General features: G+C 39.5%; 54 protein-coding genes and 2 tRNA genes. 29 read left to right on the forward strand and 27 right to left on the reverse strand.

Features of this window, described 5'->3' with window-relative positions; all coding sequences use genetic code 11:
- Positions 1-412, reverse strand: a 412-nt coding sequence (locus F3D68_RS07865) for a transposase (protein WP_151193897.1), incomplete at its 3' end; no start/stop codon positions are given.
- Positions 413-499: 87 nt separating this feature from the next.
- Here F3D68_RS07865 and F3D68_RS07870 point away from each other — a divergent pair.
- Complete coding sequence (locus F3D68_RS07870; RefSeq protein WP_151193898.1) at positions 500-1,153, forward strand: AbgT family transporter; 654 nt, start codon at positions 500-502, stop codon at positions 1,151-1,153.
- A 283-nt stretch (positions 1,154-1,436) separates the two neighbouring features.
- On the opposite strand, the gene F3D68_RS07875 is transcribed toward F3D68_RS07870, so the two are convergent.
- Complete coding sequence (locus tag F3D68_RS07875) at positions 1,437-2,099, reverse strand: hypothetical protein (RefSeq protein ID WP_151193899.1); 663 nt, start codon at positions 2,097-2,099, stop codon at positions 1,437-1,439.
- Positions 2,100-2,262: 163 nt separating this feature from the next.
- Entirely contained in the window at positions 2,263-3,015 is a 753-nt protein-coding gene (locus tag F3D68_RS07880; protein WP_191092756.1) for a YiiX/YebB-like N1pC/P60 family cysteine hydrolase, read from the reverse strand.
- Positions 3,016-3,058: 43 nt separating this feature from the next.
- Between F3D68_RS07880 and yaaA the strand changes: the two genes are divergently transcribed.
- On the forward strand, positions 3,059-3,832 hold the full coding sequence (gene yaaA, locus F3D68_RS07885) for a peroxide stress protein YaaA (RefSeq protein WP_151193901.1): 774 nt from the start codon (positions 3,059-3,061) through the stop codon (positions 3,830-3,832).
- Positions 3,829-4,299 (forward strand): 23S rRNA (pseudouridine(1915)-N(3))-methyltransferase RlmH, encoded by a 471-nt coding sequence (gene rlmH / locus F3D68_RS07890; protein ID WP_151193902.1) that lies wholly within the window; start codon positions 3,829-3,831, stop codon positions 4,297-4,299. Before yaaA ends, rlmH begins: the two co-directional genes overlap by 4 nt.
- Here the strand turns inward: rlmH and F3D68_RS07895 are convergent.
- The 3 genes from F3D68_RS07895 to F3D68_RS07905 all read right to left on the reverse strand — a co-directional run bounded on the left by F3D68_RS07895 (position 4,290) and on the right by F3D68_RS07905 (position 4,869).
- Positions 4,290-4,589: a hypothetical protein gene (locus F3D68_RS07895; RefSeq protein WP_151193903.1), complete on the reverse strand. Its 300-nt coding sequence runs from the start codon at positions 4,587-4,589 to the stop codon at positions 4,290-4,292. The two genes, rlmH and F3D68_RS07895, sit on opposite strands and share 10 nt — an antisense overlap.
- Before the next feature lie 119 nt (positions 4,590-4,708).
- Positions 4,709-4,785 (reverse strand) — tRNA-Asp (locus F3D68_RS07900).
- A gap of 8 nt (positions 4,786-4,793) precedes the next feature.
- Positions 4,794-4,869 (reverse strand) — tRNA-Thr (locus F3D68_RS07905).
- 218 nt (positions 4,870-5,087) lie between these two features.
- On the opposite strand from F3D68_RS07905, the gene F3D68_RS11515 reads away from it, so the two are divergent.
- The 8 genes from F3D68_RS11515 to F3D68_RS07940 all read left to right on the forward strand — a co-directional run bounded on the left by F3D68_RS11515 (position 5,088) and on the right by F3D68_RS07940 (position 15,159).
- A complete protein-coding gene (locus F3D68_RS11515; RefSeq protein WP_117003258.1) occupies positions 5,088-5,168 on the forward strand; it encodes a potassium-transporting ATPase subunit F in 81 nt (26 codons plus the stop codon).
- Between the two features lie 8 nt (positions 5,169-5,176).
- A complete protein-coding gene (kdpA, locus tag F3D68_RS07915; RefSeq protein WP_151193904.1) occupies positions 5,177-6,889 on the forward strand; it encodes a potassium-transporting ATPase subunit KdpA in 1,713 nt (570 codons plus the stop codon).
- Between the two features lie 54 nt (positions 6,890-6,943).
- The gene (kdpB, locus tag F3D68_RS07920; protein WP_151193905.1) at positions 6,944-8,980 is read left to right on the forward strand and encodes a potassium-transporting ATPase subunit KdpB; all 2,037 of its coding nucleotides are present in this window, start codon (positions 6,944-6,946) and stop codon (positions 8,978-8,980) included.
- A 7-nt stretch (positions 8,981-8,987) separates the two neighbouring features.
- Complete coding sequence (kdpC, locus tag F3D68_RS07925) at positions 8,988-9,548, forward strand: potassium-transporting ATPase subunit KdpC (RefSeq protein WP_224728268.1); 561 nt, start codon at positions 8,988-8,990, stop codon at positions 9,546-9,548.
- Positions 9,549-9,697: 149 nt separating this feature from the next.
- The gene (locus tag F3D68_RS07930) at positions 9,698-11,509 is read left to right on the forward strand and encodes an FAD-dependent oxidoreductase (RefSeq protein ID WP_191092757.1); all 1,812 of its coding nucleotides are present in this window, start codon (positions 9,698-9,700) and stop codon (positions 11,507-11,509) included.
- A 22-nt stretch (positions 11,510-11,531) separates the two neighbouring features.
- Positions 11,532-11,669, forward strand: a complete 138-nt coding sequence (locus F3D68_RS11270; RefSeq protein ID WP_191092758.1) for a hypothetical protein — start codon at positions 11,532-11,534, stop codon at positions 11,667-11,669.
- Between the two features lie 99 nt (positions 11,670-11,768).
- Positions 11,769-14,477 carry an ATP-binding protein gene (locus tag F3D68_RS07935; RefSeq protein ID WP_151193907.1) on the forward strand — a complete coding sequence of 903 codons (2,709 nt, stop codon included), beginning with the start codon at positions 11,769-11,771 and terminating at the stop codon, positions 14,475-14,477.
- Positions 14,452-15,159, forward strand: coding sequence for a response regulator transcription factor (locus tag F3D68_RS07940; protein ID WP_151193908.1), 708 nt, complete (start codon positions 14,452-14,454; stop codon positions 15,157-15,159). The genes F3D68_RS07935 and F3D68_RS07940 overlap by 26 nt, the downstream gene beginning before the upstream one ends.
- 121 nt (positions 15,160-15,280) lie before the next feature.
- On the opposite strand, the gene F3D68_RS07945 is transcribed toward F3D68_RS07940, so the two are convergent.
- On the reverse strand, positions 15,281-15,796 hold the full coding sequence (locus F3D68_RS07945) for a cytochrome b (protein ID WP_151193909.1): 516 nt from the start codon (positions 15,794-15,796) through the stop codon (positions 15,281-15,283).
- A gap of 202 nt (positions 15,797-15,998) precedes the next feature.
- Here F3D68_RS07945 and F3D68_RS07950 point away from each other — a divergent pair, with 202 nt between their 5' ends.
- The 5 genes from F3D68_RS07950 to F3D68_RS07970 all read left to right on the forward strand — a co-directional run bounded on the left by F3D68_RS07950 (position 15,999) and on the right by F3D68_RS07970 (position 19,960).
- Positions 15,999-16,799 (forward strand): hypothetical protein, encoded by an 801-nt coding sequence (locus tag F3D68_RS07950; protein WP_151193910.1) that lies wholly within the window; start codon positions 15,999-16,001, stop codon positions 16,797-16,799.
- A gap of 59 nt (positions 16,800-16,858) precedes the next feature.
- Positions 16,859-17,692 (forward strand): sulfite exporter TauE/SafE family protein, encoded by an 834-nt coding sequence (locus tag F3D68_RS07955; RefSeq protein ID WP_151193911.1) that lies wholly within the window; start codon positions 16,859-16,861, stop codon positions 17,690-17,692.
- Complete coding sequence (locus tag F3D68_RS07960) at positions 17,689-18,114, forward strand: DUF1634 domain-containing protein (protein WP_151193912.1); 426 nt, start codon at positions 17,689-17,691, stop codon at positions 18,112-18,114. The genes F3D68_RS07955 and F3D68_RS07960 overlap by 4 nt, the downstream gene beginning before the upstream one ends.
- 32 nt (positions 18,115-18,146) lie before the next feature.
- On the forward strand, positions 18,147-19,004 hold the full coding sequence (gene lpxC / locus F3D68_RS07965; RefSeq protein WP_224728269.1) for a UDP-3-O-acyl-N-acetylglucosamine deacetylase: 858 nt from the start codon (positions 18,147-18,149) through the stop codon (positions 19,002-19,004).
- An 86-nt stretch (positions 19,005-19,090) separates the two neighbouring features.
- Positions 19,091-19,960: a LysR family transcriptional regulator gene (locus F3D68_RS07970; protein WP_191092759.1), complete on the forward strand. Its 870-nt coding sequence runs from the start codon at positions 19,091-19,093 to the stop codon at positions 19,958-19,960.
- Between the two features lie 54 nt (positions 19,961-20,014).
- On the opposite strand, the gene F3D68_RS07975 is transcribed toward F3D68_RS07970, so the two are convergent.
- From F3D68_RS07975 to F3D68_RS08025, 11 genes are all read right to left on the reverse strand, one after another.
- A complete protein-coding gene (locus tag F3D68_RS07975; protein WP_151193915.1) occupies positions 20,015-21,037 on the reverse strand; it encodes an L-rhamnose/proton symporter RhaT in 1,023 nt (340 codons plus the stop codon).
- Positions 21,038-21,934: an ROK family protein gene (locus tag F3D68_RS07980; RefSeq protein WP_151193916.1), complete on the reverse strand. Its 897-nt coding sequence runs from the start codon at positions 21,932-21,934 to the stop codon at positions 21,038-21,040.
- 113 nt (positions 21,935-22,047) lie between these two features.
- The gene (locus F3D68_RS07985) at positions 22,048-23,064 is read right to left on the reverse strand and encodes a bifunctional UDP-4-keto-pentose/UDP-xylose synthase (protein ID WP_151193917.1); all 1,017 of its coding nucleotides are present in this window, start codon (positions 23,062-23,064) and stop codon (positions 22,048-22,050) included.
- A 13-nt stretch (positions 23,065-23,077) separates the two neighbouring features.
- Entirely contained in the window at positions 23,078-24,058 is a 981-nt protein-coding gene (locus F3D68_RS07990) for a glycosyltransferase (RefSeq protein WP_151193918.1), read from the reverse strand.
- 9 nt (positions 24,059-24,067) lie between these two features.
- Positions 24,068-25,222 (reverse strand): DegT/DnrJ/EryC1/StrS family aminotransferase, encoded by a 1,155-nt coding sequence (locus F3D68_RS07995; protein WP_151193919.1) that lies wholly within the window; start codon positions 25,220-25,222, stop codon positions 24,068-24,070.
- A 31-nt stretch (positions 25,223-25,253) separates the two neighbouring features.
- Complete coding sequence (locus F3D68_RS08000; RefSeq protein WP_151193920.1) at positions 25,254-25,625, reverse strand: EamA family transporter; 372 nt, start codon at positions 25,623-25,625, stop codon at positions 25,254-25,256.
- A gap of 178 nt (positions 25,626-25,803) precedes the next feature.
- A complete protein-coding gene (locus F3D68_RS08005; protein WP_151193921.1) occupies positions 25,804-27,000 on the reverse strand; it encodes a Wadjet anti-phage system protein JetD domain-containing protein in 1,197 nt (398 codons plus the stop codon).
- Entirely contained in the window at positions 27,001-30,405 is a 3,405-nt protein-coding gene (locus F3D68_RS08010) for an ATP-binding protein (RefSeq protein WP_151193922.1), read from the reverse strand.
- Positions 30,405-31,076, reverse strand: a complete 672-nt coding sequence (locus F3D68_RS08015) for a DUF4194 domain-containing protein (protein WP_151193923.1) — start codon at positions 31,074-31,076, stop codon at positions 30,405-30,407. The genes F3D68_RS08010 and F3D68_RS08015 overlap by 1 nt, the downstream gene beginning before the upstream one ends.
- Before the next feature lie 19 nt (positions 31,077-31,095).
- Positions 31,096-32,574 (reverse strand): DUF3375 domain-containing protein, encoded by a 1,479-nt coding sequence (locus F3D68_RS08020; protein WP_151193924.1) that lies wholly within the window; start codon positions 32,572-32,574, stop codon positions 31,096-31,098.
- Positions 32,575-32,672: 98 nt separating this feature from the next.
- A complete protein-coding gene (locus tag F3D68_RS08025; RefSeq protein WP_151193925.1) occupies positions 32,673-33,113 on the reverse strand; it encodes a CBS domain-containing protein in 441 nt (146 codons plus the stop codon).
- Positions 33,114-33,478: 365 nt separating this feature from the next.
- Between F3D68_RS08025 and F3D68_RS08030 the strand changes: the two genes are divergently transcribed.
- The 9 genes from F3D68_RS08030 (at position 33,479) to cdd (ending at position 40,730) form a co-directional block, all read left to right on the forward strand.
- Positions 33,479-34,381: a branched-chain amino acid transaminase gene (locus tag F3D68_RS08030; RefSeq protein ID WP_151193926.1), complete on the forward strand. Its 903-nt coding sequence runs from the start codon at positions 33,479-33,481 to the stop codon at positions 34,379-34,381.
- A 66-nt stretch (positions 34,382-34,447) separates the two neighbouring features.
- Positions 34,448-36,079: a LeuA family protein gene (locus F3D68_RS08035; protein WP_151193948.1), complete on the forward strand. Its 1,632-nt coding sequence runs from the start codon at positions 34,448-34,450 to the stop codon at positions 36,077-36,079.
- Positions 36,072-37,490 carry a 3-isopropylmalate dehydratase large subunit gene (gene leuC, locus F3D68_RS08040; RefSeq protein WP_151193927.1) on the forward strand — a complete coding sequence of 473 codons (1,419 nt, stop codon included), beginning with the start codon at positions 36,072-36,074 and terminating at the stop codon, positions 37,488-37,490. Before F3D68_RS08035 ends, leuC begins: the two co-directional genes overlap by 8 nt.
- Positions 37,487-38,053, forward strand: coding sequence for a 3-isopropylmalate dehydratase small subunit (gene leuD / locus F3D68_RS08045; RefSeq protein ID WP_151193928.1), 567 nt, complete (start codon positions 37,487-37,489; stop codon positions 38,051-38,053). Before leuC ends, leuD begins: the two co-directional genes overlap by 4 nt.
- A gap of 72 nt (positions 38,054-38,125) precedes the next feature.
- Positions 38,126-38,407 (forward strand): type II toxin-antitoxin system RelE family toxin, encoded by a 282-nt coding sequence (locus tag F3D68_RS08050; protein WP_151193929.1) that lies wholly within the window; start codon positions 38,126-38,128, stop codon positions 38,405-38,407.
- A 12-nt stretch (positions 38,408-38,419) separates the two neighbouring features.
- Entirely contained in the window at positions 38,420-38,752 is a 333-nt protein-coding gene (locus F3D68_RS08055; RefSeq protein WP_151193930.1) for a helix-turn-helix domain-containing protein, read from the forward strand.
- 6 nt (positions 38,753-38,758) lie between these two features.
- Positions 38,759-39,136, forward strand: coding sequence for a DUF4440 domain-containing protein (locus F3D68_RS08060; protein ID WP_151193931.1), 378 nt, complete (start codon positions 38,759-38,761; stop codon positions 39,134-39,136).
- Between the two features lie 89 nt (positions 39,137-39,225).
- A complete protein-coding gene (leuB, locus tag F3D68_RS08065; RefSeq protein WP_151193932.1) occupies positions 39,226-40,323 on the forward strand; it encodes a 3-isopropylmalate dehydrogenase in 1,098 nt (365 codons plus the stop codon).
- An 11-nt stretch (positions 40,324-40,334) separates the two neighbouring features.
- Positions 40,335-40,730 carry a cytidine deaminase gene (gene cdd, locus F3D68_RS08070; protein ID WP_151193933.1) on the forward strand — a complete coding sequence of 132 codons (396 nt, stop codon included), beginning with the start codon at positions 40,335-40,337 and terminating at the stop codon, positions 40,728-40,730.
- Positions 40,731-40,746: 16 nt separating this feature from the next.
- Here cdd and F3D68_RS08075 read toward each other — a convergent pair whose 3' ends face one another.
- The 5 genes from F3D68_RS08075 to F3D68_RS08095 all read right to left on the reverse strand — a co-directional run bounded on the left by F3D68_RS08075 (position 40,747) and on the right by F3D68_RS08095 (position 47,958).
- Positions 40,747-41,049 carry a helix-turn-helix domain-containing protein gene (locus F3D68_RS08075; RefSeq protein ID WP_151193934.1) on the reverse strand — a complete coding sequence of 101 codons (303 nt, stop codon included), beginning with the start codon at positions 41,047-41,049 and terminating at the stop codon, positions 40,747-40,749.
- 3 nt (positions 41,050-41,052) lie between these two features.
- The gene (locus tag F3D68_RS08080) at positions 41,053-41,406 is read right to left on the reverse strand and encodes a type II toxin-antitoxin system RelE/ParE family toxin (RefSeq protein WP_151193935.1); all 354 of its coding nucleotides are present in this window, start codon (positions 41,404-41,406) and stop codon (positions 41,053-41,055) included.
- Between the two features lie 115 nt (positions 41,407-41,521).
- On the reverse strand, positions 41,522-42,805 hold the full coding sequence (locus F3D68_RS08085) for a DEAD/DEAH box helicase (protein ID WP_151193936.1): 1,284 nt from the start codon (positions 42,803-42,805) through the stop codon (positions 41,522-41,524).
- Positions 42,806-42,874: 69 nt separating this feature from the next.
- Complete coding sequence (locus tag F3D68_RS08090; protein WP_151193937.1) at positions 42,875-46,165, reverse strand: translocation/assembly module TamB domain-containing protein; 3,291 nt, start codon at positions 46,163-46,165, stop codon at positions 42,875-42,877.
- Positions 46,162-47,958, reverse strand: a complete 1,797-nt coding sequence (locus tag F3D68_RS08095) for an autotransporter assembly complex protein TamA (protein WP_151193938.1) — start codon at positions 47,956-47,958, stop codon at positions 46,162-46,164. Before F3D68_RS08095 ends, F3D68_RS08090 begins: the two co-directional genes overlap by 4 nt.
- Before the next feature lie 143 nt (positions 47,959-48,101).
- Here F3D68_RS08095 and tadA point away from each other — a divergent pair, with 143 nt between their 5' ends.
- The gene (tadA, locus tag F3D68_RS08100; RefSeq protein ID WP_151193939.1) at positions 48,102-48,578 is read left to right on the forward strand and encodes a tRNA adenosine(34) deaminase TadA; all 477 of its coding nucleotides are present in this window, start codon (positions 48,102-48,104) and stop codon (positions 48,576-48,578) included.
- 113 nt (positions 48,579-48,691) lie between these two features.
- Here the strand turns inward: tadA and F3D68_RS08105 are convergent, their stop codons facing one another.
- Complete coding sequence (locus tag F3D68_RS08105; RefSeq protein ID WP_151193940.1) at positions 48,692-49,642, reverse strand: hypothetical protein; 951 nt, start codon at positions 49,640-49,642, stop codon at positions 48,692-48,694.
- A gap of 318 nt (positions 49,643-49,960) precedes the next feature.
- Between F3D68_RS08105 and F3D68_RS08110 the strand changes: the two genes are divergently transcribed.
- Both F3D68_RS08110 and F3D68_RS08115 read left to right on the forward strand, forming a co-directional pair.
- Positions 49,961-51,280: a UDP-glucose dehydrogenase family protein gene (locus F3D68_RS08110; RefSeq protein WP_151193941.1), complete on the forward strand. Its 1,320-nt coding sequence runs from the start codon at positions 49,961-49,963 to the stop codon at positions 51,278-51,280.
- Between the two features lie 108 nt (positions 51,281-51,388).
- Positions 51,389-52,954 (forward strand): S8 family serine peptidase, encoded by a 1,566-nt coding sequence (locus F3D68_RS08115; RefSeq protein WP_151193942.1) that lies wholly within the window; start codon positions 51,389-51,391, stop codon positions 52,952-52,954.
- Positions 52,955-53,466: 512 nt separating this feature from the next.
- Here the strand turns inward: F3D68_RS08115 and F3D68_RS08120 are convergent.
- The 3 genes from F3D68_RS08120 to F3D68_RS08130 all read right to left on the reverse strand — a co-directional run bounded on the left by F3D68_RS08120 (position 53,467) and on the right by F3D68_RS08130 (position 55,491).
- The gene (locus F3D68_RS08120; RefSeq protein ID WP_151193943.1) at positions 53,467-54,468 is read right to left on the reverse strand and encodes a sensor histidine kinase; all 1,002 of its coding nucleotides are present in this window, start codon (positions 54,466-54,468) and stop codon (positions 53,467-53,469) included.
- 360 nt (positions 54,469-54,828) lie between these two features.
- The gene (locus tag F3D68_RS08125) at positions 54,829-55,011 is read right to left on the reverse strand and encodes a hypothetical protein (protein ID WP_151193944.1); all 183 of its coding nucleotides are present in this window, start codon (positions 55,009-55,011) and stop codon (positions 54,829-54,831) included.
- A 72-nt stretch (positions 55,012-55,083) separates the two neighbouring features.
- Positions 55,084-55,491: a winged helix-turn-helix domain-containing protein gene (locus F3D68_RS08130; RefSeq protein ID WP_151193945.1), complete on the reverse strand. Its 408-nt coding sequence runs from the start codon at positions 55,489-55,491 to the stop codon at positions 55,084-55,086.
- Positions 55,492-55,642: 151 nt separating this feature from the next.
- Between F3D68_RS08130 and F3D68_RS08135 the strand changes: the two genes are divergently transcribed.
- On the forward strand, positions 55,643-56,617 hold the full coding sequence (locus tag F3D68_RS08135; RefSeq protein ID WP_151193946.1) for an IS4 family transposase: 975 nt from the start codon (positions 55,643-55,645) through the stop codon (positions 56,615-56,617).
- Positions 56,618-56,710: the final 93 nt, after the last annotated feature.

Below are 56,710 nucleotides of genomic sequence, written 5' to 3' on the forward strand. Positions count from 1 at the left end.
TTTTAGGCGTGTAATAGCAGGTGCCTCGATTAATACCCAGTAATTGGCATTGCTTAACTATGGAAATATTTTCTAGCTTGGACTCCACCATAGATTTTTTAGTTGATAAGTCCAAGCTTTTTAGCTTTCCCTCAAGCCAATCCCTCTCAATAGTAAGCTGACCAACTTTCTTAGCATACTTGTCTACCTCATGTTGAAGCTTATCATTTTCAGATTTGTACTCTTTAACCGCCTTGGCTGGCTCCATAGCAATAACTGCATTATCCAAGAAGATTTTCTTCCAGTTTTGGATGTTTTTTGTGGTTATATTATGCTTGCTAGCAAGCTCTGCTAACGTAAGCTCATTTGCCAATAATTCCAATACAACTTTGACTTTAAACTCGGATGAGTAACTCGTCCTTTTTGTGCTCATAAATACGCCCTCTGTTCATTTCACTTTCAACAATATATCGGAAATTAATTTTAAAATATACTGTTTAAATTTATTGGGGTATTATAAATTGCCAATTCCCCCTTTTTAAACAGTATCGTGTTTTTGATATTATTGTTCTTCGCAGTGGCAGGTATTGTTTATGGTTATGTGACCAAAAGCTTCAAAAGCACTAAAGATATCGTCAATGCCATGGACAAGACATTTAATACCTTGGGTACTTATATTGTTTTGGTGTTCTTTGCAGCACAGTTTGTCGCATACTTCAAGGTGACAAATTTAGGCACGATCATCGCAGTTGCTGGTGCGACAGCGCTAGAGAGTATTAACTTCACAGGGGCGCCATTGATTATAAGCTTTGTGATTTTAGCGGCTTTTATCAATCTGTTTATGGGGAGTGCCTCAGCAAAATGGTCGATGTTAGCACCTGTATTTGTGCCGATGTTTATGCTATTAGGTTATTCACCTGAATTGGTGCAAGTGGCATATCGTGTTGGCGACTCGGCAACAAATATTATCTCACCATTGATGAGCTATTTTGCTTTGATCGTCGCATTTTTCCAAAAGTATGATAAAAATTCAGGCATTGGCACAATTGTCGCCACGATGTTGCCTTACTCGATTGTATTATTGATCACGTGGAGTATTTTCCTCTATCTTTGGGTGTTTTTATTTAATTTACCCGTTGGACCTGGTGTTGATTCGTTCTATCAAATAAAGTAGTCTGACTTGAGTAGACTCCCACTATAAGCCATTTTATAGAAGTTCCTGCTTTAATTGGCTTCGACTTACGCTCAGCCAACGACTATGTTTAGTAATGATATATAAATAAGCTGCATCAGCTAATACCTCTCCCCTTGTGGGAGAGGTCGTGCAGCTCATGCTGCACGGGTGAGGGGTAATAAAATGTGCTTTATGCTTTAGCCGTTCCCTGAGCGTAAGTCGAAGGGAAGGCGCAAAACAATAATTGACTTTGACTAATGCTCAGCCAACACTTATAGTGTTGCTATGCCAAATAACCCAGTGCACGTTTGATGATATACTTAGGCACATTTTGATATTCAGAAAAGTAAATTTGACTTACTTCAGTTGCGTTGTGCTGATACACATAAACGCTTGGTGAGTGAGTTACGCCTGCGGTTTTTGCTAAAGCATTATTATCTTTAATTTCTTGATCAACCATCTTTTTAAGATATGGTGTTTCATTAATGTTTAAATTGATCATTAAATCAGATAGGGCGTTTTGATCAACAACCTGACCTGATTTAATCAAACTATGGAGCTCGTGCAAAAATTCTTGCATGAGCTCCACCCCGCCCACAGTGTAAGTGAAAGCCAAATAATGTGACGCATCAGGGCTTTGTGTCGTGCTAATGGGGTAAATGTTTATTTTGATGTCTTTATCATTTGTAAGCGTTAATAGCGTATTTATATTCTCTAAACAGGCGAGCTTTGAGTAGTCACAGAATTGCGTGATGACTTTACTTGCCTGTGGATTGCCAAGGTTAATCTTAGGTGATTTGTCAAAGTTTAAATTTTTATGAATAAACACATTCGCTTGATAGCGTGAAAAAGCATGCATATCACAAGCTTCTTCGCCAGCTTTATGCCCAGCGTTGGTAAGGCTTGCGCATAAAATTGTACTTAAAAGTAGAGTGATCTTTTTCATGTGTTTACCCAGATTGTTTTGATATCTGGCAGTCTAATGAATAGTCTGAAGAAAGAGAAATTTAAAAACTTTATAGACGTATTAGGTTTTTTAAATATTGCATATGCTAATGCACAGATTCCGTTGGTGTACAATCCTCAAAATGCTAAATGACAGCACGGCTTTACGCGCTTATTTTAATCTTACGTAATTGCCCATAGTGATAAATGATTTCAAGATGCTTGGAACGTGACATCATCCCTGGGTTAGTGCCTTTATCACCCTCGGGTATTGGTTTGTTAATTTCTTTGAAATAGCTTTGCCATTCAGGCAATGTGTGCCCATTTTGTTTAAACGTCATGGTGTTTAGTGCAAAGATCGGCTTGTTATTATTGCTTAGCATAAACGCATCATAGACTAACTGTGAGCAGTAAAATGTCTTAAGATCGTTTTTATAGCTAAAGTCATCGTTATAAGGAAGTCCTTGCCATGATAACGCGTAGCTAATCGCTTTTTTAACGAGTGGTTGATATTGGATATTTAAGCGCCCGACCATCACGCGTGGCTTGTTATCGTTATCAACGCTGCGCATTAAGAAGTCGTGTAAAGGCGTTAAATGCACTGCCTTGCCAATGGCTTCGATAATTTCTGGTTTCCCTTTAACAAAAACAAGCATGCCCACGTGTGATACTTGGGTATTGCCATAGCCGTAGGTGATGTTGGTGATGGCATTGCATAGTTTGCCGCAATTTAAATCTTGAAAGAATAGGTCTCCCGCCTTGGGAGTATAGCTAAAAGCCAGTTGGCTTATGAGTAATAGAGTAAGCGTAAATTTAAAGTGGCAAAATATCTTCATGTTGGTAGTTGTTCTAAAAATCAAATGCTTGTTATACCAGAAAATTTCGGCAGTTGGGATTTTATATTTTATTGGTGGCAAGTTTTGTTACAATGTGAAAAATTTTTTAAAACGGAAAACGACAATGCTAAGTCTTATTTCACCGGCAAAAAGTCAAGATTTCAGTCAGAATGCGCCAACAGAGCTTACAAGTAATGTATTATTCGCTGGGCAAATAAAGCAGCTCGTGGCTAAGCTTAAACACTATACGCCAGATGGGTTTGAGCGGTTAATGAAAATATCACCAAAGCTTGCCGAAGGTGTGTTTGATATGTATATCAACTTTGATGGCAATCACTACGGCAAAGACAATGCCAAACAAGCGCTATTTGCTTTTACTGGTGATGTTTATCGAGGTTTGGATGCACTTACTTTGTCACCTGCACAAATTAATTATGCGCAAGAACATTTGCTAATGATTTCAGGCTTATATGGATTGATTCGACCCTTGGATTTAATTCAGGCATATCGTTTGGAAATGGGCACTAAATTTTATATCGATGATGTATTGCTATATGATTTTTGGCGAGAAAGGTTAACACAGAAGCTAAATGATATTATCAAGGAGAATAATCACCAAGCAATCGTTAATTTGGCATCCAATGAGTACAGCAAGGCGATTGATAAGAAAATGATTAAAGCGACATGGCTTGAAGTTGATTTTAAAGAATTCCATAAAGGTAAATATCAAACTATTGCACTTTTTGCTAAGCGTGCACGCGGGAGAATGGTGCGCTATATTATCGATCATAATATTAATGATATAGAAGCGCTTAAAGGCTTTGACTATGATGGTTACGTTTTTAATCCAGAATTTTCGCGTGATAAGTCATTCTGCTTTACTCGGGTCAAGCCATGAAAATTAAATTACTTGCCTTAGGTGAGAAAATGCCAGCATGGGTGCAAGAAGGTGTTAATGAATATCAAAAGCGATTAACAGGTTCTTCAATTCAGTTGCAGGTAGTTGAATTGCCTATTGCCAAGCGCACAAAAACGGGCTCAATTGATGGTTGGTTGGCGCAAGAAGCAAAAACAGTATTGTCCAAGCTGAATGAGCAAGATCATTTAGTTATTTTAGATGTTAAGTCCAAATTAATTAGCACTGAAGAGCTTGCGCAAAAAATGGAAAACTGGCAACAGAACACACCAAATGTTGCGATTTTGATCGGCGGGCCAGATGGGATTGATGATTCGATCAAAGGTTTGGCAAAGGAGAAAATATCTCTTTCAAAAATGACGTTCCCGCACCCGATTGTACGGATTATTTTTGCTGAGCAGATCTATCGTGCGTGGACGATTTTACAAGGTCACCCGTATCACAAATAGCGAATGGCTGAGAAATAATGATGGAATATATTTAAGGTATTTTCAGGGTTTTGCTCACATTCTTCATAAATGAAATCCATGTTTTTAGGAAAGTGCAGAATTTTTTTCTTGGTCACAGATTCAAGCCAGCCATGAATGTTAAGCTCTTCAGGGTAGGTTGCTGTCATTTCAAGATAGCTAAAAGTAATACCGTCATCTGAATAAGAAATATAGATAATCGTTAATTGTCCTTTGTGATCGCGGATCTTGATCGGCAGTTTGAGGGCATCATCTTCGTTTGCTAACTTCATATGTACTCTACTGAATTCCTAATGAACATAAGTCTAACAGGTATTTTAATACATGCAAATTAGGTCGTTATCTTGAATTTGTTTTAAGGAATTTGCTTTGAAAAAACCTCTAAATATCGTGGCGGAATGGACGGGACTCGAACCCGCGACCCCCTGCGTGACAGGCAGGTATTCTAACCAACTGAACTACCACTCCGCTTTTGATGGTGCCGACACCAGGACTTGAACCCGGAACCTGCCGATTACAAGTCGGCTGCTCTACCAGTTGAGCCATGTCGGCGACAGAAAGGCATTCTATAGATTTCCGATTAGATGTCAACGCCTAATTTTTAAAAATAATGAAATATTTGCTGTACCCATCACAAATTATGTTGCGGTGTTCGGTGTCATTTATATTTTTTTTATATTTCCGAATAAAACCCCTATCGAATTTTTATTCTCATCACTCGTACAATTTAGCCTGAGTGATTATTGTCAACATTAAGAGAGGTGTTTTAGATGACAATATTTTCAGGCGTGATAATGGCGGTATTAGCCATTTATATGATTATTGTTTTAATTTTCCCAGAGCGATTTTAGGTAAAAGTATGTATCACAATATTTGGTTATTCGTTATTTTTATTGGCGTTTTGTTAGCTATCACAAAGCCATTAGGAACATATATTTATAATGTTTATCATGGACGAAGAACGTTTTTAGATTGGTTTGCTTCACCACTTGAACGTGGTTATGGCAAGCTAATTGGTGCTAATCTGACTAAAGAACAAAGTGCTAAACAGTATTTATTAAGCCTTGTAGTGTTTTCAGTATTTGGTCTTTTGTTTGTATTTATCATGTTGATGCTGCAAGCTTTTTTGCCTTTAAATCCACAGCATATTGACAATATGACTTGGCACCAGGCATTTAATACTGCAGCAAGTTTTGTTTCTAATACCAATTGGCAAAGCTATTCCGGTGAAACTGGCGTGAGTTATTTATCACAGATGGCAGCATTGGCTGTGCAAAATTTTGTGTCAGCAGCGGTAGGTGTATCGGTGGCTATCGCTTTGTTTCGTGGCATTGCGAGAAACAATGAAACAACGATTGGCAATTTCTGGTCAGATTTAGGGAAGGCGATATTTTGGATCTTACTACCGCTTTGTATTGTCATTACAATTATTTATATATTGCAAGGAGTGCCGCAAAATTTTATGGACTATGTGCATGCGCATACCTTATCAGGTGCTGAGCAAATCATCCCACAAGGTCCCGTGGCGTCACAAGAAGCAATTAAATCACTAGGAACTAATGGCGGCGGGTTCTTTAATGCTAACTCTGCACACCCGTATGAAAACCCAACGGCATTAACCAATTTTATTCAAACATTGAGTATTTTTGCCATTGGTGCAGCATTAACTTACACCTTTGGTAAATGGGTAGGAAACACCAAGCAAGGTTGGTTCATTTTGGCAGTGATGGGGGTGTTGTTTATTTGCTCATTAACTGTGATGACCTACGCTGAATTAAAAGGCATGCCCAATCCTCAAAGTACGCATATTGCCGATATCTATGGGCAATCTGGACATTTAGCGAATCTGGAAGGCAAAGAGATGCGTTTTGGAATTTTCCAGTCCACGCTTTATAACACGGTGTCAACGGCAGCGTCCGATGGCGGTGTCAATAGTATGCTTGATAGCTATACCCCAATTGGTGGTGCTGCGGCATTGGTCAATATGTCGCTTGGTGAGATTATTATCGGCGGTGTTGGCACAGGGATGTATGGCTTTTTACTGTTTATGTTATTAAGCGTTTTTATCGCTTCACTGATGGTGGGCAGAATCCCAAGCATATTAGGCAAGCGCATCGAAGGCACGCAAATGAAATGGGTAATGCTTGGCGTGCTTATTTCTCCTTGTTGTGTGCTTATATTTACCGCGATTGCTGCCGTGTTACCAAGTACTTATGCAAGTCTTACCAATACGGGTGCGCACGGGTTTAGTGAGACCTTATATGCTTATACATCTGCAGCTAACAATAATGGCAGTGCGTTTACAGGCTTAAATGCTAATACATTGTTTTTTAATGTGACTCTTGGGGTAGCAATGTTATTAGGACGTTTCGTCACGATTGCTGCGGTGATTATGCTTGCAGGAAGTTTGGTTGCGACAAAGCGTGCCACAGATCAAGTTGGCTCGAGCTTACTATCAACAACGAGTATTTTATTTGGTGTATTGGTATTGTTTACGATTTTGATCGTTGGCGGCCTCACAATTTTCCCCGCATTATCACTAGGACCGATTCTTGACTACGTCACGTTTTAATCTTTTTTAATCTTTTAGATCATTAATATCTTTTATAGTTTGGAGTTTATGAAAATGGCACATCAAAATGGATCAATCTTTTCAAAAGCATTGATCATGCCGGCGATTAAAGCGGCATTTATAAAGTGTAATCCGAAAGAGATGTATCGCAATCCGGTCATGTTTTGTGTTTATGTCGTCACAATTTTATGCTCGCTCTATCTCATACAAGCATTCGTTAACGGCAAAGAGATTGGCTTTACATTACAAATCACTTTATGGTTATGGATAACCCTTTTATTTGCTAACTTTGCTGAGAGCATTGCCGAGGGCAAAGGCAAGGCGCAAGCCGATAGTTTACGCGCTACCAAATCACAATTAAGTGCCAAGCGTTATAATGAAAGTGGCGAGCTTGAAGTGCTTGCTGCTGAGTTATTACGCGCAGGGGATATCGTCTTAGTGCAAACCGGTGATTTCATGCCGGCAGATGGCGAGGTGATCGAGGGGATTGCCACGATTGATGAGTCCGCAATTACTGGGGAATCACAACCAGTGGTTAGAGAAGCAGGCTCTGATAGCTCAGCAGTCACGGCAGGCACCAAGGTTATCTCCGATGAGATCAAAGTGCGCGTTACCTCTAATCCTGGTGAAAGCTTCTTGGATAAGATGATTGCTTTGGTCGAGAATGCCAAACGCTTAAAAACGCCGAATGAAATTGCCTTAACGATTTTATTATCGGGGTTGACGCTGATTTTTATCGTGGCGGTTTGCGCGCTTTACGGTATGGCACAATTTAGTCATGTAACACTATCTGTTGTCGTATTGATCGCGTTATTTGTGACCTTGATTCCAACGACGATTGCAGGATTATTATCAGCCATTGGTATTTCGGGCATGGATCGCTTGATGAAAGCCAATGTTGTTGCACTTTCTGGTCGTGCTGTCGAAGCATCAGGCAATATCGATGTATTGCTGTTGGATAAAACTGGCACGATCACATTGGGTAATCGCTTTGCTACCGAGTTTTTGGTTATTAATGGTGTCAGTGAGCGCGATCTAGCCTATGCTGCATGGTTGTCCTCATTAGCAGATGAAACACCAGAGGGTAAGTCTATTGTCAAGCTTGTGGAAAAGCGCTTTGGCTTTAAGCGTGAAGCTGTCGATTTAACCGAAGCGCAGATGATCCCTTTTTCAGCCTATACACGCATGAGCGGGATTGACTATAACGCGCTTAATATCCGTAAAGGAGCAGTAAGTGCGATTACTAAGCATCTGGGTAATCACTCGCCAGATACGGTAAGTCACAGCTTTACTTTAATGGTTGAGCGTATTGCCGAAGAAGGAGGCACACCATTAGCAGTTTGTCAAAATAATGAATTATTGGGGGTGATTTATCTTAAAGATGTGATTAAACCCGCGATTAAAGAGAAGTTTGATGAGCTAAGAAAAATGGGGATTAAAACGGTGATGATCACGGGAGATAATCCTTTAACGGCAGCGGCAATTGCTGCTGAGGCGGGCGTTGATGATTTTATCGCGCAAGCCTCACCGCAAGACAAATTAGACTACATCAAAAAAGTGCAAAAAGAAGGCAAAACGGTAGCAATGTGCGGCGATGGTACTAATGATGCGCCAGCCTTAGCGCAAGCCGATGTTGGCGTTGCCATGGCAAGTGGTACAACGGCGGCACGTGAGGCGGGCAATATGGTCGACTTGGATTCAGATCCTAAAAAGCTGATTGAAATCGTGCGCATTGGTAAGCAGATCCTTGTCACACGTGGGGCATTAACAACCTTTAGTATCACCAATGACGTGGCAAAATATTTTGCGATTATTCCAGCATTATTTGTGGTCAGTTTCCCAAGCTTAAATGCGCTTAATATCATGCATTTACACTCACCGATGAGTGCGATCTTATCGGCAGTAATCTTCAATGCATTAATTATTGTGTTTTTAATTCCAATGGCATTGGTTGGTGTTAAAAATGTCAGTGTCAGTGCGCATAAACTTCTTCAGCGTAATCTGTTGCTGTACGGTTTAGGTGGTATCTTAGTACCATTTGTTGGCATTAAATTAATCGATATGATCATTACAGCCATAGGCTTAGTGTAGGAGAGAAATGATGTTTTATGAAATTCGTCGCGGGCTTATAGCAATGCTTTTTTTTACGATTATCTTAGGTGTTTTTTATCCCTTATTGATGACTGGTATTGGTCTGGTCGTTGCTAAAGATCAAGCACAAGGCTCGTTGGTTAAATATGAAGGGCAGGTTATTGGCTCAAGCCTGATTGGACAAAATTTTGCCGATAATTTATTTCAGTCACGACCATCTGCAAATAACTATGATGGGCTTGCCTCGGGTGGTATGAGTATGGCGCTTAATAACTCAAACTTGCTTAAGAATGTGCAGACGCGGATTGAGAATCTACAGCAAAAATATGGTCATAGCAAAATACCTGCTGATTTGGTGTTTTCCTCAGGCAGTGGTTTAGATCCGGATATCTCGCTGATGGCAGCTAAGTATCAAGCGCCATATATTGCCAAGGTCAATCATTTGTCAGTTGCTAAAGTCCTGCAATTGATTGATGACAATACAGCGCATCATCTCTTTAATCCAGCAACGGTTAATGTGCTTAAATTAAATATGGGCTTGATGAAGTTAGTTGGTTATTCAAGATAAAGAGATGGTTACATTTTTTAAAAGCATTTACAGACGCGTGTTTAGCAACGTAACTGGAAAAATTTTAATAACACGCACTGTCTATTGTTAAGAGAATCAGATACTATCGTTGCTTATCAATGATAGATGCCTATAACAATGGAGTATTAATGACGAAAGTGAATTTTTTGGGTTATATAACTTTATGGCTTGCAGCCACTTGTGCTATTGCAGGGACACAGAAGATAGCTAAAGAACCTTTAGTAAGATGCCTACCAAGTCAGCCGTGTTGGCCAAATCAAAAAGCATGGGATCAATTGCAAGGTGAGTTATCCAAACCCCTACTTCATCCTGAATCACCCTTAGCTGCATGCCAAAAGCACATGAAGAGTGAAGCATGTCGCAAAGCTTTAGATTTAGTGCATAATCCATTTTATTTACAAAGCTCTCCAGGCGGGTCAGAGAGTCAAGGATGGTGGAAAGCATGGACGTATCAAAATAGTATTTATGCTGTTGATGCCAGAAATGAGCAGGATATTGTTGCAGCTGTGGATTTTGCCAGAAAATATAATTTGAAACTGGTAATCAAGGGCTCTGGACATGATTACTTAGGGCGCTCTAATGCGCCTGATTCATTACTGATCTGGACTCACCATATGCAAACCCTTGAATATGATAAAAACTTTGTCCCTGAAGGTGCACCTCAAGGGACTTCTGGGGTTGCAGCAATGAGCGTAGGTGCAGGTGTTGGTTGGTTACAAGTTTATCAAAAAGCTGCACAATATGATCGATTTGTACAAGGCGGCGGCTGCACCTCGGTGGGCGCTGTCGGTGGATTTACCCTAGGCGGTGGCTATGGTTCTTATTCCAAACAATACGGCACGGGTGCTGCTAACCTTCTGCAAGCGACAGTTGTTACTGCTGATGGTAAATTGTTGACAGTGAATAAATACCAGCATCCGGATTTATTTTGGGCATTAAAGGGGGGAGGACCTGGGTTTGGTGTGGTAACTGAGATGACATACCGCACCTACCCATTGCCTCAATATTTTGGTTCAGTAAACGGTTATGTTCAGGCTAAAAATGACAAGGCATATAAGGCTTTAATAAAACAAGTGTTAATCTTCATAAGAGATAATTTAATGAATGAACATTGGGGAGAGCAAATAAGCTTCGGACCTGATAATAAAATAGGGATTCATTTGGATACGTCAGGTTTATCAAAAAAACAAGAAGAAGCGATTTTCCTCAATTCTAAATTAGCCAAATGGCTAGATGAACAAAACAGTGCAATTAAAGGACTATATCTTGCTGATATTGATGCGAGTGAAACGGATGCAAGAGTAAGATGGGATGCAAAACATCACGAGGGAGATATTGTTATCAATCATCAAGAAGGTCTAGCTAAAGGGTTATTCTGGTGGGCAGGGAATTCTAATGAAGCGTTTAATTATTGGTCAAGTTATAGGTCATGGTGGTTACCATTAATACTATTTGCTGAGAAAGATTTAGCTAAGCTGACGGATGTTTTTTATCAAGCATCACGTTTGCATGATTTTTCTTTGCATTTGAACAAAGGCTTAGCAGGATCATCGAAAACTGCTTTGGTATTGCAGGCTGATACTGCGGTTAACCCTGCAGTAGAGGAGGCTGCTGGGTTGATTGTCATTACAAGTGGTAATAATAGTCCTGCTTCCACTTTGTTTGGTCTTTCCGATAGTATGAAAAAAGACATGCAAGTTGAAAGTAAGCAAACCAAAGATGCCATTATGTTATTTAAAAAACTAGCGCCTAATGCGGGGACATATATTAATGAAACAGATTATTTTGAGCCAAAGTGGCAGAAAGCATTTTGGGGAGATAACTACCAAAAACTATTGAAAATTAAATTGCAATATGATCCTGATGGATTGTTTTATTGTCACCACTGTGTAGGCAGTGAGTATTGGGATAAAGCGGGAATGAAGTCAATTGCATCATAAGAATAAATTAAGTGAGGTTAAAGTGAGATATTTATGGATTGCTTTGTTAACATTATTAAATGTTGCCTATGCTAGTGATATTAACTCGATTGACTTTAAGGTTCAAAATGGCACGTTGAATGTGACGTGTGGTGATCATTATCAAGTCATCAAGAGTTAACTTTGGATTATATGAACACCCTATTTTTATTTTTCTTTTATCTCCAAGTCATGGCAAATTCGTTACAATAGCCTATTAGGTAGTTTAAAAGGATCAAAGATGCAAGAAGAAATTTCTTCAGAGACAGATAGCTTTAAAGTCGACGCTTTGCTGAATCTTGCAAATAAGTCAGTGAAATCTAAGCGTGGTCGATTAAAGATCTTTTTGGGTGCTGCTCCTGGTGTGGGTAAAACCTATGCGATGTTGACACGTGCCCAAGAGCTCAAACGCGCAGGACATGATGTGGCTATTGGTTTGGTGGTGACACATGGACGTAAAGAGACGGAAGGTTTAGTTGAGGGTCTTGAGCAAATCCCACTAAAAGCAATCACTTATAAAGGTAAGGTATTTAATGAGCTTGATGTTGATGCCATTATTCAGCGCAAGCCAGAAACAGTGATCATCGATGAATTACCGCATAAAAATCTTGCGACAGAGCGTAATAAAAAGCGCTATTTAGACATCGTTGAGATTCTAGAAGCGGGGATTAATGTTTATACCGCAATTAATATTCAACATATCGCAAGCTTAAGCTATGAAGTCGAGGAAATAACTCAGGTAACTGTTGAAGAAACTGTTCCTGATAGTTTTATTCAATCAGCCGATGAGCTGATGATTGTTGATATCACGCCTGAGGAGCTGATCAAGCGCTTAAATGAAGGGCGAGTTTATCATCACGACATGGCAAAGCGCGCATTATCACGCTATTTCCAATACACCAATTTGGCGATACTTCGAGATTATGCGCTACGTTTAGCCGCATCACATGTCGGCGAAGATGTGCGCTCATATAAGAAGCTTTATGATTCACATGCTAATATTGCCGCTTCACCTTGTGTGCTGGTTTGTTGTGCCTATGATGCGTCAACGCCAAGGTTGCTTAGAAAGGGCAAACAGCTTGCCACGATTGCCAATGCGCGACTATTGGCGATATTTATTCACAATCCGCAAAAGCAACTATCGCGTGTCAAATTACGGGAAATTAGGCGTTATAAAACGTTGGCAATTGAGTTAGGTTATCAATTAGAGCATATCTCAGGTGGTAGGCTATCAAAAGCGATTATTCGCTATGCCAATGATCACAATGTCACTGATATTGTCATTGGCAAATCAAGACGGGCTAAATGGTTGGATTGGCTGTTGGGTTCAGTGGTTTATGATGTTATTCGTCATAGTGAGCACAAACAAGTGCATGTGATCAGCACACATAAAGCAAGACTTTCTGACCTTTTCTCACGCTTTAAAGAAACTAAACAAAGCAGCAATACAACGTGGATGAATGTTGTAAAAGCATTGGCAATTACGTTTGTTTCAGGGCTCTTTATATTTTTTGGATTAAGTTTTGTCGGCTTGTCTGGGCAATCACTTATTTTGGTGCTGGTTTTGATACTATGCGCTTACCGCTATGGGCTTAAAGCATCAATTGCCTCGTCAATTCTAAGTTTTGTGATGTACATGTACATGTATTTGACACCTAATTTTCAATTCACGATAGGCACTTTTTCACAAGTCATTACCTTTATCATATTTATGTTAGTTGTTTTGATAGTGAGCCAATTAACGGCACGTACGCGTCGCTCATTAAAGGTGTTGCGTTCACGTGAAAAGACTTTATCGATGCTTTATAAATTCTCCAATGAGATTACGATAAAGCAGAAAAATCAGTCGTTTTATCAGCGCTTTTTAGAGGCATTAGCGCAATATTTCGATTATGAGTTTGCATTTATTGTTGCTGATGATCATAAGTTATATGAAACCATTCCTAACTCATGTCAGTTAAGTGATAAAGAGCAAGCCGCGGTGCGTTGGTGTTGGAGTAATAAAACAGCTTGTGGCAAAAGCACGCAAACCTTTAGTGCATTACCTTGGTATTTTGAACCATTGATTGTTGATGGGCGTATGCTTGGCATTATTGCCATTTGTGTGAAGTTTGAATATAAAGTCGAAGCTTTCATGTTTGATCAAATACTCATTAAAACAATGCTGTCACACGTTGCTAATGCATTACTGCAGCAGCGCTTATCACAACAAGAGCAAGAAGCGGTGATTTTAAAAGAGCAGGAAAAGCTACAAAAAACATTACTATCATCGGTGTCTCACGACTTAAAAACACCGTTGGCATCGATCACCGGTGCGTTATCTAGCGTATTAAGCTATGAGGAGATGTTTTCCAAAGAAGACAAAGCTGAAATGCTGAATGTTGCCTTAGAGGAAAGTAAACGCTTAGATCAATATATCGATCATATTCTACAGATGTTGAAGTTTAGCTCAGGTATCACCATTAATAAGCAAAACATGCTGCTAAAGACATTAATCAACGAAGTATTGATTATTGCTAGAAAGCGTTTTTCAAGTCATCAGTTTAAGTTGCAATGTCTTGATAAAGACCTTGTGATTAACGGAGATAAACTGTTATTGGAGCAGGTTTTGCTTAACCTTATTTCCAATGCGGTTAAGTTTAGTGCGTCTAATAGTCAAATCACTTTGAGCTTAAAATGTATAAACACTTGGGCAGTTATTGAGGTCATTGATCAGGGTATTGGACTTGAGCCTGCGGAGTTAGAGAGTGTATTCTCAATTTTTCATCGACTCAAAAAATCAGATAGTTATACTAAAGGGCATGGACTGGGTCTTGCCATTTGTAAGGATATTGTTACGGCCCATCATGGTGAGATTTATGCCACCAGTGAGGGTGCTCATAAAGGCAGTACATTTATTGTTAAATTACCCATAGTGAATTCATATGAACAAGAAAATATTATTAATTGATGATGAAGCGCAAATTCGCAAATTCTTAAAAAAAACCTTATTGGTTCTTGGTTATGATGTCTATGATGCCGTCAGTGCTGAACACGCGACAGAGATTTTAAATCAGCAGCATCCTGATCTTATTCTATTAGATCTAGGTTTGCCTGGTCAGGATGGACAAAAATGGTTAGCAAATCTAAGAGTGAAGCATCTGCACGTGCCAGTGATTGTGGTATCGGCCAGATGCGATGGTGATGAGGTGGTCAAAGCACTTGAGAATGGTGCTAATGATTATGTCAGAAAACCGTTTGATATGCCTGAGCTAGTTGCGCGTATTAGGCGTAACCTTGAGCTTGTCGATGCGTTTAAAGCTGAAGACAAAATAGCAGAGTCTGTTTATCAGTTTGAAAATATGCGTGTTCATATTGCCGATCATCGCGTGATGATCAATGATGAAGTGATTCATTTATCAAAAAAAGAGTTTCTGTTATTGAGTGTGTTTTGTCAAAATGCAGGGAAACTATTGACTCAAAATCAGATCTTACAGCAAATATGGGGTGAATATTTTGCTGATGAAGTACAGTATCTGCGTGTTTATGTTGGGCAATTGCGCAAAAAACTTGCTACTTGTACTAAGCAGCCACTGATTACCACGGAGTCGGGGGTTGGTTATCGGTTTGCTAAGGTGGATGTTTATCAATAGATAATGATCAAAAAAAAGGTTGTGTTATTTCTTAGCGCTCTCCTTGTGTAGGAGTTCGTGGAGTATAAGCAACACGGGCGAGGGGGGATTTAACTTATTATTCATTTGCTAATAGTTTGCCTTATAACATCTTCTTAACAATATTATCCTTAGCAATATATTTATGATAAAGTGCTGCCAAGATATGTAGTATGACAAGCACGAGTAGAATATAGGCAAACCAAGGATGCCAGCTAAAGATCTCACTACCAAGCTCTGGGTTTTGCGGCAATAAGATAGGTACATTAAACCAATAGAAAAATTGCCATTGACTTTGAAACAACTGTGAGGCGATAAGTCCCGTCATTGACATACAAAATACACAAAGATAAAGACCGAAGTGGACAATCTTGGCAAGGAAAATATGTAAAGATGACATCGCTTTAGGGTAAGGAATTTTCTTTGATAATAAGCGGGTAATGATCAGCAGAATCACCACAATGGCTAAAGATAAACCGATTGATTTATGTATTGTCATAAAAAATGCACCATTGAGCTTGGCAAATAAATCATCAAAGAAAAAACCAATCAAGAGTTGCAAGATGACACCAATCGCAATCAGTAAATGAAATAGCCGAATAAGAAAATTATACTTCATTGCTTTTTATCCTTATCAAATGAATTTCCTACAGTATGTTGCTGTATACCCATTACAAACCACTTTACAAATAAACACCGTAAAATGATTTACGATGGGTATAGTATAAACAAAAAAACATAAATCACCATCAACTGCTAGGCGATGCTCGAAATAGTTTCTATACTTAGCACTATCATTGGTAAAGAAGGACTAAGCTGCAATGAAGAAATTATTTGGTTCATTAAATAAAAAAGCAGACAAAACACAAGATCAAGCATCTGATGTGGAGCTGGAAAATGACGAGTTTGATTCTGAAGTATCAAACCAACAAAAAGGTAAAACGCCACTAACAAAACAGCAAAAGCTGATGGTGCTAGGTGGTGTGGGTGTGGCATGTGTGCTGGTATTTCAGTTGTTTATTATCACTAATCAAAAGGAAATCCAAGCGCATCAAAAGGTACTGCAATCGCATATTGAGGATCAGGCAGGTGCCATTAGAAATACGCTGTCGAATATCATTCACGCCGAGGCTGAAGAGGTGAGAAAGTCTGCAGATGCCAAAATTGCTGAGTTAAAACAGATGATTTTAAACAGTAATACCGAGGCAGTAACGCAGTTACAGCAAATGCAAATGAAACTAGATGAGGTGCAAAAACAGACCAAAAGCTTAGATAAAGTCAGCGATGATTTGGCAAAGCAGTTTTCAGGAAAGCTTGCGCAAATAGCAGCAAATAGCGCATCAAATGATAAGGGGCAAGTTATGCAGCCAATCATAACCATGCCAACAACGGCGGATAAAGTAGCGACAAACTATAAGATTTACTCTGCTAATAGTTATGGTCTTGTACTGCAATCTACTAATGGGACATTCACGATTGCTAATATTGGCAAGATGTTGCCAGGCTTGGGCGAGATCACCTCAATGACGGCAAATGAAGTGATTGCTGGGGATTATAAGATTATTAGTGACCCAAAAGGGTTTAAAGTTGATGAATCAGCCGCAATTTCAGCGTATCAATAGTTATTGTTTACCATAATAGCAGTATGTGAGGCGGTGTATTTGCCATAGAGAGAATAAAGATGGATCTTATTGTATTTGAGCTTATCGTTATAGTTGCATCGATGTTTGCAGGCATCCTTGGCGCCTTAGTCGGTCTCGGTGGTGGGGTGATTATCACGCCTTTTTTAGTCCTTGGATTTGGCATTGATATTCGCTATGCAATGGGGGCGGCATTAACCTCGGTCATTGCTACGTCATCGGGTGCTGCGATTTCATATCTTCGCGATGGAATAAGCAATATTCGTATTAGTATGTTTTTATCAGTGGCAACAACGATTGGTGCCATTTGTGGTGCAAGCCTTGCGGTGGTGATGAATAAAGACATATTATCACTTATCTTCGGGGTTATGCTGCTTTTAAATATTATGATTTCATTACTGAATAAGCCGAAAAACACAGTGGTTGAATCAAGTAAACTGGCGCAAAAATTACAACTCCCAGATACCTACCAAATAAAAGACAAAATAGAGTCTTATGCGGTCGTTGGTGTTGTCCCTGGCTTTGTTGTTATGTGGGTTGCAGGTGTGCTATCAGGGCTTTTGGGTATCGGCTCAGGTGCTTTTAAAGTATTGGGCATGGATCAAATCATGAAGATCCCCTTTAAAGTGACTACTGCAACCAGTAATTTCATGATCGGTATTACCGCTGCAGCAAGTGTTGGCATTTATCTTAAAGCAGGCTATATCGAGCCATTATTTGCGGCTCCCGTGGCATTGGGCGTTTTTGTTGGTGCATTCTTAGGTGCTAAATTATTACCGATCATTCCAGTAAAAACTTTGAAAACAGTGTTTTTAGTGCTAATTGCTATTATTGGCGTGCAAATGGTTTTAAATGGCTTAGGAGTTCACTTATGAACGACAATAGTGCTGGAGCAGAAAAAATAAAAAATCTGAAAAACCAAAAAAATCAAAAAAAGTCAGACTCAGCAATGATTGTTATGGTAATGATGGTGTCAATTATTATCTCTATTTCAGTAGTGTTTGTTGCTGAAGTGCTTTATCTGATCAATCATCATGGCATCGTGCATTTGTCGCATGTCTTTAGTGGTGAGCCCAAGCGCTTGGAGGATGTTAATCTGATTGTTTCAACAGCATTTCAGGGCAGTATTAAATCATTATTACAATTCGGGGTGTTGCTTATTTTAATCAACCCGATCGTACGTGTGGCAATTACGGCTTATAACTTTAAACGTCAACATAATAAGTGTTATGTTGTTATTAGCTTAATGGTATTAGTGGTGTTATTGATTAGCTTTTTTAGCCCAGATTTTATATAGTCTCTGTCATTGCCCAACGCATGGAGAAAAATGTGCAGCAACACACGATTAATCATCATATTGAAATTCAAGGTATCGGCTTACACTCAGGTGTTAATGTCAATATGCGCTTATTGCCGGCAGCGGTTGATCAGGGGATTGTTTTTCGGCGCACGGATTTATCCCAAATGCATGATATTAAGATTACGCCCTTTAATATTACTGAAGCAGTAATGTGTACATTGCTGGTCTCACCAAATGATAAAGCGATAACGGTATCTACGATTGAGCACCTAATGTCAGCGCTTTGTATGTTTCAGGTTGACAATGTCATCGTCGAAATCGATGCGCCAGAGTTGCCAGTCATGGATGGCAGTAGTATTGCCTTTGTTGAGGCATTGCAAAAAGTAGGGGTTAAAGCACAGGATAAAAAGCGTCAAGTGATTAAAGTGTTAAAGACAATACGCATCACTGATGAAGATAAATTTGCAGAAATTTCCCCGAGTGATGAAACGAGTTATCGCTTTGAAATCAAATGGGATCATCCAGTGATTGCTGCTACTCCTTTGGTTGTTGAGTTTTCAGGTAATCAACAGGAGTATATAGCGCAAGTTGCCAAGGCGCGCACGTTTGGTTTTGTTGAGCAACTGGAATACTTGCATGCAAACAATCTTGCAAAAGGTGCCTCACTTGACAATGCCGTTGGTGTCACTAATGAGGGTGTTGCAAACCCTGAAGGCTTAAGATATCCCGATGAATTTGTAAAACATAAATTGCTAGATGCGATTGGTGATTTTTATGTCGGTGGTGCGATTTTGGGGCATTTTAATTGCTATAAATCAGGGCACACCTTAAATAACAAACTCTTAAGAGCTTTGTTTGCAGATAATAGCGCATGGAAGTTGTGTTAATATGATGAATGCCTGATAATTGGCAGCAGCTCATAAGCGCTAATCTCGTGTTAGCTAAAACTGTAAAGTAAATCATGGTAAACGTAATGGATATAAGCTCGGTTACATTGAATAATCTCTATGTTTTTAAAGCGGTTATTGAAGTCGGTTCAGTATCGGAAGCCGCTAAGCTTTTAAATAAGAATCAATCAACGGTAAGTGCCGCATTGAGACTGATTAGAAAGACATTTGGTGATGATGTGATGCAGACTCAGGACGGACGCTGTGTGGCAACTGCCAAGGGTTTGCAGTTATGCAGCTATATTGGTCATATTGTCGGGCTAGCAAAACACAGTAGTGTGCAATCTGAGAAAAAATGTTACAAAGTACTAACCAGTGATTTTTTCGCACTGTTATATATGCCTGAGTTTATTGAAGCCTGCAAAGTTCATGATATTGAAATCGAAATGGAAGTATTGAAGCTTAAAGACTTGAATAAAGCACAATGCGATGTGAGTCAATTTGATTTATTTATTGGTATGGAAGATCGTGTGTTAAGTATTCCAACGCAACCATTGATGGAAACGCAATCTGTTGTGATCACAAGTCAACAAAGTGATTTTGATAAAATGACTTTGGTTGATTATCTGCAGGCAAAACATATCACCATGCACGATAAAGAGACGCCTTATATTCGTCAAACTATCGGACATCATCCGCGCAGTAAGGTGGTGTTGTCTAACAGTATTTTGACATCGATGAGTTTATTAAGCAGTATGCCCAATACGGTGATGTCTACCGAGCATCATTTATATGAGTACTACCGTGATATTTTTAAGTTAAAGCGTGTCAATTTTGATTTTGCCTTTGAGAAAAAACTGGTTTTTTATAGTTGGCGCAAAACTGTGCATAGTGAAGAGCTGGCAAGGTTTTTTATGCAATGGTGGGAAGAGAGGCTGCTGTTAGATCAGGTCTAAACTTCTACATCTTACTGTCCTTGATTGGGTGACAAAGCAATAGATGGTAGAGGTTTAACGAAATAGACTTGCGCCAACCAAGGTGATTACAGCGACAATCAATAATATAATTGCGCTAATAATTTTAATACCTGCAGCACGTGATGCATTACGCCATTCACCGTGCTTAAGTCCCCAGAAATTAGACATTAAAATAATAAATGTCATAAATAGTGGCCAAGCAATAATCGGGCCCAAAGCGCCTAGGATTTGTGAGGCCTTGGCATAACAAACCGTTGATTCAAAAAACATCACTGCCATGGCAATAATCAACAGTTGATCTTTTAAGGTCATTTTTTGTGTGGAAACGGCTTGGGTTTGACGTTGAGTCTTAGCATTTAACATCGCAAAGTAGATAACATAAGGTATAAAACCGCCAACAAATACAAAAAACCACGGCAATATCGCAAGAATGAAGGGGCTATTCACTTCATTTGTCAGTGTGGCATATGCACTTAATGCATAGGCATAGCTAGCCCCTTGCAGTGCGGAGCTTATTCCTGCAAAAATTGTAATTAAAATGGCAAATAATGCCACCTTAGTTGCTTTGTTGGTTGTGTTAGTTAAGGTTTCTTTCTCACGTTGTTGTGCGGCAAGTCCTGCCAATAATACACCAACCAATAAGAAAACAACCGCTACTATTACTAAACTGACAAATCCCGTGCTTAACTGCTGTTGTGGGAAGAATATCAGTGGGATAAGTGTACCACCTGCCGTACCAATACCAATATTGATAACAAAAGCGACACCAATACCAATATGTTTAAGCGCAACACTTAAACAAACCATGCCGATACCCCAGATTAAACCGGCAATCAGTGGAATAGCAATTGCAACGGTAGGTACCTGCAGTAGCAAGCTAAAAAACGCCGGATAGACTATCAAGAAGGTCACAAGGGGGATAATAATAAACCCCCAGAAAGCAAAATTAAGCCACATCTTGACTGGGTTAATTTGCATATGTTTTGTTGGGGTGGCAAAGCTGCCGTTTAAAATGCCCGCTAAAATCGAGAAAAATAAAGCGCTAATAATCGTCATTTAAACCTCCATGGCAGTTTGTTGTTTTTGTGGCAGATGCATGCCTTTAGCAAAGCATAGTGCACCTTCCAAAGCAGTGTTATAACCCAGTTGAGACAGTACAAGCTTTGGTGCCTTAACCAGTTTTAGCTTTTCATTTAATACTTTTTGCGCATGATCCAATAAAGCCTGTCCACCACCTAAAGCAACACCGCCGCCAAACACGATGATTTCCGGTGATAAAATTGTCGCGATATTACGTAAGCCTTGCCCTAGGTTATAGCCAACTTCCGACCACTCTTGCTTATTTAAATTCTCTGCTGATTTTAGATATAAGCGCTTAATGCCATTGCCTGAAACCATTGCTTCCAAACAATCATTTGCACCACACTCACAAATAATGCGTTGCATTATAGTATCGCTGTCGTAGCAGGGCAAAATAGCTTGGTGTGCAATTTCAGGGTGCGACAGACCCTGATAAATTTTGCCATCAATTAAAAACCCGCCACCCATGCCGGTGCTTAGTGTGATGTATAAAAAGTGCGATGCTTGATAATTTCCTAGATAATATTCCGCGATTGCAGCAACATTGGTATCCACATCGACATAAAAAGGGCATTGCCAACGTTCTTCCATAATGCGTTTAAGCGGGATGTTACGCCATTGTGGTTGATGAAGTGGTGAAACAATGCCTTTATCAGCATCTAATGGACCACCAATGGCAGCACCAATACCTTTGATGTGATAATTGGCGGCTGCCTTTTCAATCAAAGTGTGTAGTAGTGAAATCCCTTCGTTATAATCTAGCGGTGTTGCTTCATTGTATAAGGCAATCTTATTGCCATTGCTATCAATGGCTTTGACCATGGTCTTTGTCCCACCGATGTCTAAGCCAATATAGCAACCCGTTGACTCCATTTTGTATATATCCTTAAATGTTTGTGTAATTAGGGCTATAAGATACAACTAAACGTAACAAAACCAAAGGCATTGTTACGTTTAATAATTAGCGTTGAAGAGGTACTTGAATATTACAATAAATGATAATCAAAAGTTTTTCTTAAGGCATCTTGCATTGATACTTTAGGTGCCCAATTAAGGTGTGTCTTGGCATTCTCAATTGACGGCACGCGGCGATCGACATCTTGATAGCCTTCGCCGTAATAGTCCCCTGCAGTTGTCGCAATAATCTTAGTATTCTCAGCGCGTGCTTGATACTCAGGATAACGTTTCATTGCATTAACGGTTAACTCTGCGAGCTCTTTAATTGAGTATTCATTATCTGGATTGCCAATATTAAAAATACGGCAATGTGCTTCGTTATCACGTTTTTTAACGATTTCAATCAAAGCATCAATGCCATCATCAATATAGGTAAAGCAACGACGTTGTGTGCCACCATCAACCAGTTGTAAATCTTTACCATCGATAATATTTGAGACAAATTGTGCTAATACGCGTGCGCTGCCTTTTTTAGACGATTTGATTTCATCTTGCTTCGGACCAATCCAGTTAAATGGTCTAAATAATGTGTAATTAAGTCCTTCTTGCATACCATAGGCGTGAATGACACGATCAAGTAGCTGTTTAGAACAAGAGTAAATCCAACGTGGCTTATTGATGGGGCCCGTCACTAAAGCGCTGGTTTCCTCGTTAAATGGAATGTCTTTGCTCATGCCATAGACTTCTGAAGTCGATGGGAAAATAAGATGTTTTTTGTGCTTAACACATAGCTTCACAATATCAACATTTGATTCATAATCGAGCTTATAAACAAATAATGGATCAGAAACATAAAGCGCCGGGTTGGCAACAGCAACGAGCGGGAAAATAACGTCACATTTTTGGATATGTTCTTCAACCCATGTCATATTCTCAAGTACATTATCTTTAACAAAGTGTAAACGTGGATGATCTAGAAACTCAGTAATTTTATGATCAGAAAGATCCATACCATAAATCTCCCAATCAGTATCCTTCAAAATTTTTTCCACCATACTGCTGCCAATAAAGCCATTGACGCCTAAAACTAATAATTTAACAGACATATTGTTACCTTTTTTATTCACTTTCTTTTCTATTCTCAGTGGGTGACTTATCTTTTGAATCAGTCGTTGTTATATAGTCTTTGATAATAAATCGTGGTCGTTTACGTACTTCTTCATAAATCCGCCCGATATATTCGCCAACGATACCAAGTCCCATTAACAGCATGCCAATGAGGAAATACATGATCGCAAAAAGCGTAAATACGCCATCAGCATCAGGACCAAAGGCAAGACGTTTAACAATCAGATAAATAAACAACAAGATACTCAAAAATGACACGATTAAACCAGTCATTGTAAAGAACTCAAGGGGTGCCTTTGAGAAATTGGCAAAGAAGTCAAAATTATAACGAATTAACTTATACAAGTTATAGCTTGATGTGCCTTCTACACGAGCGGCATGGCGCACACCAACATCAGTTGGGTTAGATGAAAAGCTATGTGCTAGCGCGGGCAAAAAAGTTGAGTTCTCACCGGTAGCAACAACGCGATCAATTACTTCACGTGTGTAAGCTCTAAGCATACAACCCTCATCAACCATATCAATGCCGGTTAATTTTAAACGCAGTGAGTTATGCAGTTTCGAGACAAATAGCCGCCATTTTTTATCTTGGCGATCCATGCGATAACCACCAACCACATCGTGACCTTGCTCGATTTTCTCTAACAATAATGGAATATCTTCTGGATAATTTTGCAGATCAGCATCCATGGTTACGATCACTTCGCCATCAACATGCTCAAAGCCTGCCATAATTGCCATATGTTGACCAAAGTTACGATTAAAATTAATTACCTTAACTTCATTTGGGCGCTTGTCATGCATCTCACGCAATAGTTCGATTGATTTATCTTTACTACCATCATTGGTAAAGATGACCTCATATGGTTTGTTAATGGCATCGAGTGCCGGGAAAAGACGTCCAAAAAGCGTAGGTAACACTTCTTCTTCGTTGTAGATCGGAATTACTACACTTAAATAAGGCTTAGTCATATTAGCTCCTTAAGCTCTTAATATTTTATCGAGTGCGTCAAGCACATCATCTTGTTCGGCAAAGGTCATATCTGGGAACAGAGGTAAGCTAATCACATGAGCACCAATTTCCTCAGCATTGGGGAAATCACCTTTTTTAAAGCCATATTTATTAGCGTAATAGGGGTATAAATGCGCGGCTTCATAATGCACGCCACAACCGATATTATGCTGTTTTAACTGAGTCATGAGCTCATCACGCGTGATTTTAACAACCTGTGTATTTAAGGTTGGCGCAAACAAATGCCATGCATGCTTGTGCTCAAACTGTGGTGCTTTTGGCAGGATGAGTGCGTCAAAATTTGCAAGCTTTTCATAATAACGCTTTGCTAGTTGCGTGCGCTTCTTAATGAAACCGTCTAGAGCAGGTAGTTGGTGTATGCCAAGTGCTGCTTGCAAATCCATCATATTATATTTAAACCCGGGGTAAACGATCTGATAATGCGCACTGCCTTCTTTGCCAAAACGATTCCACGCTTCACGATCCATACCATGAAAACGTGTCAAAGAAATATGCTTAGCAATCGCATCATCACGTGTCACGACACATCCGCCTTCACCAGTGGTCATGTTTTTATTCGGATGAAAGCTAAAGACTTGCATATCACCAAAGGTGCCTAGCTTTTTGCCTTTATACTCAGCACCAATCGAATGCGCAGCATCTTCAATCACGGTGAGATTGTACTTCTTAGCTAATGCGTAAATAGGATCTAAATCCACGGGTAAGCCAGCAAAATGCACGGGCATAATGACTTTTGTGTTAGGTGTGATTGCTGCTTCAATTTTTGTAACATCAATATTGTAAGTATCACGTTCAACATCAACAAGCTTAACCTTGGCACCAACAATTTCAATGACATTTAAAGTGGCAGCAAAAGTCATTGGTGTCGTGATTACTTCGTCTTCTGGCTTTAAATCAAGTGCCAATAAAGCTAAATGCAATCCGGCAGTTGCGGAATTTAAACATAATGCATGTGGTGCGTTATGGTATTCTTGAAGCATGCTTTCAAACTTCTTAAGCTTTGGTCCTGTTGTTAACCAGCCGGAGCGTAAGCTCTCAACGACATCGGCAATCGCTTCTTCTGAAATGCTTGGTTTGGCAAAAGGTAAAAATGTATCTCTCATTTATTTGTCTCTATTACTGATTGATGTTGATTTATGGTTTTGCAACCAGATAAACGCCTAAAATAATCACGAAAATTCCGGCAATACGTGTTGCTGTCAGAGTTTCCCCCAATAAAAAATAACCGGCAATTGCTGTTACAATATAACCAATAGACACCATTGGGTAGGCTAAGCCAACAGGCACGCGTGATAGCACCATCAGCCACACGACAACACTGATGACGTAACACATAAGCCCTAGAATGACGAAATAATTCGTCGCGACCTTCCAGCCAATTGGCCATATGTTGGCAAGTGTGAAACTAAACTCTCCAATGCGATCCATGCCAAACTTTAAAAACAGTTGTGCTGAGGCGTTTAAAAGCACACCAAACAACAATAGACTCCATACAACAACGGTCATTTTTTATTACCCTCTTATGACTTAAATAAAAGTTTAAGCCCAAACCACATTCAATAGGCTAGCATTGTAATGGCTTTAAGGGTTAAAGACAAACACATCGCATTAAGAAACAGAAAAACTAATCATGAGCGCTTTTATAAGCTTTTTGTTTTGACTCTGATGAATGTATTCGTGACATTTATTGACTCCCATTACTTAGTCTGACTATTGCATGCATAACCGAGCTATAGCTAATTTTTTCTTGTTCTAAACGTAAGTTTTGAGTATAGGTATTTCCCACAAGTTGTTGATATAAATGCTCTTCATCAACTGTTAGACGCAGTAATTTGCGATGCTCAGGCTTTGGCTCAACACCCCAAAATTCGCTATGTGCCAATAGAGTTTCTTGATCCATTAATAAGCTTTTAACTTTGGGGAATTTTGCACGCAATTGATCTAAAATAGCAAAGCCATGTGTATCAATATCTCCCCAATAATAGATATTCATGTCATTTAACCAGGAGACTTTTGCAAGGTGGTCAAAACCATACCCTGCACCAAATATAACCATACTATTGGTCAATTGAGGAAAAGATAAGAAATTGATTTCATTCTCTGTGATAAAAACATTTTTTAAGCTGTGCTGTATTTGCGGTAAAGATATCAGTTCCTTAAAATCATTATCTGCTAAAGTGAAATCCTGCTGTTTACCCAAGATAAACTGTAACTGTTGATCCAATAATCGAAAGCGCACGAATAAGGGTTTGGTTTTAAATCCCAATTGCTTTTCAAAGTTGCGACTATTGAGTAGTGATAAATCTCTCTCAGTAAGCACTAATGGCAGCATCTGTAGCAATAGTGCCTTGTTACGTTCAATAAACTTAGTGTCAACTGTTGCAATATCGACCTGCCTAAGATAAATATTTGGATTGGGATTTTTCTTTAACCAATTGATTACTTTAAGTAGACGAGACCAGTCATCTGCAATCTCCAATGCCTTTAACGGATATTTTTCAAGCCATAGCAAAAGCGCGGGTTGAACTTTATGTGTGTAGGTAATCATTTTGCTAAATTGTTGATACGCTTGAAATTTTCCTAGCCATTTGACAGCACTTTCAAGATCAGGAATCGATGCGCCGCAAGGGATGGTGTTTTCGCCCAATATACGATGGTTAATCGTCTTAAAATCAATGTCGGGGTAGTGATGTGCTTTGATTTCAGCAATCCATTTTCTCACCTCATCAAAGCGATCTACTAGCTCTTGAGTATTAGGCTTTTTAAAGCTTAAGCGTTTTGGAAAGTAGCTTTCATCAGCTAATATACTTCTAAGTAATGCACCGCTATTCCATAGTTTTAGAGCTTCCTGTCGCAAGCATTTAGGTGTTGTCCACTGCATTTAAGTCACAGTATCTTCTAAGGCAAGCACTTTGGCTTTTTCTTCTTGATATTCACGAATACTTAGATTACGCACTTTGGAAGATTTGCCACCTTCATTATGCACAAAACCAACATTTGACACATGTGGTTCAATAATATGAATCTTTTGGAGTGGTGTGACAATAAGCAGCTGCAAATTGAGCTTTTTAAATAACGTCAAACCATATTGCGCTGACTCATCAGAGCCACGGCCAAATGCCTCATCAATAACCACAAAGCGAAAGGTTCGCGATCTCGTATTTGTCCATTCCAAGCCAAATTGATAGGCTAAACTTGCAGCAAGAATGGTGTAGGCTAGTTTTTCTTTTTGTCCACCTGATTTACCGCCTGAGTCAGAGTAATGTTCAAACTCAGTATCATCTTCATGCCAACGCTCTGATGCTGAGAAGTTAAACCAATTACGTACATCGGTGACTTTAGCGCTCCAACGCTTGTCTTGATCACTCAAGCCCTCTCGTCCACGAAAACGCTCAATAATCTGCTTAACCTGTAAATATTTTGCCTCGGAATATTGCGTATCATCAGAGCCTGTGAGGCTTCCTTCAGTACAAGCGCGCAGCTCACTCTGGAAATTACGAATATCTGCATCTTGTGTTACAGACGCCTCTAATAGAATATAACGCCCAGGATTATAATCGATCTGCCCTAAGGAGTTATTGATCTGCGTAATACGCTCTTTAATTGTTTCACGTTCACGATTAAGCTGTGACTGAAAGTTGGCAATTTCACGAATGGTATTTTCATTTAAAAGCTCTTTAAATCTGGCCTCAAAGCGCGGCAAGTCATCCGCTTGCAAATTATCAAGCATAGCCTGATATTCATGATGTGCCTCAACGCTAGCATCAACCTCTTGTGTCTCCAATGGATAGACATTTTTATAATGGCTCATCGCTTTGATAATTTTCTCTTGTAGTAAACTTAATTTGCGACTTTCATTATCAATCTTTTTCTGCAAATAGCCTCTGAGTTCCTGTTCTTTATTATCACATGACTCAAGCGTCAAATTATGTTCAGCAAAGGCTTCAACGCGTAGCAGTTCTACTTGTTCAAAATAAACACTTGCTTGTTGGCTATCTTCTTGTGCTAAAAATTCATCAATTATTTGCTTAAGATCATTGATGTCAGCTTGCTTTTGTTCAGCTTTGGAGCGAGAATCTTTTTCTTGATCAAGCTTTTGCTCCATTTCAATTCGCGCATCTTCTGTTTGTTCAAGCTTTTGTGAGAGCATCTTTAGCAAATCAGAGGCGGATTCTAGTGCCTTTAATTCATCACTTAATGCATCGACTTTTAAGGCAACAGGTTTAAAGTCAAACTCTGAAAAACGCTGATATTCTTCTAGCTTACTTAACGCATTTAAGCTATTGAGTAATGCTTTTTCATCTTTTTTGAAGTTACTAATTTCTAAAGCAAAATCAGCCATTTCGGTTTCAAGTATTCTTTTTTTAGATTCGAGTGCTTGAATCTTTTGTTTATTGCTCCAACCAAGGACATAGCGACTTTGATCAGCTAATGCAAAACGATCATCTTTCTCATGGCGCTCATTACCGCCTTTAGTTTGACCATTTTGTGTGATCGCTTTTTTCTCACGTCTGAACTGCTCTTGTGTGTCGCAGCAGGCTAAGTCAAAACGATGCATTAACTCATTTTCAAGCCAGATATAAAACGGTGAGTCTGATTTGATCGACAGTTTGTGTACTAATGAATCCGGATGTAGGGAATAGGAGTTAGTGGTGCTGCGCTCACGTACCCGATAATATACAATACGCCCTTTTAAATGTGTTTGGTCAACCCAATTAGCGACTGCGGCATAATGTGCCTCAGGAACCAATAATGACAAGCCAAAGTTACGCATCACACGCTCGATGGCGCCTTGCCATGACTTTTCATTTTCTCTGACTTGTAGAAGTTCACCGGCAAAGGGAAGATCTTCTTCATTTAAATTCAGCGCTTTACAGATATCACTGCGAATATTGATTTGCGCTTGATCAATGTTACTCGTTCGTTTTTTTAGGTGATTAATGTCTTTTTCTAGCGTTTGATACTGCTCTTTTATCCGTAAAAAAGAAAACTCTGTTTCTTTGAGGTCATTACTTAACTGAGCTTGCTGATTCAGCATTGCTTCTTGCTGCAATGAGAGTTGGTCTCTTAGTGTAATAAAGGCTGCTTCATCGTCAACTGGACTTAATTCAAGCAAAGCCAATAATGATTTAAAACGTTCATATTTGCTTTGTCTATTTTGACAAAGTTCATTGGCTCGTAGAATTTCTTGCTTCAAATGCTCAATACGATTGCCACCATTTTCGGCAATTTGCTGTTTTAGATTAGTCTCATCTTCCCTATTTTGTTGAATTTGAGTTGTTAATCGCTCTATTTTGGCATGGGCGCGATTTAGCTCAACTTGTATATTATCAAGACGTTTTTCAGCAAGTGTCTTTTTGTGTGTCCAAAAAAATGGCTTTAATGCATCTCGGCAAGATTTCAAAAGATCAATCGTTGCAACTTGCTGATTAAATTGCTGGCAATTATCCGTCAGCGGCACTAATAACTCAATTTGATGCTTGGCTTTAAGTACCGCACTATGAGCATGATTTAAGTCGTCAAAGTGGTCGATCAATGCTTTAATACGTTGATCAACTTCAAATGGCTCTAGCATATGTTGGCGCACAAATTCTGTAAGATTCCCAACAGATTTCATCGAAACAGTTTGATGAAACAAATCCAGTGCCTGCTCATTATCAATCCCAAAACGACGGCGAAACCATGCGCTATATTGTGGGAAGCGTTCCATAAGCTCATGACCTTCATCTCTTAATCGCTTCTTAAGTTTCGTTATCTCGGTGCCAAAACGACTGAAGTCTTGTGCAATTGATAGCTCGGCTTCAGCGCCGACAAAAAACCGCTCAGGTTGACCTTGAATATCTTTCATCCAAAAGACTTGAGCTAAGGTAATGACTTGATTGAATCCCTTGTTACGGAAAACACCCAAAATCACTGAATAATTATTGTGATCACGCAAAGCGACAGGCTTTGCTTTGCCACTTAGATCGTTGCGCTCTGATTTATAATGTCCCAAAACATAAGATCTTAGCGAGCGTTCTTTGGTGTCAGCGCCAGCAGCTTTATTGTATGCAATGCGTTGCGCTGGCACCAATAGCGTTGTCACAGCGTCAACTAAGGTTGATTTGCCAGAACCGATATCTCCGGTTAATAGCCCATTTCTACCATCTAACTGCAAACGCCACACTTGCTTATCAAAGGTGCCCCAGTTATAGACTTCAAGTCTTTCCAAACGAAATCCACTTAAGCGAACATCTTCTAAATCGTCAAAATCTTCGATCGTTTCTAAGTTCAACTGTTCAGCCATTATTTCTTATCCTGTAAATATTGCTTGTATTCAACAAGTTTATACTCAAACTCTGCCAACCATTGTGCGTCGACAAACGCCTTAATAATACGCTTGACCTCATAACGTGCTTCAGTTGCTTGAGTGCTTTGCTTGAGTTTATAAAGAAAGCCCAGTTCAACTACTTTGTTGATATGCTTTTCAATTTGGTCGGTGAGTTTTACCTCATTGCTTGATTCCGGCAAAAACACCTTTAACAGCTCAACAATCTCTGCTTTTGTTAATATCAAACGTGTATCTGAACCTGAAGCATCAAATTCAGCGAGCTTCTTACGCAATAGGGCAAGTAATAAACTTACTGCAAATGACAGGGGTCTTCTGGCAAACAAGCGCAACTCTGGCGAGCTTTTAGTAGTAGCTATTTCACTTTCTTGCTGTTCATCTTGTTTTGCGCGCAAAAAGGCATAACCTTCTGCTTCATCTAAGATTAGTTCCAACCCCAAAATGTCGACATAATCACAAATTTGTGCATGTAAACGAATCAAAGCGCTCCAACGCTTTGGATCGGTATCTTGATAAATAACACCCTTTAACAGGCTAATAACAATCACAGATAGTCCAACTGTCTGTGATTTGTCTTGTTCTTGAATATCATCTAAGTCTAAGCTTAACTGTTCACTTTCTATTGCCATTTCTCTGTACACTTCTTAGTTATTTTCTTAAATACAATACTCTAGGTAATGTCGCTGTTCTTGTTATCAACTCATCATGAACATTAGCCTGCCAACTAATTACATCCTCTTTAGTATCATCAACAATCACATTAAAGCGATCTGTATAAGCATCACTGTCCATTTCTAGATAAGCAACAAGCTCAGCCAAACCTTGTGTTAATGGTCTTAGCTGACACAGTTCATATAAACTCATCTGCGTTTTTTGTTGAAGATGTTTACGAATATGTTGGGCTATTGCTTGTTTATCAATAATGGTTTGTAAAAAAAGCGCACTTGAATCAGCTTCTTCTAGTCCTTCTTCTAACTTAATATTATTGAGTTTTACTTTAAGTGGAGGACGGTAAAGTGTACGCTCCATTGGTAGATCGATATTGGCACTTGCCACATTAATTGACATAAAGGTATTGTTAATATCTGACTTAAATAAGGTGTCTTTTTCAGTTAACGTAGCAGATTCAATACTGCGAATAATATCCATGATTCGCTTGTTTTCAAGCCATGCCTGATCATCCAAAAATCGTCGAAGTTGTGAGGATAACTGTGCGACTGTTCTTTGTGTATGTTCTCCTGCTTCCAACCAGTCATAATGAATGCGGTGTGTTCTTCTATCCGGTTGTAAGTCACTGATTGCGGGTAAATTAAGTGTTTCATGTAGCATCTGGCTAAATGCTTCTTGGCGTGCTGGTGACATAAGAAAGTCCCAAAACGCCTGAAAACTGGTGCCTTGATCAGAATCCGCAATCGCATCACGCTCGCCCATAATATCGGCAAGCAAATCGCCTTTTTTGCCATCCCAAAGTGCGATACGTTCGCGCACACTGCGATCCAATGAGCGAAAATTATGTTCAACTTGGCGAAAATCCGATAATAGTTCTCGTGCTTGTTGACTAAATTGCATAAAGCGATCTTTTAATGCGGTGTCATCTAATAATGTAATATTACCTTGGACAACTTGGGCAATCTCAGCATCTATTGCTTCACGTTGTTTTTTGAGTTCATTCAATCTGGTTTCAGGATCAACAGCACTACCTTGTGTAATCTGTTTTAGCAGATCAAACAACATCAACAACCTAGATTCGGTACCAACAAAACTGCGCTGACCTAGTGATGATAACCAAGCAATGGCTTTTTCTGTTGCGGGCATGAGATCAAAATAAGCCTCATCTGAATCTTGACGATAAAACTTCCTAAGCCAACCTTTTTCCATGGCAGCCCAGTCATTTAAGTAATCACGCGCAGATTTTGGGAAACTATCATCACCCAAGCGCTCTCTTAAATCATATAACTGATCCTCAAGTGATTCGATTAAATCAGCTTCTGCAATAACGCGCACGTTCTCAGCAATAAATATGCGATTAAGGAAACTCACAATTAAGGGAGCATGGGGACTTGCTAATAAGCGCCATGCTGGATGATTTTGACGTAATGACTCTAGCGTTTGATAATCAAGTTGCATTAACAAGTAACCATTGCTTTACTAACTTTATAAAAGATGGAGTATATACTACACATTCCATCGAGTATGTTATAGCTTTTCTTGAAATTAATCCTAAGTTATTGCTGAATATAATTAACCAAACTCTCGACTTCATCATGTTTCTGATGATAGCGTGAGCTTGCCCACTTACTTAAGTCACCAATTGATAAAAGTCCCAAAAAAGTATTATTGTCATCATAGACTGGCAAGTGGCGAATGCGCTTTTCAGTCATGAGTTGCAAGGCTTCTTGTGCGGTTTGATTGTGATTCATTGAGATAATATGCTCACTCATAATATCGGCGACAATATGTTTTTTGAGATCTTGGTTGCGTGCAGAGACTTTAAATAAAAAATCACGTTCAGTGATAATGCCATGAAATTCATCGTTATCGATAACAAGTAGTGAGCCAACTTTATGTTCAGCCATTTTTTGTGCGGCTTCAAATAAACTGCTATTGGCACTAATACTAAAAACGCGTTTTTCTTTATTGACGATTTCTTTGAGTTTGCTATGCATGGGGTTGCTCCTTATGGTTTATGTCAGAACATCGTGTTCTTAGAGTATAGCCTAACGGTTGAGAGATATTTGTAAAGAGCAAATTATACGAGTGATGGAAAAAATGCTTTTTTGTTGTTGCGATTCGCAGGTGATGATGATAGCTTGTGTTTATTGTTATTGAAAAAGCTCAAGGAGGCTGGTGATGTTAAAAACAATCAAAAAACACATGTTGCTTCCACTTTCTTTTTCCCTTGAACTATCTCTACGACTGCCTCGCTGGTAGGCAGCTATTTAATTTTTCCTTTGTATTTTACAGTTATATTTTATTATTACGTTTAAGCAAACTAAGTAAATCACGTATCATTTTTTGGAGGATAACGTAAGTGAGTGAGCAGGTTTATATTTGGCAAAATGGTCAATTTATCGAGAAAGAAAAAGCGGTTGTGAGTGTCATGACGCATGCGCTGCATTATGGTTCAGCGGTGTTTGAAGGGATTCGTGCCTATAAAACGCCAAAAGGCACTGCGATTCTAAAGCTAAAAGAGCATATGCAACGTTTTGATTACTCAATGCGTGCTTTGGGTATGAATCCGCCTTTTAGTGTTGATCAAATGTGTCAAGCAGTCATTGATACCGTTAAAAAAAGCGGGCTTGAATCTTGCTATATTCGACCATTGGCTTTTTATGGCGATAATCAAAGTGTTGGTGTATTGCCAAAGCCTGATCATCCGATTGAGGTAATTGTCTGGTGCTTACCAATGGGGCGTTATTTGGCAGCTGAAAGTGTTGATGTGATGGTCAGTAAATATATTCGTATTCACCCGCAGTCAACCATATGTGACGCAAAAATATCAGGTCATTATGTTAATAGCATGCTTGCCAGCATGCAGATTCGTGGCACGCATTATCATGAGTCTTTGTTGTTGGATGCGGATGGTAATGTGGCTGAAGGGGCAGCGCAAAATATCTTTTATGTTAAGAGCAATGAGATTTTTACGACACCTTTGGGTACGATCTTGGATGGTATTACACGACGGATGATTATTCAAATTGCCAAGGAACAGGGCTATACGGTGCATGAGCAGTATTTCAAAGTCGAAGATATTATTAATGCCGATGAAGCATTTTTTAGTGGTACGGCTGCTGAGGTCACCCCGATTCGTAGTATTGATGATCAAAAAATTGCCGGTCACGGTGAAATCGGGCGTGTTACTAAACATATCAAGCAATGTTTTAGTGAAATCACTCAAGGCATTAAAGCATCTGACGCCTTAACCTACGTGTAAGGGCGTATGGCATACGCCCATAAACAGAATTATTTTGAGGAAGGAGAGTTAACGATGAGTACACAAATGAAGCAGCCTAATAAACAGCGTGTTTATATTTTTGATACGACATTGCGTGATGGTCAGCAATCGCCAGGTGCAGGCATGAATTTTGAAGATAATATTGCTTATGCTGATTATGCGCATGCACTGAATATCGATGTCTTGGAAGCAGGCTTTCCTTCGGCAAGTCAACTGGATTTCCAAATTGTGCATACAATTTCTGAGCGTATGGCAAATCGACAATCTAATATGATCATTGCTGGACTTTGCCAGCTAAGAGAAGCGCAAGTTTTAAAGACGATGGAGGCATTAAAACCGTCTCTTGCTATTGCTAAAGCGCGTATTCATGTTTATTTGCCGGTTGATCCTAACTTAGCGCAAGCGAGTTTAGGCGACAAAAATGATGAGCAAAAACACATTGATGAAGTCTATCGTTTGATTAAGATTGCAACGGATCAAGGCTATGAGGTCGAGTTTAGTGCTGAAGGTTATTCACGTTTAGCAGATGGTTTTGATTATGTTACCGAAGTGTTTAAATCGGCTGTGAAAGCCGGTGTGTCAGTGATTAACTGTCCTGACACAATAGGGGGGGCGTGCGAGCGTGAAGGCGATGAGTATTTTGTGAAAAATATGACAAAACATGCCCGTATTATCAAAGAAGCCTTCCCTGATAAAGAGATTATTTGGTCGGCACATTGCCATAATGATTTTGGCTTGGCATTAGAGAACTCGATGAATGCGGTTTTTGATGGCCCGGCACGTCAAGTTGAAGCATGTATTAATGGTGTAGGCGAGCGCGCAGGCAATGCGGCATTAGAGCAATGTGTGATGTTTATCGATGCTTTTGGTAAACAACAAAATGCGCATTATTACACTAATATCAATATCAATGGCTTGAAAGAAGTCTCAGATTTTATCGCTCAAAAAATGCTCCCTAAACAGCCGCACTCACCGATTGTGGGTTTAAATGCAACACGGCATACTTCAGGAGGACACACCAATGCAATTTTAAATAACCCATTGGCTTATCAGCCATTTGATCCAAAATCCATCGGTAGTGAGATTTCTTTTGTTTTTGGTCCGTTATCTGGTGGTAATCATGCTAAGAAGATTATCGAAGATTTTGGCTATGTTTGTGAAGAACATGAAAAGGCAAAAATAGCGCAACAGATCAAAGATATTTATCATGAGCGTCGCAAAGGCGTAACTGATCTTGAATTATTGAGTGCCTATAAGAAAATCCGCGCGCCGATTAAAGCAAGTAAAATTGCTTATGGTAAATCAGAGGACAGTAGTTCGGTGACAATTACTGGACAATTCTTTGATCAAGAAAATCTAAAAGTTGAGCTAGCCGGTGAAAACTCCGCACTTGCGGCATTGCTTAGTGCGACGGATAAATACATGCCAGGCATTGAGGTTAAAGATTATTATGCAAAATCCTTAACAGAAGCAGGGGTGCGCTCAAGCTCAGAGGCGACGATTATTGTTAGCGCACCAAATCACAATGCCTATAAAGGTATTGCTAAAGACCATGATATTGAGATCTCAGCACTTAAGGCATTTATCGAAGCGGTGAATCAAATGTATGTAGATGCCAACTATAGGGCGCAGAGTACATCGACACAAAACAATCAACAAGAGGTGTCCCATGGCTAAAAATATTATTGATAAAATCTGGGATCAGCATGTCGTTGAGTCAAAAAAAGGCTTTCCAGATATTTTTTATATCGATCGCATGCTGATGCATGAGGTCACCTCAGCGCAAGCATTTGATAAGTTGCGTGAATTAAATATCCCTGTGCGTAACCCACAATCCATTGTGGCAACCTTAGATCACAGTATTTCTACCTCACCGATTGATCGCACGCAGATGAATGACCCGATTGCCAAGGCGCAAGTAGAAACGTTGCGTAAGAATGCCAAAGAGTTTGGTGTTGAGCTATATGATTTTGACAGTCAATATCAAGGCATTGTTCATGTGATCGGACCTGAGCTTGGGTTTACTTGGCCAGGAAGTACGATTGTCTGCGGTGATTCACACACCTCAACGCATGGTGCCTTTGGCGCGTTGGCATTTGGCGTTGGCACTTCCGAAGTCGGACATGTCATGGCGACAAATTGTATTTTGCAATATCGCCCTAAAACAATGAAAGTGCATTTCAAAGGCAAGCCGTCAAGTTATGCAACAGCAAAAGATATTGTGATGAAGCTAATTGCTGAAATTGGCATAGGTGGTGCGAGTGGGTTTGTGATTGAGTATAGCGGTGATGCGATAAAAGCGTTGTCGATGGAAGCGCGAATGACTTTATGTAATATGTCAATCGAGTGTGGTGCCAGAGCTGGATTAATCGCGCCAGATGAGATAACTTTTGATTATCTTAAAGGGCGTAAATACGCACCTGATGCTGAACATTGGGAAAATGCTATCAATACATGGCGCACCTTAACGAGTGATGACAACGCCAGTTATGATAAAGTTATTGAAATTGATATTGAGGACTTGCAACCAATGGTTACGTGGGGGATTAATCCACAACATGCCGTGGCAATTAATGCATCCATTCCAGGCTTAGCCAGTATTCCGAAGCATCAGCAAAAGTTAGCCAAAGAAGCCTATCGTTATACTGGCTTTAGTGAAAATGAAGCCGTTCTGGGTAAAGCGATTCAATGGGCATTTGTCGGTAGTTGCACCAATGGGCGCATTGAAGATATGCGTGCTGCAGCTGATGTGTTAAAAGGACATAAGATTGCAGAAGGGGTAACAATGTATATCGTGCCAGGCTCTGAGAAAGTCCGCGCACAAGCGATTGCTGAAGGATTGGACAAGATATTTATCGAGGCAGGTGCGGATTTTAGAATGCCAGGATGCTCCATGTGTCTTGCGATGAATGATGATAAAGTGCCAGCAGGACAACGCTGTATCAGTACCTCAAATCGCAATTTCATCGGTCGTCAAGGAACGGGTAGTATTACCCATTTGGCTTCACCGCAAACGGTAGCCGCAAGTGCGATTAAAGGGGCGATTTGTAGTGTGGCGCAGTTAGAACAAGAAGGAGTATTGGCATGAAAGCATTTCAAACGCTAACAAGTAAAGCGATTCCGATGTGGTTAAGTGATGTTGATACCGATATGATTATTCCAGCACAATACTTAACGCAAACGACAACTTCGGGTTACGGCGAGCATCTTTTTACCCGTCTAAAATCAGCAGACCCTGAGTTTGTATTTAATCAATCACGATTTAAAGACGCGCGAATCCTGATCAGTGGCAACAACTTTGGTTGTGGCTCATCAAGAGAGCATGCCGTGTGGGCATTGCAACAAGCGGGTGTTGATGTGATCTTGGCACCTTCTTTTTCAGATATCTTTTTCAATAACTCCGCTAAAAACGGTTTGTTATTGATTGCTTTAGATGGAGAGCTATTAGAGAAATGGTGTGAAAAAGCACAAAGCGAAGATCTTGAAATTACCATTGATTTAGCTGCGCAAATCATTACCGTAGATGGAGAGTCTTATCATTTTGACTATGATCCTTTCCGTAAAGAGTGTTTACTCCAAGGTCAAGATGATATGGGTTATTTATTGTCTAAAGATCAGGAGATTAGTCGGTTTGAAACGACGGCAAAATAGGAAATGAGATAATGAGGTTGCGAAAAACGCCTTTTTGGCGTACAATTTAACGCGGATCATTGAAGATGTTTTATGAGATATGTTATTGAGTTGACACCAAGTGTCCAGAAACAGATTAAAGTGCTTCCCAAGCAAGTTGTTTTGAAGTTAAGGACATGGGTAATGCAAGTAGAAAGCTTAGGAATGAGAAGAGTGATGCAAATCAAAGGATATCATGATGAGCCGTTACAAGGTAATAGAAAGGGGCAGCGTTCTATTAGATTGAACAAAGCTTATAGAGCTTTCTACAGAAAGTTACCAAATGGTGAGGTGGAAGTAATAGAGGTATTTGAAATTAATAAGCATAAATACTAAAGGTGAAAAGCTATGAGCAAAAACATTAACGCTATCGATTTTCTTAATGAACAACTTGAAACACCATTGACTTTTGGTACATTGATTAAAAATATTCGTTTAACTGAATATGAAAATATGACACAGCAAATGTTTGCTGATGAAGTACTTAAAATCAGTAAAACAAGGCTGTCAGACATAGAAAATGACAGAAAAGGGCTGACTATTGCTAAGGCGATTGAGTTTGCCAAAGTGCTTGGGCAAAGCAAACGTTTTTTTGTCACTATTGCTATTCAAGATATGCTAAGAAAGAATAATCTAGATTATGCAATAAGCCTTAGTGATGGAAAATTATCAGCGATTTGATTATTTATGATTGAACAAAATAAAAAGTTACAAACTCTTGAAGAATCCTTGTGGCTTGAAAAAACAAGATTTGATTTCGCTTATATGGACAGTGTTTTAGATGCCACTTTTTTTGAGTATGGGCGTTCAGGACGTATTTATACACGTGAGGAAATCTTAGCGCATTCTTATCAGGAAATTAAAGCGAAGCTTCCACTTGAAAACTTTCAAGTGCATGATATTAGCGAGAATATTAAACAAGTGACCTATGTTAGTGAAGTTGGAACTGCAAAGCTTCGGGCGAATCGCAGCTCGATTTGGGTCAAAAAGCTCAATGATTGGAAACTTATATTTCACCAGGGAACGCCTGCGCAAAAAACCTTGAAATTACCAAAACCATTGTAGAAAGTGGGCATGGAATATTGTGGTGAACAGCTTTTAAAAGGTATTAAATGTTCTGTATATAAACTAAATATTAATAAATCGGAGATCACATGAAAAAAACAATCGCAATTTTAGCAGGGGATGGCATCGGTCCTGAGGTAATGGCATGTGCCATTGATGTACTCGATGCAGTTGCTAATAAATACAATCATGAATTTACGTATAAAGAAGCTTTGATTGGGGGTGCCGCCTTTGATGTTTATGCTGAGCATTGTCCTAAACAAACCATTGATATTTGCAAATCTGCAGATGCCATTTTATTTGGTTCAGTGGGCGGTCCGGTTGATGCACAAAATGATCCTAAATGGCAGGGGTGTGAGGCCAAAAGTATTTTAGCTTTGCGCAAAACGTTTGATTTTGGGGTGAATATTCGTCCGATTAAAATGTTTCCGGCATTAAAAGATAATAGCCCTATCAAGAATGAACGCATTGTCAATGGTGCTGACATTGAGATCTTTCGTGAATTATCAGGAGATATTTACTTTGGTGAGCATAAGCGCTTTGTCAATAAAGAAGGTATTCGTTGTGCTACGGATGTTGCCGAGTATGATGAGCAGACGATTCAACATATTGTTAGAGCTGCCTTTAAGCGCGCTAATGAAAGACGCAAGATTTTGACCTCTATTGATAAAGCCAATGTATTAGATACCTCAAGACTTTGGCGCGATATCGCTAATGAGGAAGCAAAAAACTTCCCAGATGTGACCTTGAAGCACATGTATGTTGATAATGCAGCAATGCAGCTAGTATTGAATCCTGCGCAATTTGATGTGATTGTGACGGGGAATTTATTTGGTGATATCTTATCGGATCTGGCATCGGTGTTACCTGGTTCTTTAGGACTTGTGCCATCGATCAGCTTAAATAAAGAAGGCTTTGGCTTATATGAACCTGCAGGAGGTTCAGCCTTTGATATCATGGGTAAAGATATTGCTAATCCGATTGCGCAGATTCTATCAGCAGCACTTATGTTATCTTATTCATTTGGCATGCATAAGGAAGCTTTAGAGATTGATCAGGCAATTGACCAAGTCTTAGCACAAGGCTTTAGAACCGCGGATATTGCGGGTGGTGCAGAAAGTATAGGCAGTAAAGAGGTTACTCAGAAAATTGTCACAGCATTGACAGAATCAGCATTAACATATTAAGCGAGTTGTGAATGCGTGAAATAAAAGAGATATTTAATAAACTGCAAGTGTTAAAGAAGCGTGCTTATGCACCTTATTCTAACTTTAGTGTTGCTGCAATGGTTGAGCTTAAAAACGGTGATCTTTACGAGGGAGTCAACGTTGAAAATGCAAGCTTTCCCGTCGGTTCATGCGCTGAAATGGTGGCAATTAATGCGGCTGTTGCCAGTGGTGTGCGTAAAGGCGATTTTAAGGCAATCTATGTCACGGCAGATGCTAAAAAGCCGGTCACACCATGCGGTGCTTGTCGGCAAGTCATGGCAGAGTTTTTTGATAATGATGTTGCTGTTCATCTCTTTAATCAAGATGGCACAGAGCATGAGCAATATTCAATTGATCACCTGCTACCGGAGCGATTTTGCCTTTGACGAAATAGTTGTTTTATTACACAGAAAAACCGAAATGTGTTCCATCTGGAAGTTCGATATCTAGTCTTAGTTTACCACCGGTCGCTTCAATATATTTTTTTAATGAGGATAGCTTTAAATCTCGCCCTGGCTTTTCCATCTCGGCAACGGTTGGTTGTTTAACGCCTAATGTATTGGCTAATTCGACCTGTGTTTTATTCATTTTTTCTCTAAGCTCAGATAGGTGGATATCCAAAAGTATAGCCTCTGCCTTTTGTTTAGCATTAGTAACAACTTTTGCGTTTTCTTGAGCAAGTATTTGTTTCAGTGTTCTCGCCATTTTTCACTCCTGCATTTTATTGTTATTTAAATGAAGCGTAAATTCTTTATCTGCAATAGGTATCATAACTTCATAAAATCTTTTATCTTTACCTGTTTTATTTCCAGCACATAATAAAATAGCATTTCGTTTTGGATCAAAAGCAAAAAATATACGTATTGGCTTACCCTTGCTTTGGACTCTTAGTTCTTTCATATTTTTGTGGTTTGAACCTTTGATGGTGTCAGCATATGGTCTTGATAGCGTAGGACCTCTTTCTTGCAATACGATCATAGAGGCTAACACGTTACTTCTGTCAGTATCATCAAGCGTATCATACCAATCATCAAACAAATCAGTTGTTATAACTGACCACATAAATATTTCCTTCTTCAAATTATAGTTCATACTATATATAGGTCAAAACCTATAATCAAGTTCATTTTTATCTCCCATGATTGGGCATGCCCTGTTCAGGGTGATTTTTAGCAGACTATTTTTTCTCAGAGCGATTCTGTCTTTGACGATTGCCTTTAGGGTGGCGCGTGGGCTTTTTTTGTCCATCGCGATGTTCAATCTTTGGCTTCTTAGGTGTTACCTTCTTGATGGTTTTATAATTATGCGGATTAGATTGCGGTAGGCTGTGTACCGGATCAAAGTCATCAATAATAACGCGCTCTAGCGCTCTTTTTAAGAGCTTTTCAATATCGGCTAATTGCGGAAATTCGTCCGCGCTGACCAAAGAGATTGCCTCGCCTGTAGCACCCGCGCGTCCTGTGCGTCCAATGCGATGGACGTAATCTTCAGGCACATTCGGTAAATCAAAGTTGATCACGCAAGGCAGCTGACTGATATCCAAGCCGCGTGCGGCGATATCTGTCGCCACTAATACTTGTACCTCATTGTTTTTAAAATCACTTAATGCTTTGGTACGCGCACCTTGACTTTTATTGCCATGAATCGCAGCACTCTTGATATCCGCTTTTTCGAGTTTGCCAACAAGATGATTGGCACCATGTTTAGTGCGTGAAAAAACCAATACTTGTGCCCAGTTATGGGTTTTAATGAGTTTGATCAATAAGTTAACTTTTTGTTTTTTATCAACAGGAGCGATCCAATGTTTGACTTTGGGCGCTGCTTGATTTGGTGGGCTTACTGAGATTTCTAAAGGCTTATGGACAATAGATTTAGCAAGCTCTTTGATCTCAGGGCTAAAGGTTGCTGAGAACATTAAGTTTTGGCGCTTTTTGGGTAGAAGCGTTAGAATTTTGCGAATAGCATGAATAAAGCCCATATCGAGCATGCGATCGGCTTCATCAAGGACTAAAAATTTCAAGCGATCAAAGCGAATGGCATTTTGCTCATATAAATCAAGTAACCGCCCAGGCGTTGCCACGAGAATATCTGCACCCTTACGTAAGCGCATCATTTGTGGATTGATTTTAACTCCGCCAAATACGACACAAGAGCGTAAGTGCAAGTTCGTACTATACGCTTGAATATTTGCCTCTATTTGAGCAGCAAGCTCTCGTGTTGGCGTTAAGATAAGGGCGTGCGTTTGATTGGCAGTTGACTGTGGTCCTTGTGCTAACATTTCTAAAATAGGCAAGGTGAATGCGGCAGTTTTACCCGTGCCGGTTTGTGCTGCAGCAAGGACATCACGTCCGCTTAAAACCGCTGGAATGGCCTTTTGTTGGATGGGCGATGGCTCTTTATAGCCTTGCTCGGTGAGTGCGTTTAAGATGGCGTTGCTTAAACCTAATGAGGAGAATGACATCGATATTTACAAACATTGAATAATTTGTGCTAAGCATAGACATATTGACAGAGAATGGATAGTTATTTTTTAATTTTCAGAATGTGTTTGATAAAGAATGTCTCCACCTCGATCAAAGCTTGTTACCTCACCTTTGAGTTTCCACTGTGGTGTGAGTGAGAAGGTCGCAATACCTTGTTGTTCACCGGTAAATACGCCAACACCGTAGCTTAGATAAAGTCTTGAGGTTACTTGTTTGCCAATGAAAACTGCTGTGTTGTTTTGCTCAGCGGTTGTGTTATTTGTGGTATTGGTTGGGTTATTGTTTAAATTTCCAAGTGAAAACTCTGCAAGTGATAATTTGTCTTTGAGCTCATCGATGACCCCGCTACCATCTTCATTAATCGCAATTAAAAGTGCTGCTTGCGATAACGCATCTGATGATGCTTGGCTACTATTGGCATCATTTAACGTCTGACCAAACAGGATATAAGAGAGAATATCTGTTTGCGACATACTTGGATCAGAGAATAGTTGAATTTTTGGATTATTTGCCATGCCAGTGATTTCAATGCCGATGGTATCAGGTGCATTTGATTGTGTCAGCTTGACAGAGGTTGGGATATTGTAAAACGTGGTAATTGCTAGCATCGGATTATCAACAGGTGAGTTATTAAACTGAATAGTTGATTTAGGATCTACACTAAAGGTTTTACCATAAGCACTAAATACACCATTAACTGGTTGCAGCGTCCCAATACCAAGCATTGGTTGATTCGGTTGGCTAATGATATTTAGTTTGCCTTGAATGTTGGTATCGATGCCAAGCCCTGAGATATGCGCATTTTTACCCATATCGATATTGAGATTCATGCTAAATGGCGTATTTTTTTGTGTTTGTATTGCTTGATTACTATTGTTGACATAGACAACATCGTTTTGAATGGTATTTTGTAGACTACTGCTTTTCATATCAGCGAGATTGACAATTAACTTATCGATAAAAATATTGCCGCTTAAGTTACTGCTGCCATTGCTTTGATTGAAATTTAAAGTAGGGCTTACCGTGACCTCCATATCAGGCGTGTTTAGCACTAATAGTTTTTTGCCATTGACATTAATATTGGTATTTGGTGTGGCACCATGCAAATCGACTAATCCACTGACGGTTAATGGCGATTTTTGGATGTTTGCCGTAAGATTAATCTTAGCATTCAGTGGATTACGTATTAGGATATTGGCATTGATATCATTCAAGCTGGTATTTAATGGTAATAGCTCAATTTGCGCATTTTTAAGGGTGATATCGCCATTAACGTGCGGGTCAAACAAAGTACCTGTGACTTGTAGGCTACTATGTAAGTCGCCTTTATTAATCAATGTTGGGAATTGTGGGATAAAATTACTGATCCAATCAAGGCGCGTTGATGTTAGATCAAGTGCGCCAGTTAATTTTGCCTTGCTCAAATTATATAAATCAAAATTATCACTATTAAGCTTAAGTACCAGTGAGTTTTGTGGGAAGGAAATATTACTGCTTAATGCAAACTTTTGATCTTGAAGTGATAAGTCGGTATTGATATTCGTCGTGTAGGATAGCTGATGGATCGGCACAATCTGTTGTAATTGTTTGAACCATGAGGTGTTGTTGGCAAAGAAAAACCCATGTCCGGAGATACTGAAATTGGCCTTGGGATCACTATTAGGCGTTTGTAAATAGTTCCCCTTGAAGCTTAAGGCAAAGCTATCACCGCCATAAGGCAGATTAGGAATAAATTGCGCAGGAGTTATCTCTCCAGCTGTTTGAACCGTAATGGCATTAGGTGCTAATGAGGCACTGATGCAAAAATGATTATCATTCGATGCCAGAAGGCACAGATTACTCATACTACTTTCATTGGGACTAAGTGCTAAATCAACGGCTTTCGTCAGATGCCAGTTTTGTTTAAAGGTTTTGCTGGTAAAGTTTAAAGCATTAAGCTTTGCCGTAATTTGTGACAGTGACAGACTCTGTAATTGCATTTTAATGAGTGTTGAGATTTTATGAGAATCGGCATTGAGTGTTAATGTATGATTATCAACGGCCAACACAAGTTTAGAGAGATCAAATTGCTTATAGAGAAAATCATGGACATCAAGCGTCATTTTGAGTGCTTTGGTTGTCTTGTCATTGATGTCAACTTTTCCTTGTGAGTAGATATTGCCACTGACATTAAAAGGGTAAGCATTAAGATCATTCACAAAAACTTCCCATTGCGCCTGAATATCTTGCTTGGATTGCGTGAGTTTGACTTGCACGCGATCATTATTGCGTGGGTTAAATAGTTTGAATTGATTTAGGTGAAAAGCGCCATTATTGCTGGATAGGCTTACATGACAACGTAGATCAGTATCGTTGCTGAAAATATCACAAAAGCTGGTTTTAAGCCTAAGATCATGGTCGGTGGTATTAAGCTTACCCCCGATATTAAATTTAAGTGGCACCGCAGGGTTTAAAGAGGTGAGGTTAACGGACCAGTCCAGTTGGTCATGAAATAGTAGTGTATTATTAATCGTGGCAAGATGATCAAGTTTTAGTTGGTTAACTATTTCACCTTGATCAAAGCTTGAAATAAGTGAGTAAGGATAGGGTCTTGTTTTGTAGTGAATAACGCCATCGCTCATGATACTAAATTTATCCGCAAAATTACCAATGATTTGGGTTTGTGTGCTCGTGATGTCAGCGCCACTTTGTGCAGCAGATAGATTGACCTTTAAATGCGTTTTAAAAGGCGCGTTTAATATAATATAACCGTTATTTACTGTTGCATTTGCTGAATAAGCGGGGACGTTGGCAGAAACTTTATTAAGCGCTAGTTTGTCATCAACTAAATTAATACCATTTGCACTGACGTTTGTCGCATGAGTGATTAATTGCTTATTCATCAAATACTTCACATCACTAACGTTGATGTTTTTAGCATAGAGAGCAAGCGGCATGCTAAAGGGGCTATTATCTTTTTGCGCTTGATCATCGTGATCTTTGTTTGTTGAATGCGTGTTGATATCAACATAAACTTTGTCCAAGACTAGACTTTTAACGTCAAGCGTTTGGCGGCTGATCAAAGACCATAATGATAACGACAATTCCACTTGGCTTAAGCTAATATCTACGGTGTCGTTTTTAATATCAAGCTCATCAAGTTTGAGTTGGTTAATTTGCCCTGAAATATTGCCTTTAAGACTAATGCCAAGGGGCTGCAAAAAATGATTGGTGATTTTTTGCGTTATCTTCAACCCTGGCGTGGTAAACAATAAAAATCCAAGCGCGAGTGCAATGATCAATAGTAGGCTTACGAGCGTGATTAAGCACCATTTAACTGTTTTACGTAACTTTGTCATAGGCTTATCCCGATGCTTAAATCAAAGCGCCAATGCTCATCATTGTGATTTAATGTACGCGTGAAAAATACCATAAAGGGTCCAAGTGGTGTTTTATAGCTAAGTCCAATACCTGCCGCGCGTAAAATCTCAACATCACTAAAGTTAGGTTTATTGGCAGCATTACCCAAGTTATAGTAAAGCATTGAGCTGAAGTTACCATAAATACGTTGTTCAATGCCGGCAAGACCTGTGGCAAGATAGCGTCCACCCGTGACATTACCATTAATGCTAGGTCCTTGGCTTAAGAAGGGATAACCCAGAAGGTTACTCACACCACCAGCATAAAAGCGAAAATTTGGGGCGACATTTTGGATGTCGTCAACTGTGATAAATCCCCAGTTAGCACCAAAGAGTAATCTATTCCATTCTGGATTAATGGGGAGTGAGTAATAAATGCTCATGTTGTTGCGAATAAAATCCTGATCTGACAGTGGAGACTTGATCGAAGCTTGCAATAGTTCATTCCACACCAAGCCTTGACGCCAAAAGCCATTTTGCCAGCTGCCATCGTAGAGAAGGGTTAAAGCCGGAACGAGATATTTGCCATTGGTATTGTTTGGATTAGCGACGGTATCATAATTGGTAAGATATTGCTGCAAACTCACGGTGGTTTGCCAATTACCATACTTATGAGTGCGTGCAATGCCAAAATTGGTTTGGCGTTCATTGTAGGTATCAGTTTCGATATAACTTTGCTCGGCAATAAGACTCCAGTTGTCGTGTAGTGGATCTTTTCCTGGAAAAACATAGCTTGTGCTAAAGGTACTATTGGCAGGAGATGCTGAGACGTTAAAGGAAAACTGCTGTCCGGTATCGGTAACATGACGAAAAAGCGTGCCAAAGCTTACCCTAGGACCTGTAAATGTGCCATAACCCACACCAAAAGTATAAGTGCGCGCATGACCTGCTGTTAGGTTTAAATCCACAGGGACGGTCTTGTTGACTTTATCGCGCTTAGAGATTTTAGGGACAAGCTGAGCGTTGCTAAAATAACCGCTATCTTGTAAGCGTTTATTGGCTTTGGTTATCTTTTTCTGCGACATGACATCACCGATGCTGACCTTGGTAATATCATCGATAAAACGCTCAGCATAATCATAACGCTGTTGTTTAATATTAATAGCGCCAATCGTATAAAGATCGCCAGTATTAACGCTCAAGATGACTTCAGCAGTGTATTTAAGCATATTAATGCGAATTTCATGCTCTGTGAGTTCGCTATCTAGATAACCCGCGTTAAAAAAGCTATCAGTCAGTAATGCTTTGGATTTTTCATAGGCAGTTTGCGTTAAAATGTCGCCTTGCTTTAGTGGCAAGTCATTCAGCGTCTTAGTAGCGATTTTAGAATGTTGACCTGAACCATTGATGTTAACGGTTAAGGCATCAATATGTAATGGTTCATTGAGTTTGACATTGAATGTGGCAATCCACAGCTTATCTTTGACACTAAAGTCTGTAGTAATGACTGGCTTATAGTAACCATAGGGCTCAAGTAACGTTTTGATTTCATCATCACTTTTTTTAAGTAGTAGTTGCATTTGATTAGGGTGAGAAACAGCAAACGCCTTAAAGCGCGATAAGCTGATATTATCAAGAATGCTTGATTTGATTTTATTGTCGTTAATACCATTAATAACAATATCAAGAGTCGGCGCTTTTGAATCACTTTTATTGTCATCAGCAGCGTATAAGAAGCTAAGGCTAAACAGGCTAAATATAAAAAATATACGAAGAATAGTCTTCCTTAACATCTTAATCTTGCTCTATAGGGTCATGTTGTTGATAAAGTGTAGTATAGTATAGGCTAACTTGAGGTGTAGATAAATAAACTACGCTATCAGAAAATACTTAATAGTATTAAGTGGCGAGATAGTGTGTAGTGAGTATTAATAATATGACGTTAACAAATAAAGAACAGTGGATGGCGTATGCGCTATTAGAGACAAAGAAAGCGCAAGCGCATAATGAAGTCCCCGTTGGTGCGATTATTGTCAAAGATAATCAAATCATTGGGAGAGGTTTTAATCAGATGATTATGAATAACGATCCAACAGCACATGCTGAAATAATTGCATTGCGCGATGCTGCGCAAACGATGAAAAACTATCGCTTACCTGAGTGTGATCTCTATGTCACTTTAGAGCCATGCATGATGTGTTTAGGTGCGATGGTGCACGCGCGTATCAGAACGCTTTATTTTGCGACTAAAGAACCAAAAGCGGGGGTTGCTTGCTCAAAAGCACAGTTACATACAGAGCCATTTTTAAATCATTATTTGAATGTGGAAGGTGGGATCTTGGCAGATGATGCTAGTGAGATGCTTAAAGCTTTTTTTAATGAGCGGCGGTTGCAGAAAAAGCATAGTAAATAAGTTGAGTTTTCATTACTCCCCCTCACCCGCGCAGCGTCAGCTGCACGACCTCTCCCGCAAGGGGAGAGGTAAATCGCTAGTCAATTTACTGTTTCATTATTAATAACTGAAGATTAAGCAAGCATAAAAAACACATTACTCAACGCAATCATTAATACCGTTAATATGGCAAAGCCGACATTGACAATATGCGCCCATTTGATGTGTTTCTCACAAAGATAATAATTGAGCACAACAGTAATAAGTGTGATAACCATAAATACCAGAACAGTTAATTGAATCTTATCAATCAGGTTAATGGTATTGGCGGGCGGCAGTATCGAGTCGGTAGAAATCTTGCTACCGACCACGGCGAAAATTGCAGCCGAGTTTAGTGCTAGACGACTTTTGATATCTTTAATCGGGATAAAAAACATGCCAAGAATTAATATGCAGGCAAGATATAACATGCCAAAGATGTGGATAAACATGCGGATATTCGTGTGTGTCATCTCAACCGAGTAAATTGCCCTAGCATAGGTGGTATTGCTTGGATTATTCGGATTGCCAAAATTTGTATCATAGTGGTGAATATAGGTTTGCCAGTGATCAGTGCCTAACGTCCAACCGCTTAAAGGCATATCATGATCGACATCAGAGTTGATGTTATCGGTGCTAAATATAACGGTATGGGCATTAAAATCAGCATCTTCAATAATAATTGATAGCGGCTTAGTGCTAAAGGGGAAATTTTCAAAACTCCAATCTTGAGATAAAGTGGCACGGATTTTATATTGCTTAAGGGTTTTATTATCAGCAAGTTGTTGAGTACTTTGATATAAAACGGAGAATTTTTCGGCATTGATGATGTCAAACTCATTGTTCTCAATGAATAGCTGATCTGGATAAATAAACCACAACCAAAAAATCGCAGAAACGGTTTTTTTCTGCAAATTGATATCATAAATATGCGTGATATAAGCGCCAACTGTAACCTCTGCCGGTGGTTTTGATGCTTTGTTGTTAGCGACACTAGTTTGTATATAAAACAAAAAACTAAAAAGAACTACTAAGAACCTTGCCATATTTGATCCATCAAATTTCCATACGTGAGAAAAGTATAGTTGAAATATTTTGAAACATAAGAAACATGATATTCGCAGGTGTATTAATTATGCGCGTAATCCGCTGGTGATTTTAAGAGTAGGTTAACCTTTTTTGGTAGTTGGTGATCTCTATTTTGTATGAAAATCGAGATTATCGATAGCGATTTTTGATATTTTGTTATGCCAATTAGTGATGGCAAGTAATAATAATCACACTTCATAAAATAATATTCGCTGAATTTGGGCGTTATTTCTGATATGATCGATGGCGATTTGAGTAGCTAAAAGTGAGATTTTATGAAGATTGCAATTTTTGGTACGGGCTATGTCGGTCTCGTGACAGGAACTTGTTTTGCAGCAATGGGTAATCATGTTTGCTGTGTTGATATCGATCAAACCAAAGTTGATAACCTAAAAAAAGGTATTTCACCGATTTATGAACCGGGCTTGGATGAGCTGATTAAACGTAATGTGACGAAAGGACGTTTGCGTTTTACTACCGAAGCAAAGACAGCAATTGATGAGGCGCAAGTCATCTTTATTGCGGTAGGTACTCCTCCTGATGAGGATGGATCTGCTGATTTACAATATGTATTGCAAGTGGCTAAAACCGTTGCCAGTGACATGAATGAGTACAAGGTCATTGTTAATAAATCAACGGTGCCAGTCGGTACTGAATATAAGGTGACCGAAGCAATTTCTAATGTATTAAATGCCCGTGGGGTAAAACTTGATTTTGATGTGGTATCTAATCCTGAGTTTCTTAAAGAGGGTGATGCTATTAGTGACTGTATGCATCCAGATCGTATCGTCGTCGGGGCGAACTCCGAGCGTGCTGCGGATGTTATGCGTGAGCTTTACGCACCATTTGATCCTAATCAAAATCGCTTGATGATCATGGATGTACGCTCTGCTGAGATGACTAAGTATGTCGCCAATGCAATGCTTGCGACAAAAATTAGTTTTATGAATGAAATGAGTCAGATCTCTGAGCGTGTCGGTGCAGATATCGAGAAAGTACGCATCGGTATTGGTGCTGATCGACGCATTGGTTACCATTTTATATACGCAGGTTGCGGTTATGGTGGTTCATGTTTTCCTAAGGATGTGCGCGCGCTTGGGCAAACTTCGCGTGAATATGGTTATACTGCGCGCATTTTAAACGCGGTGCACGATGTTAACGATGCGCAAAAAGAAGTCCTGTTTACTAAATTTAATGATTATTTTAACGGTGAAATTGAAGGCAAAACGGTCGCTGTATGGGGGCTTGCATTTAAACCAAATACTGATGATATTCGTGAAGCTTCAGCGCGTGTTTTAATTGAAACACTTTGGCAGCATGGCGTTAAAGTCAAAGCCTATGACCCTGAAGCGATGGAGAACTTTGCACAAGCTTATGGTCAACGTGACGACTATGAACTTGTTGATGAAGCATATAGTGCCTTACATAATGCCGATGCTTTATTCGTGGTCACAGAATGGCAGAGCTTTAGAAGTCCAGATTTTAGTAAGATCAAAGCACGACTAAATACCCCTATTATTTTTGATGGACGTAATTTGTATGATAAGTCACGGATGAAAGACTTAGGTTTTGACTATATTTCTATTGGGCGATAAGAAAAAATTTCCCTGCCATAAGTTTAAATAATGTTCTTTTTATGGATAAAATAAAAAACTGATCTATAGTTAATCTTGTAATGTTAAGTTATCTTGGTGGGGTCAGTTATGAACAGTTATAGAAGAAGCTCGTTGGCATGTATTGCCATTTTTTGTTTACCGTTATCTTCTCTTGCGATTGAATTACAGGTTCATTATTGTGATACAGCACGTAAGAGTGAAGTCATTACTGTTGAATATATAGATAATGAAGGCATTTCAGATCAGCGGTTTATTGATCACTTTGGTGCGCCATTAGCGCACTTCAAAGCAGCTAATAATTATCGCAATACGCATGATGGTGTTTGCTCAGCATTACCTAAAAATGCCACATCCTATGTGATGGGCAATGCGCAAGCGATTCACATCGATCGCTTGCCATTTCAGGTTGAATCCATCATTCCTGAAGTGTTGAGTGATATACAAAAAGAATTTTTGCAAGCTGAGAATGTTCGACAATGGTCGCAGCAATGGAATATGCACAACCATATTGGTGTGGGTGTTGCTGCGGAAGGGGCGTGGGCACAATTAAGGTTTACAGGACTTAATAAAACCTATGTTGCCGTGATTGATTCAGGTGTTGCGGCATTTATGACTGAGGATTTACAAGGGCGTTTGGAGATGTCGCAGCCTTATTATTTTTATGTTAATGATCAAGATAAAGTGGATGTAATTGCTTCAGTTATTGATACTGATTTAATGCAAGGTCCTCATGGCACAGTAGTCGCAGGTGTCATTGCCGCGCAAGGACCAAACGTTACAGGTGTTGCCGGTGATGTGGATGAGATTATGGTTTTACCTATTAAAGTCTTTGGACATGCAGGAGATGCAAAAACAGAAGCGATTACCATGGCGATTGAGTGGGCTGCGGGCATATATAGTGAAGATATGGCAAATATAGCTCAGCTTCAACCCAATCAAACGCCGGCAAAAGTGATTAATCTGAGCCTAGGGATCTCAAGAGTGGGTAAAGATGGCTTGGCTGTTGCAACTGAAAATGATTGGAAAAATGATATCCTTCCCGTTTATTGTCAAGCGTTTCAACAATCAATCAATAAGGTCAATGACTTGGGTGTAACGGTAGTGATCTCTGCAGGAAACTCTGGGCAGCCAATATGGAATAGCGCTCCAGCAGGTTGTCCTAACATTAATGCGATTGCGGTGGAAGCGACGAATAATAATGGCATAAAAGCAGACTATTCTAATTATGCAGTGAGTGATTGGGCTTTGCAGAGTCTGGTACTGGCGGCACCTGGTGGCGAAGATGCAGAGCTTGACTTAAGTAAAGGTGTTATCTCACCAGGGTTTTGCGTTATTCTTGGCCAGACTGAGTCTTGCTTGTATTACTATCTGGAAGGAACTTCTTTTTCAGCCCCCCATGTCGCCGGTATTGCAGCGATGATCTATGCGTTAAAGCCTGATGCAGATGTGAGCTATGTCAAAACAAAATTATCACAATCTACTTGGGGTAATAATGTGATTAATGCGCAAGAGGCAGTGCGCCAAACAGTTGTTGCAGAACAAAGCAATGACGCGCAATCTGATGGCGCAGGTGGTGCCAATAGCACGGGTGTCGCAGTGGCGGCAGGCGCTGGTGCACTGGCGTCAGCATTAGCACTTATTTTGTTTATGTAAGTGCTGGTGTCTAACCCTTTTTTACCTCTCCCCTGCGGAGTTGCTCTTGCAGTGCATGCTGCACAGGTGAGGTAGGAAGTTGGATATCAACGTGACTCTTATTGATTAATGGCACTACCTTTAGGGGGGTGATAACCACCCATGGCAGCTTCGCACTGGATCCTTACGCCATCCTGGCTCAGGATGACAAATCATAGGCAGCGTCATTGCGAGCATGGATGCGTGGCAATCCAGTTTGCCAAGGATGGTTGATGTCTGCTCTTTGCAAAGCTTATATTCACAAGTGAGTAGATAAAGCCTTGATTTAGGCGAATGTAAGTTAAATCTGTACACCAAACCATATTTACTTGGTCAACTAACTTGGCACACAGTTTAACATTTTTTGAAACTTTTTTTGTGTCTCTAACTGTGGTCCAAAATATGGGGAGTATTATAGTTGATTGTGCTAGCTTTTATTCACTCCAAAAGCTATTTGAAAGAAGAAAATAAGATGGTTATGGTGTAAGAGAAATTTATTTTGCCCAAGTCATGGTGACTCGAAGTCCAAGGGTTTGATCATTTTCAAAAATAATCGTGCCGCCGGTGAGACTCACTAGCTCGTGGACAATCGCTAAACCCAGTCCATAGTGTTTTTTAGCATCGATGTTATTCTCAGAGAATCCTAATTGCGTAATTTTGTTTAGCTTGTCATGAGCAACACCTTGCCCATGATCAATAATGATCAGTTCAATAAGCTGTTTGGTTTGCGTTAAGCTAATGTCAACTCTATCGGCAAAACGAAAGGCATTATCAAGGATATTGGTCAAAACGCGGTTATATACTTGTGCCGAACCATAGACGATGCACTCAGATGTTTCCGTGTAATCAATGCGATGTCCCATATCGGCGTAGTTGTCTTGTAATGTCAGTAGCATTAGGTTTAGGTCAATTTTCTTACGCTGTTGTAAATGAAGGTTAGACAGTGATAAGAAGCTTTGTACCACCTCATTGATGTGATCAATATCTGCCATGCTTTTAATCGCATCCTTGTCACCCTTTAACTCCAGTTGTTCTAAACGAAAGCGCATGCGTGTTAACGGTGTTTTGATATCATGCGAAATCGATGACATTAGTTGTGCGCGTGTGCGCGTTAGGTTATGAATACGCAGCTTCATTTGCTCAAATAAAGCTTTGGGACCAGAGATAAGTCCAAGATAAATTGAAGTATTTTGCGGAAGACCTAGTTCGGTCAACATCTGCTGACTTAGTTCAGTTAATCGATATAAACGCAGTAATAACCAACAAGCAAATAGCAGTAAGATAACAATCAACAAGATAATTGCAAATTCAGCGGTAAATAAAGAGAAAAAGTAATGGTAGTTTTTAACAGCATGGATATTAAGCCACAGGTCTTTGTGAATAAAAACTGAGAATTTATGTGTATTGTCTTGATGTTGTAGTATTTTGTTCTCAAGATCTTGCGCATTTTTGATGGTGTAATCTGGGTGAAACTGTGGATCAGTGGATAAAGCCATTTCAAGCTCGATACGTTGAATTTGTATATCCGAGAAATGCTGGCTATCAAAGGTTTGAATGAAGCTTTTAAGATCTTCATCTTCACCATATTTGACAATTTTGGCAATTTCCCACGCAATTTTATGATGCAGTTCTGCGTGAATATCTTCATTAATCTGGCGATACGCACTAATGAAAAGATAGCTAATTGAGATAAGGCTTAAACAAAAAAAGCAAAAATACAGAGAAGGTTAAGATATTTTTTCATGTTGATCCATATGTGATATTAATAATTATAAAATGTCGTTTATTCGACTCTAAAAAGCAAGATGATCCATCAAAGATTCTTTCGCTAAAATGAAATTTTTGTGTTTGAGCAATTAATGTAATGCAGGAATAAATTTAGAAACAAGTGGAATTAAGATACTTACAATCACCAAGCCATATAGCCAAGTGAATTTAGTATTCATATCCTTTCTAAACGCTTTTAGCTCGAATTTAAGGGCTTTAATTTCAGATATAACACCTTTGATTTCAGTGTTAACATCCTTATCTGTACTCATAAAAAAACCTCAGGTTTGTCATTGCGCTGCTCATTCTAGCATCAAAATAGTGAAAACAGAATATTTAAAAATTTAGGTCGCTTTTTTAGTAACATTGGCATTAAATACATAACCGCGACCATGATGCGTTTGGATAAGCTTAGGGTGTTTGGTGTCTTCTTCAATTTTCTTACGTAATAACCCAACACGGACATCAATCGCGCGATCATAAATATCACGTTTACTGGTGTTGGTCTGATTCAGTAGAAATTCACGCTCCAAAATGCGCTGTGGATGCTCAAGAAAAACCATCAGTAAATTTGCATCTGCCGTTGACAGTTGCACTTCCTCTGTCGCTGTTGTTAACAATGATGTACGCGTATCAAATTGCCATCGATCAAACTGGTAAATCTTATCTTTAAGTGCGGGTGAGGTTTGTGCCATGCGTCGGTAAATGGCATTAATGCGTGCCATAAGCTCAAGTGTGCTAAAGGGTTTCACTAAAAAATCATCAACACCAGCATCAAACGCTAAGATGCGCTCAGAAACTTCCTGTGACGCAGCACACTACAGGACAGTAGCCACTGAACCCCTTTATTTTTAGGCGTTTTCATGTCATTTTTGTTTTGCTAAAAACGTAATAAAAAGAAGCATGGAACACGCAAAGGAACTTCAGCAGCTACTTAAGCACTATTTTAACGGTACTCGTCACACTTTAGAATGCCTAACACTCATTATTTTGGGGTTATTTGTTGTGCGAAGTATTAACATGGCAAAACTTGCACGAAGCTTCCCAACAAAAAGTAAAGAAGCATCAGTATATAAACGTTTGCAGCGCTTTATGAAACGCTTCACATTCTCACACAAACGCCTCTACCAAAGTATTTGTGAGATTTTTGCCTTACCAATGCCAATCACTTTATGCATGGATAGGACGAATTGGAAATTTGGTAAAAAGCACATCAATTATCTGGTGGTTAGCATCGCATACAAGGGTGTTTCAATTCCATTTATGTGGTCACTGCTGACAGATAAAAAATGTGGTAACTCCGACTTTGAGGATCGACGCAAATTATTTGACCAGTTGCTTCAGTTCATAGCCCCAAGCCAAATAAAATGCGTGCTCTGTGATCGAGAGTTTTTAAGTGGTGATTGGATTGCTTACCTTAAAAGTCATAAGATCTCATACACTATCAGGGCTAAAGAGTGCATTTTGGCAACCAACAGTAAAGGGAAAACCATGTCATTCAAGAAGATATTTGCCAATTTAAAATCAGGTAAATCAGTGGCTTTGAAATCGCTTCGTAATGTACTTGGTTGTGAGGTTTACGTCTGTGCACGCCGCTTAGCAACTGGGGAGTTGCTAATTTTGATATCTGACTATTATGGCAAAACGTCCTTTGATCAATACCGCAAGAGGTGGGAGACCGAAACACTGTTTAGCGCAATGAAAACGCGAGGCTTTAACTGGGAAGATACACATATCACTGATCCTGATCGCTTAAGCAATATCCTTTTCATCTTAACCTTAGCGTTAATTTGGTCTTATCGCCAAGGTGATCTGCTTATGACAATTTACCCAGAAAAGCTTAAAAACCATGCCCAACTTGGTAAGCAAAATTTCTGAAACGTAGACAGCATAAGGCATTGAGCCATACACAAAGTTGAGTTAAGGCACTACAGATTTTTTTTGATTTTTTGTGGAGACGTGATCGACGCA

The sequence above is a fragment of the Cysteiniphilum sp. JM-1 genome (assembly GCF_008711525.1).
In the GTDB taxonomy this organism is placed as follows: domain Bacteria; phylum Pseudomonadota; class Gammaproteobacteria; order Francisellales; family Francisellaceae; genus Caedibacter.

Coding starts and splice junctions, on each gene's coding strand:
- F3D68_RS07875 (WP_151193899.1), bottom strand. CDS start 2,099: ATGAAAAAGATCACTCTACTTTTAAGTACAATTTTATGCGCAAGCCTT.
- yaaA (WP_151193901.1), top strand. CDS start 3,059: ATGCTAAGTCTTATTTCACCGGCAAAAAGTCAAGATTTCAGTCAGAAT.
- rlmH (WP_151193902.1), top strand. CDS start 3,829: ATGAAAATTAAATTACTTGCCTTAGGTGAGAAAATGCCAGCATGGGTG.
- F3D68_RS07895 (WP_151193903.1), bottom strand. CDS start 4,589: ATGAAGTTAGCAAACGAAGATGATGCCCTCAAACTGCCGATCAAGATC.
- F3D68_RS11515 (WP_117003258.1), top strand. CDS start 5,088: ATGACAATATTTTCAGGCGTGATAATGGCGGTATTAGCCATTTATATG.
- kdpA (WP_151193904.1), top strand. CDS start 5,177: ATGTATCACAATATTTGGTTATTCGTTATTTTTATTGGCGTTTTGTTA.
- kdpB (WP_151193905.1), top strand. CDS start 6,944: ATGGCACATCAAAATGGATCAATCTTTTCAAAAGCATTGATCATGCCG.
- kdpC (WP_224728268.1), top strand. CDS start 8,988: ATGATGTTTTATGAAATTCGTCGCGGGCTTATAGCAATGCTTTTTTTT.
- F3D68_RS07930 (WP_191092757.1), top strand. CDS start 9,698: ATGACGAAAGTGAATTTTTTGGGTTATATAACTTTATGGCTTGCAGCC.
- F3D68_RS07935 (WP_151193907.1), top strand. CDS start 11,769: ATGCAAGAAGAAATTTCTTCAGAGACAGATAGCTTTAAAGTCGACGCT.
- F3D68_RS07940 (WP_151193908.1), top strand. CDS start 14,452: ATGAACAAGAAAATATTATTAATTGATGATGAAGCGCAAATTCGCAAA.
- F3D68_RS07945 (WP_151193909.1), bottom strand. CDS start 15,796: ATGAAGTATAATTTTCTTATTCGGCTATTTCATTTACTGATTGCGATT.
- F3D68_RS07950 (WP_151193910.1), top strand. CDS start 15,999: ATGAAGAAATTATTTGGTTCATTAAATAAAAAAGCAGACAAAACACAA.
- F3D68_RS07955 (WP_151193911.1), top strand. CDS start 16,859: ATGGATCTTATTGTATTTGAGCTTATCGTTATAGTTGCATCGATGTTT.
- F3D68_RS07960 (WP_151193912.1), top strand. CDS start 17,689: ATGAACGACAATAGTGCTGGAGCAGAAAAAATAAAAAATCTGAAAAAC.
- F3D68_RS07970 (WP_191092759.1), top strand. CDS start 19,091: ATGGATATAAGCTCGGTTACATTGAATAATCTCTATGTTTTTAAAGCG.
- F3D68_RS07975 (WP_151193915.1), bottom strand. CDS start 21,037: ATGACGATTATTAGCGCTTTATTTTTCTCGATTTTAGCGGGCATTTTA.
- F3D68_RS07980 (WP_151193916.1), bottom strand. CDS start 21,934: ATGGAGTCAACGGGTTGCTATATTGGCTTAGACATCGGTGGGACAAAG.
- F3D68_RS07985 (WP_151193917.1), bottom strand. CDS start 23,064: ATGTCTGTTAAATTATTAGTTTTAGGCGTCAATGGCTTTATTGGCAGC.
- F3D68_RS07990 (WP_151193918.1), bottom strand. CDS start 24,058: ATGACTAAGCCTTATTTAAGTGTAGTAATTCCGATCTACAACGAAGAA.
- F3D68_RS07995 (WP_151193919.1), bottom strand. CDS start 25,222: ATGAGAGATACATTTTTACCTTTTGCCAAACCAAGCATTTCAGAAGAA.
- F3D68_RS08000 (WP_151193920.1), bottom strand. CDS start 25,625: ATGACCGTTGTTGTATGGAGTCTATTGTTGTTTGGTGTGCTTTTAAAC.
- F3D68_RS08005 (WP_151193921.1), bottom strand. CDS start 27,000: ATGCAGTGGACAACACCTAAATGCTTGCGACAGGAAGCTCTAAAACTA.
- F3D68_RS08010 (WP_151193922.1), bottom strand. CDS start 30,405: ATGGCTGAACAGTTGAACTTAGAAACGATCGAAGATTTTGACGATTTA.
- F3D68_RS08015 (WP_151193923.1), bottom strand. CDS start 31,076: ATGGCAATAGAAAGTGAACAGTTAAGCTTAGACTTAGATGATATTCAA.
- F3D68_RS08020 (WP_151193924.1), bottom strand. CDS start 32,574: ATGCAACTTGATTATCAAACGCTAGAGTCATTACGTCAAAATCATCCA.
- F3D68_RS08025 (WP_151193925.1), bottom strand. CDS start 33,113: ATGCATAGCAAACTCAAAGAAATCGTCAATAAAGAAAAACGCGTTTTT.
- F3D68_RS08035 (WP_151193948.1), top strand. CDS start 34,448: ATGAAGCAGCCTAATAAACAGCGTGTTTATATTTTTGATACGACATTG.
- leuC (WP_151193927.1), top strand. CDS start 36,072: ATGGCTAAAAATATTATTGATAAAATCTGGGATCAGCATGTCGTTGAG.
- leuD (WP_151193928.1), top strand. CDS start 37,487: ATGAAAGCATTTCAAACGCTAACAAGTAAAGCGATTCCGATGTGGTTA.
- F3D68_RS08050 (WP_151193929.1), top strand. CDS start 38,126: ATGAGATATGTTATTGAGTTGACACCAAGTGTCCAGAAACAGATTAAA.
- F3D68_RS08055 (WP_151193930.1), top strand. CDS start 38,420: ATGAGCAAAAACATTAACGCTATCGATTTTCTTAATGAACAACTTGAA.
- F3D68_RS08060 (WP_151193931.1), top strand. CDS start 38,759: ATGATTGAACAAAATAAAAAGTTACAAACTCTTGAAGAATCCTTGTGG.
- leuB (WP_151193932.1), top strand. CDS start 39,226: ATGAAAAAAACAATCGCAATTTTAGCAGGGGATGGCATCGGTCCTGAG.
- cdd (WP_151193933.1), top strand. CDS start 40,335: ATGCGTGAAATAAAAGAGATATTTAATAAACTGCAAGTGTTAAAGAAG.
- F3D68_RS08075 (WP_151193934.1), bottom strand. CDS start 41,049: ATGGCGAGAACACTGAAACAAATACTTGCTCAAGAAAACGCAAAAGTT.
- F3D68_RS08080 (WP_151193935.1), bottom strand. CDS start 41,406: ATGTGGTCAGTTATAACAACTGATTTGTTTGATGATTGGTATGATACG.
- F3D68_RS08085 (WP_151193936.1), bottom strand. CDS start 42,805: ATGTCATTCTCCTCATTAGGTTTAAGCAACGCCATCTTAAACGCACTC.
- F3D68_RS08090 (WP_151193937.1), bottom strand. CDS start 46,165: ATGACAAAGTTACGTAAAACAGTTAAATGGTGCTTAATCACGCTCGTA.
- F3D68_RS08095 (WP_151193938.1), bottom strand. CDS start 47,958: ATGTTAAGGAAGACTATTCTTCGTATATTTTTTATATTTAGCCTGTTT.
- tadA (WP_151193939.1), top strand. CDS start 48,102: ATGACGTTAACAAATAAAGAACAGTGGATGGCGTATGCGCTATTAGAG.
- F3D68_RS08105 (WP_151193940.1), bottom strand. CDS start 49,642: ATGGCAAGGTTCTTAGTAGTTCTTTTTAGTTTTTTGTTTTATATACAA.
- F3D68_RS08110 (WP_151193941.1), top strand. CDS start 49,961: ATGAAGATTGCAATTTTTGGTACGGGCTATGTCGGTCTCGTGACAGGA.
- F3D68_RS08115 (WP_151193942.1), top strand. CDS start 51,389: ATGAACAGTTATAGAAGAAGCTCGTTGGCATGTATTGCCATTTTTTGT.
- F3D68_RS08120 (WP_151193943.1), bottom strand. CDS start 54,468: ATGGCTTTATCCACTGATCCACAGTTTCACCCAGATTACACCATCAAA.
- F3D68_RS08125 (WP_151193944.1), bottom strand. CDS start 55,011: ATGAGTACAGATAAGGATGTTAACACTGAAATCAAAGGTGTTATATCT.
- F3D68_RS08135 (WP_151193946.1), top strand. CDS start 55,643: ATGGAACACGCAAAGGAACTTCAGCAGCTACTTAAGCACTATTTTAAC.